We start from the raw sequence: 55,468 nt of genomic DNA, 5'->3' as shown, positions 1-55,468 counted from the left end.
ATCCAAGCTTTGCCGATAAGCGCTATCAGCGCGAACTGGCGCAGCGCGGAGCGTTTCTCGAATACGACATGATCGGCATGAGCTATTACTACGCCGACGAATCGGCGCAGTCGCCTTCCGACGAGGAGAACGCCCGCGCGATTCGCGAGCTGATTGACGATGGCTATCTCCAGCAGATTTTGCTGTCGCAGGATGTGTTCCTGAAAACCATGCTCACCCGCTACGGCGGCCACGGTTACGGCTACATACTCAAGCATTTTGTTCCTCGTCTGCGGCGCCACGGCGTCAGCGGCGAACAGCTTGAAACCTTGATGATTGGCAATCCCCAACGGGTCTTTGGCGGATAAAAGGAAAATCATAATGCAGAAAAAAATCTTACTGGTCGGGGAATCCTGGACCAGCACTTCAACACACGTTAAAGGCTTCGATCAGTTTGCCACCGCCACCTGGCATACCGGCGCAACGGATTTTCTGGCCGCGCTTGCGGACAGTCATTACGCGATCACCTATATGCCCGCCCACGCGGCGGCGACCGACTTCCCGCTGACTCAGGAAGCGCTGCGGCAGTGGGATGCGATTATTCTCTCGGATATCGGCGCCAATACGCTGCTGCTGCATCCGGATACCTGGCTGAAAAGCCGGCGCACCGCCAACCGGCTGACGCTGATCCATGACTACGTTGCCGCCGGCGGCGCGCTGATGATGATTGGTGGTTATTACAGCTTCCAGGGAATTAACGGCGGCGCGCGCTATCGCCATACCGCTGTGGAGAAAGTTCTGCCGGTCCGCTGCCTGGCATGGGACGATCGTATTGAAACCCCGGAAGGTTGCTATGCCGAAGTGATCGAAGCTCACGCCCTGTTTAACGACATTCCTGGCGAATGGCCGTGGCTGCTGGGTTATAACGAAGTGGAAATGCATCCGCAAGGCAAGCTGCTGGCCACGGTCGCCGGTACCGGTCATCCGCTGCTGGCCGTTCGCGAATATCAACAGGGTCGCTCACTGGTGTGGACCAGCGATATGTCCGCGCACTGGCTGCCGGAAGAGTTTGCCAAATGGCCCGGCTATCGCCAGCTGTGGATCAACTGTCTTGACTGGCTGACGGAACGCGGCTGATGACCACGACTCTTCAACTGGCCCGGCAGCTGCTGGGCTTTAACACCATTAACCCGCCGGGTCGCGAAGCTGACTGCATGCGGTTCTTTGCCGACTGGCTTCAACACCGCGGCTTTGCGGTTTCGCTGTCGTCGTTCGGCGAGGGACGCAGCAATCTGATCGCCTGGCTGCCCGGGACGACAGCCGGTAAACCGTTGGCCTTTACTGGCCATCTGGATACCGTGCCGCTCGGTAATGCGCAGTGGCGATACGATCCTTTCGGTTCGCAGACGGAGGACGGGCGTCTTTATGGACGCGGCTCCAGCGATATGAAAGCAGCGGTGGCGGCGTTTGCCGTCGCCTGTATTCATCAGCGGGAAACGATTCTCGCCGGCAGCGGTGCGGTATTGCTGATTACCGGAGGGGAAGAAACCGGGTGCGACGGCGCCCGGGCGCTGATCGCCTCCGCGACGTTGCCGGACATCGGGGCGCTGATCGTCGGCGAGCCCACCGCCAATTACCCGGTTATCGGCCACAAAGGCGCCCTCTGGCTACGTTGTGAAACGCGGGGGAAAACCGCCCACGGCGCGATGCCGGAACTGGGGATTAATGCTATCTATCTGGCGGCGGATGCGCTGGGCAAGATTCAACATTTTTCACCCGGCGCGCCGCATCCGCTGATGAAGCAGCCGACTCTTAATGTCGGACGTATCGAAGGCGGGTTAAATATTAATTCCGTGCCGGACCGCACGCGTTTTGATGTCGATATCCGTAGTGCGCCCAATTTACAGCATGCCACCATCCGCCAGCGATTGACCACGCTGCTTGGCGAGAGCGTCACGGTGTCCACATTGGTGGACTTACCCGCGGTACTGAGCGAAGAGGATCACGCATGGATAAAGCAGGTTTATCAGCGCTGCCAGCCGCTGCACGATCGGCCGCTTGCGCCGCGCGTGGTTCCCTACTTTACCGACGCCTCCCTGCTGCTGCCCGCGCTGGGCAACCCGCCCTGTATTATTCTCGGCCCCGGCGAGCCGTCTCTGGCTCATCAAACCGATGAGTACTGCCTGCTCAGCCGGCTGGAGGAAGCGGAACAGCTGTACGGAGAAATTATCGGCGACTGGATGCGGTAGCCTGCTGGCGTCCGCATAAAAAGTGACAGTGTCACACAATAATCATGCCTGCGGTCAAACCACCGCAGGCATACTCGCTGATTAACGTTTGAATACCATCGCTGAATAGCAGAAGATGTCCACCTGGCACGCGGAATTTATCATCCCAGACAAGGAGGTATGCCATGACCCTGAGACCCAGCCCCGCACTCTTTTGTCTCCTCTCTTTACTCCTTACCGCCTGCTCGGGCACCACTTCTGTGCCGGATAGCGCTGAAGAGGCTCAATTATCTGCAGAAGTGGATAAGATGTTTCGCGATTATCAAATGGGTGCAAATAATTCGCCGCAGGCCAATGTCTCACGCTATCTGATGCAGGTCAGAACGGCTATCTTCGCTAAAATAGATCGGCCGCAGTCGTATCAGGGGCAACAATGCTCCGTGCGCCTCACGCTCCAGCGTGACGGGAAGGTACAGAATCCAACGGTAGCGCATGGCGATCCGGCATTTTGCGCGAAAATTATATCCGCGCTAAAGGAAGCGCAGATTCCGCCAGCGCCTGATGAAGAAACCTATCAGACATTCAACAATGCCGTTGTGGATTTCCGCCCCTGACAGGGCTGTCTGCCATCGTTTCGCAGGGGCCATTCGACCCCTGCCTCACATTCAGAACTCCACGCGGCCGCCGAAATTATAGCGCCGCCCTTCCAGCATCGCGGTCTGCCTGTAGGCGGTGGTGTAAACCGGATTGACATCAAACAGATTGTAGATACCGCTCATCAACGTAACCTGTTTATTCAGATGGTAACGGGCGCCTAAATCCACCAGCGCATAGGCATCCGTTGAGCTGGATTTGCCGATATCCGGCGAGTTGCTGCGCCAGCTCGCCTTCGTCCACAGCTCCAGATCGGAAGTGGTATTCCACGTCAGCGAAACGTTGGCCATACTGCTCGGGAAATCATTTAGCGCATAGCCCTTATACTCACCGCTTTTCTGTTCACTGTGGGTATAGGTATAGTTGGCGTTCGCCTTCAGCGCCGCGGTCAGCTGCCAGTCGCCGTTCAGCTCCAGACCGTAGATCTCCGCATCTCCGACGTTAATATATTGCGATACGCTATCAGCGGTATAGCCATTGTACTGACACTGCTGGGTGGCAGATGAGGTACAGATGGTATGGTCGCTGATTTTATCTTTAAATTTGGTATGGAAAAGAGTCGCATCCAGCGCCAGCGCGTCATGCTGCCAGTACACGCCCAGTTCGGTGTTGATGCTCTGTTCCGGCTTCAGATCGTCGTTGCCGATGCCAATCTCTGAATAGGGATAAGCACCATAGACGCTGGTAAAACCGGCGTTGTTCTGACGTAAATCCGGTTTTTTATAACCCGCAGAGACGCCCCCCTTCAGCGCCCAGGTTTCGTCGAGGGTCCAGTTACCATACAGCTTAGGCGTGACGTGATAGCCAAAGTAGCTATCATGATCCAGGCGCGCAGAGGTAGTCAGCGTAAAGTCCGGCACTATCATCCATGCGTCTTCCGCAAAAACCGCCCAGCCATGACGGGTAATTTTACTCACCGGGGTGACGCCGGGCGCCTGCTTATCCGCAATACCGAAGGTGTCATTCAGCTCATTGCGCGTGAAGTTAACGCCTAACGTCAGCTTGTGATCGGCCAGAGTAAAGGTGTTCGCGCTATTGGCCTCAAAATTATTCTGCTTAATAAATTGCGAATCCATCCCGGGCACGCGGTACTCCGTGCGGGCCTTCTCGTAGCTGATAAAGTTCTTCACCTCCACCAGATCATCAGCGTACCAGGCATGCTGTGAAAGCGAGGCCGCATCGCGGTCAAAACCCCAGTACCACGCTTTATCGTTATGGGTTTTCTCCTGATTGCCTTTGGCGACATTCAAATCCCAAAGCTGCGTATCAATTGGCGACAGAGAAATGGTGGCGTCCAGATTCCCGGCCTGATGCTTCACGAAACGCTCTTTGGTTGGGCTGTCATCATCGCGGCGATCAAGATAATCGGCGCCCACGCTGACCCCGAGTTTGCCTGGGATAACAGGCCCCATTAAGAAGGCGTTGGTCTGATTAGTGTTGCCGTATTCACTTTTTTCCTGCAGGAAGTAATTATCCTCCAGCACCCCCGTCCATTTTTCGAGGTTCCAGGCCTTTTTGGTGATGACGTTGACCACGCCGCCAATGGAGTCAGAGCCATACAGCGAGGACATGGGCCCGCGTATGACCTCAACCCGCTCAATGGCAGCCAGCGGCGGCATAAAAGCCGCTTCGCTACCAATGTGATGCCCGTAAGGACGGGATTCGCGGGTAGACTGCTTAATACCGTTCACCATAAACGAGGTATAGGTCGAATCCATACCGCGCATCTGTACATCACCGGTCGCCAGACTGCCGTGACCGTTGCCCACCAGCACGCCTGGCATCTCGCGCAACGCTTCCGCTACATTCTGATTGGAACGGGTATTCAGCGCCTTCTCATCCAGCACCGAGATCGTCGCCGGCGCCTCGCGCCTCTCCTGGCTGAAACCCGTGGCGGTGACTACCATCTGCTCTTCGTTTACGGCGGCGCTATCTGCGGCGTATGCCGCCGCAGGCAGATTGACGAAGGCGAGCGCAATCGCCACCTCCATGTGTGTCTTAATCGTCACAAAAAAGTCCTTAGAATTTAGTTAGATCAATCTTGAGAACGTAGTCGGGCTGGTCGCTTTTTTCGTCCTGTTTAACGCTGACATAAAGCGTTCCGGCATCCGCAGAAAGCACCAGACTGTTGGGCATGGCCGCCGTTTTGATCGTGTGTTTGAGATGATAGGTTTTCGCGTCGATGACGCTAATCGAGCGATCGTTGCGATGGGTAACGTAGATTTCATCGCGCGCGGCGTTATAGAGCACGGCGACCGAATTCGGCGAGGCAATACGATCCACCAGCTTGCCGGAGTCCAGCCGCACCACCAGCACATCGCGGGTATTGGTATCAGCGATATACCCAACTCCTGCGGCGCTGTTCAGGGCGATATTGAGGAAATAATGGTCAGGTTCAGCCGGGTCAACCTTCACGCGGGCAAGGAGCTTCGACGTTTTACCATCGAGGGTAACCAACTCCCCGTTGCCGGTCACCACATAAACTTTGTTACCCGCGTCATCAACGGCAAACCCCACCGGTTCGACATGATTCAGCGTTTCAATAAGCTGCTGCTTGCGCGTATCGACAACCCACAGCAGCCCTTTGTCTTTGCGCCCGATTCCGGATACATACAGACGTTGATTTGGCTTATCCAGCACCACTTCACGGACGTGAGCCTGTTTCTCAGGATCCGAATCATCGCTTAGCTGAATAGTTTTGATCACCTTATTGGTCAGCGTATCCACCAGCGTTAGCGAACCATCCAGGGCATTGCCCAAGTACAGGATATGGTTTTCTTCATCCAGAGAAAGCGCAAAGGTGCGCCGTTCGGTGGCGATTTTCTGATTAATCTGCAGAGAATCGGCCGCCAGTCGAAACACTATTCCCGTCGTTTTATCTTTATCAAACGAGGGCGCGGAGGCGGCATAGAGCACCTTCTGACGGTTATCATAAGCCAGTTCATAAACGCCGTGACCAAGAGGCTGTGAGCGGAATGCCTGCTCGGTAAAATCCTTAGCCGAGGCAGAGACAACATGCAGGGAAGATGAAATGGCCAGCGCGCAAAGCGTTGCTTTCTTCAGGGATACGATAGACATGTAATTTTTCTTTACAGTAACTTACGGAATGCAAACACTAATGAAAATAAATATCATTTGCAATTGCATTTATCTCCATATTCCCTACCATTTTTTGTGTTGTCATGGAAGCCGCAGCGCTGTACGCGGGTGAAGCGGAGCTGACGAAAAGGTGTTATCCCCAGGCGTTGATCATCAGGGCCGCGATATACAGCCCTCCCCCATACGCCAGATGCGTGAGCAGACTGAGCAGACGCGCCAGCCAGGGACGAGGGGTGCGTGATGCCGCGATACCAAAACCAAATGCGGGCTGTAGAATCATGAACGGTGCGAATAAAGTCGACAAACCGGCCAGAATACCGATGTTCAGTGAGGGCTCGCTGAGCCAGACGGTTGCGCTGAGCATAAGCGGTACAAAAGCAAAAATGACCCCGATCAGGTAGTGAAACACCCAGCCGGTGAACATCTCCCCTTGTATTCGCGGCGTTGAGGCAATCGTATGATGCCAGTACTTTCCTCTGGGCAACCATAAAATCCAGCGCCCAACCAGCGCATAGTTTAGCGGCGGTACTTTGAGCAGGTATTTTTGTAAAAGTGACCATAAATCCATCACCAGCGTTGCGCCAATGCCGGTGATGGCCGTTTTAAAGAAAATCATCATATCCAATGTCTGCTCCTCGTGGTTGGAATGCTAAGCTGGCAGCCAGTGTGCAACTTAAAGTGAGGTTTAAGTCAACCATGAAAGAACGGGATATCAGAGAAATCGCTGACCTTTCCGGGGTTAAACCCTCCGCATTGCGGTATTACGAAAAGAAAGGATTAATTCGGCCTGTCGGTCGAAATGGCCTTCGAAGGCAGTACCATGAGAATGTGCTGTATAAACTGCAACTCATTGCGCTGGGACAGGCCGCAGGGTTTTCTCTGGATGACATTGCAGTGATGTTCGGTACCGAGGGTCATCCAGATATTAACCGCGAACTGCTCCACAAACGCTCACGGGAAATCGACGTTACCATTCGCAGACTGCAGTTATTAAGCCGCGGACTGAAGCATGTTGCGCGTTGTACTCAGCCCGAGCATACCCAGTGTGAGGAATTCAAGAGAATTGTTTCGCGAGGACTTCGCCTCGTCAGGTAACGTTTCTCAGCGAAGATCGCCTGGTTTATGCCACCGCCTCTCAGCATGCGCGCCGGGTTAGCCACGTCTGCTCCGGCACGGGGCTGCCGGTCACCCTGACAAGTTAAAACGTTAATTCATTCAGATATCTCCAGCGCGCCGTCGGCTTCAATGCCCGGGCAATCAACCGGGTTTGCCGTTGATTCTATTCCACTTTGCTGTGAAAAAATCAAACACACCTTTAGAGAAAAGCCACTTACTCTAATGAATATTTATATGTAGCCTGTAGGGAGTTCGGCAAGGTTATTATGCAATAAAAGAACCACCCCATATTTAATAAGTAGTAAACCCTCACGGAGAAAAAATGATTTTAATTTTTACGATGTTCATCTTTTCCCTCACCCTGTCATTGTCACCAGGCCCGGTCAATATGATCATTATATCGTCGGGGGCAGCCCATGGATTTAGAAAAACCTTCCCGTTTATCTCAGGCGCGACAATCGGATTTACTTTATTGCTTATATTCGTTTGTTTCGGACTCTCCGCCACAATTGCACAGCATCCTTTGTTTTTCAAATATCTCAACGTTGCCGGCGCCGTATTTATCATGTACCTGGGTTATAAAATAGCCTCATCTCGCCCTGACTTGTCATTACAACAAGCAGATACCCCAGGTTTCATTCAGGGGTTTTTAATGCAGTGGTTCAACCCGAAAGCCTGGACGGCCTGCGCATCCGGAGCGGCGTTATTTTCCAACCCGTCCACCAATACGACGGTATCGGTCTTTATCATGATTTATTTTGTCGTCTGCTATCTCTCACTGGCTTCATGGGCGGTTATCGGCGACAGAGTGTCAATGCTGCTCAGGAGCAGACAACGCATCCGTACTTTTAACCTGTTGATGGGCAGTTTGCTGATCGTTACGGCGGGCTACATGCTCTTTATGCCACTCCTCAGGCATTCATAATTGATGAGACTCAACGGAGTTATAAATATTATTAATCAGTTTGTAGGCAATACTGCTGGTCGATATATTCGCAGGCCATATGGCATACACCTTTAGAGGTTCCAATGACCAGTCGGGGAGGACTTCCTGCATTTCTTCGCGCTTAACATCATCCTCACTCAGGTAGCGAGGGGGAGCCGCCAGTCCAATTTGTTGCTTTGCAAGAGCATAGGCCGCTTCAACATTATCAACGACAACCGTTGGCGTATACTTTACTAACGCCAGCTCGCCACTTTTGTGCCTGAACTCCCGGTTGTTCTGCCTCATAGTCAGGCCAATCCAGGGCAGATGTTCCAGGTCATCGGGGTGATTGATGGGCTTGTAATGGCTTAACAAGCCCTTTGATGCGACCAGTTGCCGGGGCAGCACAAAAAGATGCCGGGCTTTGAGTGAGCTGTCCGGGAGCTCCCCAATCCGAAATGCAACATCAATACTCTCGCCGATAATATCTTTCCGCGTATCGCTATAAGAAATGTTCAGGTAAACATCCGGATACTCTTTTATAAACACCGCAAGATGGCGCGTAAATGCGCTATTGATAAAAACGGCAGGGACAGAAATATGCAGCTTGTTAGCTGTTGATATAGACCGCTGCTTAAATTCAATAACCCCCTTCTCATACAGTTCGAGCATCGATTTGGCCGTCTCCAGCAAATTGATGCCATCGTGAGTCAGAGAGAGCTTACGGGTATTTCTATAGAGCAGCGCACTACCAAGATTTTTTTCCAGTTTCGATAGATGCGTGCTCGCCGTTGCGGTTGTCAGCCCTAACGCTTCTGCGCCACCGGAGATGGATCCCGCCTCGACAATTTTGGCAAAAACGATCAGGTAACGGATGTCATCAATCATCTACATTCCTTTGGTCACTCATTAACATTGAGCCTGACCACAGCATGGCCCAAGACCATCCATGGCAAGCAAGCAGTGCGCCGCGATGCAAAACACATCCCTGTCCAGATATAAGAGCTTTTCTTATCTCGGAACCGCGCCCGTCCGCCAGACCCGCAGGCCGAAAACATTGATATACAGCCCGGCCATAATCAGTACGGCGCCCAGCAGCTGCAAGCCGTTCAGCGTTTCGCCGAGCAACAGCGCGGCGCTGGCCATCCCCACTACCGGCACCAGCAACGACAGCGGCGCCACTCGCCAGGTTTCATAGCGCCCGAGCAACGAGCCCCAGATGCCGTAGCCCACAATCGTGGCAATAAACGCCAGATAAAGCAGCGAGAGCACGGTCAGCATATCAATATGAATCAGGCTCGCCGCCATCGTCTGCGGGCCATCGATCGCCAAGGACGCCAGCATAAACGGCAGCACCGGAATCAACGCGCTCCACACCACCAGAGACATAATCTGCGGTTTCTCGGCGCGGGACATGATCTTCTTATTAAAGATATTCCCGCACGCCCAGCTCAACGCCGCTGCCAGAGTCAGCATAAACCCGACGACCGGGACATGCTGGCCGCCGAGGCTGGCTTCCACCAGCACCAGGATGCCAAAAATCGCCAGCGCAATCCCGGCCAGCTGTTTTCCCTGCAGGCGTTCACCGAAGGCAAAGGCGCCAAGAATAATGGTGAAGAACGCCTGAGCCTGCAGCACCAAAGAGGCCAACCCGGCGGGCATCCCAAGACCGATGGCGCAGAATAAAAAGGCGAACTGACCAAAGCTGATGGTCAGGCCATAGCCGAGCAGCAGACGCAGCGGGATTTTAGGACGGGCAACAAACAACAGCGCCGGAAAGGCCACCAGTAAGAAACGCAGTCCCGCCAGCATCAGCGGCGGCATATTGTGGAGTCCGACCTTAATCACCACAAAATTCAGCCCCCACACCACTACCACCAGCAGCGCCAGCAGCCCGTCTTTACGTGTCATACCCTGCCTCTGTTGTTATATGAATTTTTGTGAACAAAATCAAAGTACCCAAAAAAGCGGCCGGCGGATAGATCATTATTTTTAGCAGGGTGTCAAAGCACGTGATGACACCGGGTTGCGCTATACAAGGTCCTGAGAGCATGGTATTTGTGAGCAATACAACATAAAAATAACATTTCATCAGGCAAAGAACATGATACCGACCATCAGGCGCTCCACCATCGCGCTGCTGGCGTCTTCGCTGCTGCTGACTATCGGCCGTGGCGCAACGCTGCCCTTTATGACCATCTTCCTCACCCGCCAGTACCAGCTTGAGGTGGATAAAATTGGCTATGCGCTCTCCATCGCCCTCACCGTCGGCGTCGTCTTTAGTATGGGGTTTGGCATTCTGGCCGATAAGTTTGATAAAAAGCGCTATATGCTGATCGCCGTGCTGGCCTTTATCTGCGGCTTTATCGCGATTCCGCTGGTCAATAGCGTAAGCCTGGTGGTGTTTTTCTTTGCCCTGATCAACTGCGCCTATTCCGTTTTCTCCACCGTGCTGAAGGCCTGGTTTGCCGATGTCCTGTCGCCGGAAAAGAAAGCGCGGATCTTCTCGCTCAACTATACCTTCCTGAACATCGGCTGGACCGTCGGCCCGCCCATCGGCACGCTGCTGGTGATGCACAGTATCAACCTGCCATTTTGGCTGGCGGCGGCCTGCGCCGCATTGCCGCTGGTTGGTATTCAGCTCTTCGTTCAGCGCACCTCGGCGGCTATTGCTCAGGATAATGCCACCCAATGGTCGCCTTCCGTGTTACTGCGCGACCGCGCGCTGATGTGGTTTACGCTTTCCGGTCTGCTGGCCTCGTTCGTCGGCGGCTCATTCGCCTCCTGTATTTCACAGTATGTGCTGGTGGTCGCCGATAGCGATTTTGCCGAAAAGGTGGTGGCGGTGGTGCTCCCGGTCAACGCCGCCGTGGTGGTTGTGCTGCAGTACGCCGTCGGCCGCCGCTTAAGCGCCAGCAATATTCGCCCGCTCATGACCTTTGGTACGCTCTGTTTCGTCCTCGGTCTGGGGGGATTTATTCTTTCCGACAGCAGCCTGCTGCTATGGGGGATATCTGCCGCCGTGTTTACGCTTGGCGAGGTCATTTACGCGCCCGGCGAGTATATGCTGATTGATAACATTGCCCCCGCCGGCATGAAGGCGAGCTACTTTTCCGCCCAGTCGCTGGGCTGGCTGGGAGCGGCCTTCAACCCGATGATTACCGGATCTATCCTGACCCATATGCCGCACTGGTCGCTGTTTGTGGTGCTGATGCTGGCTATTATCGTTGCCTGGCTGATGATCTTCCGCGGAATGAAAGTCCGTCCGTGGCAGAATGGCTGTTCGGCCGTCAACGCGTAACCCCAGGCGTCATGCGGCTGTCGGGTTAATGTCGGGCAACTGTCGGCTGCGGATCGTGGTGCCCGACAGTGCCCCGCGCCACACTCCATCTCAGGTTTTCACCCGGAGATAGACATGATGAACAGCAGTAATCAGGTTAAACAACTACGTCTGCAGCGCGCATGGTCCCAGGAGCAGCTGGCAGAACTTGCCGGCCTCAGCGTGCGGACTATCCAGCGTATTGAGAACGGCGATCGCCCAGGGCTGGAAACGCTGAGCGCCCTTGCCGCCGTCTTTGAAGTTAACGTTGCCGATATCACCGGTGACTCCCCGGCGGGCCATGAAGAGTCTCTCGATTTACGTATCGAAGAGGCAAAAGCGCGTGTGCATCAGGAAAGCCGCTTTTTCCGCTCGTTATCGACCGCCGTGGTGGTGTGCGTGTTGCTGGTTTTACTTAACCGGTTTACCGACCCAGGCAACTACTGGTCTGCCTGGGTCGCCGGGATCTGGGGGGCATTGCTGCTGGTGAGAGGTTTGCGATTGTTTGTTTTCGGCGGATGGATCCGCAGCTGGCGTCAGACGCGGTTACAGCGGCTGCTGCGTAAATAGTTTTTAGCCTGCCGCTATCCCCCGCTCGTGCTGACGCTGAGCGGGGTTACGGTTCCAGCCCTCTGCTAGCACCTGGCCGGATAAGGCGCCGCGCGCCGCCTCCGGGGAGACTTCGTTGCCAGAGCATGACGCCGACCAGAATCATCCGCCGCAGGCATACCCCGGCTAATCACCCCGCAGAGCTTTCACCCCTCGATGGGATGAAGCGCCGGCGACCTGGGATAGCCTGGCTCCAGGCGTCGTTTGCCGGTTTTCTTTTGCGGCGGAGGCTTTCGCCGTTGGCCGGGATTGCCCATCCGGAATCACCGCAATGGGCGCGGCATTGCCAGCTGTCGGCGTCGGTTTCACCGCCATGATCCGGTCTACGTAGCTGGTCTGCGTCTGCCCTTCGGGGAGAAAGCCACGGCGGAAATTGCCGCTGTAGTAGCAGGAAAACGCCGCCAGCTGCGCCTGTTGCGCTGAAAACTTGACCGAAGCGCGACGCAGGCATTGATTAAAAATACCTGCAGCGGCACGGGCGTTATGACAAGGATCGAAGACGGTTTCATAATCCAGTCCGTATTTGTCGAGGTTATGGCGGTTCACCTGGCCCAGCCCCAGCGAAAAATTCCAGCCCGCCTGTGCCAGATACTGCGCGGTAGCGATAGCCTCTTCCTTATGCCGGGGCTGACGCGCCAGCCGCCCACCCACCACGCCAATGGCGTAAGGATTAAACGACGACTCCACTTTCATTAAACGCTCCAGTACCTGGGGCGCGATGTCTGGCGCACACTGATTAGCCAAAACAGCCAAATCCAACACTCTGACCTCCTGTCACGCGGGGGGTTATTCCGGCTCATTTTTATTGATAAATTTCACCGAGGATTTTTTCGCAATCCCCGTCAGGACGTTAATAATGTCCTGGTAGTTGGTGGCGAGAAAAACGTTGTCTCCTGCGCAGTAATTGCGCCAGAGATCGAGAGCATGAGCAGTTTCCGAATTATTAACCGTAAAAATAAAAAAGATATCGGCCGCCTGAGTAGGTGTTCCCTCAGGGTAACGCAGCAGCCCTTCTTTGACTCGTTTACAAAGATCGTACGTTTTAAATAGCCGCTCGGTCATCGCATAGGGTCCCCTGGTGCTGCTACCGGAATCAATACCATCGGATATCACAATAATCGCTTTTCGGGGATTCGTGCCTTTGGCAATCACCGGCAGGGATCGAAGTAGACCTGAAGTAACATGAGTGGGTGAACCATCAACTATTTTCATGTTATTAAATTCATCAATAATATTAATGTCATTAGTTAATTCGATAAGATAAGACTTCGGTTTTGCCGTCTTATCCTTCAGGAGATTTACCATCTCGTAACTAAAATCCATTGCGTTAAATGCAGAATAGCAATCCAGAGCAAAAGGACGCATCGACCGCGAACCAATCATATATTTAAAGGTGATAACCGCCTGTTCAGAAAAAATAAAACCATCGGTAAACATACCCTCATAATCCAGAGTTTCATTATTGGTTATTGCATAACTTACGCCATCCCACAGCATTAAATCATGTGCTGCTGCGCGCGATTCGAGAAACTCATCATAGTGTTCAAATAGTCTTGAACGCGGATCGGCATCACAGCTGTACAGATCTTTGCCAAAGCTACTGCCATAATTCGTATTTTTGACGCACCACCCTTTTGTAACCATATTATCAATAGTATGGCCGGTAGCCGGGCCAATCACATCTTGATAATAGTTATATAATGCATGGTCATAACTATAAGATTGAGCCTTCTCAGCAGGCGTATTAGAATTATTTATGTAGAATTTATTATACCAGAAATCAAGATCGACTTTTTGATACTGTTGTTTTAGCTTACCCACAAAAGAGCAACCCACGCTTACCCCTCCCGCAATATTTTCACCAGGCAGGATAACCGGCACACCAATACTGAATGGAATAATGCTTACCGTATTACTAACAGACTCATCATTTAATATGTCACTGATGAAATCAGTCACAACCTTACGAAGCAATGCAATTCTTGTCATTCCCGGTTCTGAGGAAACGTCTTGCATTGACCCCGAAAAATCCAGTACCAGAGCATAATCAGTCGGAAATCTGACAACTTCAAATGTTTTTCTGACCACCCCCGCGCCGCTGTCGGCACGAATATCCACCGCGGAGTCAAAACCGACCTCTTGCTGCGCGCCGATTATTGGCCGCATGCTGGCTTTCCCGCTGGCGGTATAGTCCACGGAGTCAAGTTTGCCGGTTTCCGTCGTGCTGTAGTTCACTTCTACCGCAACGGTCAGATCGTTTTTGGCGATCGTCGCATCCGGCACATAGTAGGACAGGTAGTTATGCAGTAGCGTAATATTCTCCGCCTTATCCGCGGCGGTGCTATTGCGGTTATCGACCATGGCCACCGCCAGTACGCCCTGATTAAGGCCATCCGCCAGCCTGGCGCGACTGCTCTGTAAATTAGCGCCATCATACGCCACCGAATAGAACATCATTAACAGCGGAAACATAATGGCAAACATCACGGTTATCGCGCCGTACTCCTGACGCAAAAGACGTACGATAAACCGTAAAAACCGGCTTCGCATAATTTTCACCTCGCCCATAAGGAACGGTATTAACGCGGGATCACCGCATTGCTGATGGCAATATCGCCGATCTCTATTCCGACGCTATTCAGCGCGCGTTTAAACATGCTCTCGCCGCCCGGCAGGCATATCGTCACCTGATAAACCGGCAGCCAGCGCCCTTTCGTATCCCACGGCGACAGATCCGCAATCTGCGTACTGGTTATCGCAAGTCGGCTGCGACAGCTCCCGGTCCCCTGGGACAAAGACTGGGTATTCAACACGTTTTTTTGCGCCTTACTGCCGCTGGGTTGAAAAAAGACGGCCTCCACCACCAGCTGATAACGGCTGCCTGCCAGGCGGCTCTCCTCCAGTAAAACGCCGGCCAGTTCGTAGAGGTCACTGACTTCCTGCTGGCTTAGCTCCTCTTTTTCACCGTAAAAGGCGGACCTTTCGCGCACAACGCTGGCCAGCGAATGGGTTACCCGTTCGAGGTAGCTTTTATTCAGAAAGACGTCGCTGAAATCCACCAGCAGCGCACACAGCAAAAAAAAGACGACGAAGTACAGACCGGCCTCGATCGCGACGGATCCACGATCGTCGCGCAAATAGCGTTGTATAGCGCCCATCGTTTTACTCATCATTTTCTGTCTCACGCTGAAATTCCTGTACCAGTAAAATCTTGCGGCTCAGTTCACGGATGACACTTTGGGAAGGAAAGAAAAAAAACAGCGGCTGATAATCAGTGGTCACGCTATAAAATGCCAGCGGCTTATTGCGCGCATCCGTGGTGGTGCAGGCGTGGTTAAGCACCGCAGAAATACTGTCACACCAGGCCACCGACAGCTCGACATGGACATCGCGTGAAATCAGCGGCCAGTCCGCCATACGTTTATTTATCTCATCATTAAAATAGTGCTGATAGTTTTCCGGCACCCGGGTAATAGCGGCAATGTGCCCCGACTCGGCGATAATCAGATCCAGCGCCGAGGAAATAAAAACCACCCGGCACATCTCAGCAATAAAAAGTATCGAAATAATAAAAGGAATAAACACCATGGAAAATTCCATAGCCGCTACGCCGTGTTCATCACATAAATAACGACGCAGGCCGCTTGTTATCTTTGTTAACATACATTCACCAATGGTTATACCCACGCCTGTAGCCAGTACCCGCAGCTGATGGCCAGCGCATATGGCACCGTCGCGCGTTGCTCGCGGGCGAAGAAATAAAAATAGAACAGGCTGGCAAGAGAGACGGGAATACCCGCGATGGCCGTCAGCAGCAAAAAATTACCGGTCTCCGGTACTGACAGCGCCACCGCCAGCGCGCACACCAGCTTAATATCCCCGGCGCCCATCAACTTCACCATCACGGCGATAAAACCCAGCGCCAGCAGGATGCCGGGGAGAATGAACGCCGGATATGGCATATGCGTAAATCCTGCGAGACAGGAGAGCAGCAGTATCAGCAGCGTGGCCCGGTTAGGAATCCGCCGCCAGCGGATATCCATATAGCAAATATAGATAAGCACTCCGCTAATACCGGCAGTCAATAGCCAAACGATATCCACGATAATCCTCGCTCTCCGCACGTCATAAAAATATGATTTTAACCGCGTCACTTTTTATTCAGTGGACGGGTTCTCGAGCACCGTCATGTCATTATCTTCCGGGTCCGACAGAGTGCATGTCTGGAGCCAGGAAAAATAAGTGGTTACGCTCTCCATGATTTTGCTGTCGCGATCGTAAAGCACTGGAGCCAGCGCAATGGCATCGCTAAGAATATCGGCAGCCGTTAATTCAACCGCCTGCTGCAGCAGAAGCGGGAAAATATCTTGCGGAACCGGCCTCTCTTTTTGCAACTGGCAACTCAGCGAGTGTAGCCATTGGTGATACCAGTTCAGGCGCTGCTGAATTAATTCTGCCCTGTTATCCAGTACCGGTGTAACGGAAATAAAACCACAGCTCATATCTGCCGAGCATAATCTGACGGCGAAGGACATTGTTAACGGATCATTCATAATAATATTCCTGTGGCGGCGGCAGATCGGGCTGCGCGTGGCAAATCTCAGCAATGGCCGCCGCCAACTGGCGCAGAAGCCAGAATAGTTGCCCGAGGGGCTCCTGCGCGGAGGCCACCACGGTCAGACATAATGGAAAACGCTGCGTAGCAACCTGCCAGAGCAGGATATTGTCCCTCTCGCCCTCGACGGTGATGGCCTTCTGCCCTCCGGCATCGATTTCATTCAGCATCGCGACGCCCACCCCGAGCAAGGAGCTGGTCATCGCCGCGATTTTATGTAACCTCCCGGGGTCCTCTTCTTTGAGCACTGCCGCGACTTCGTAACCATCTGCGGTCGCCACCAGTAGCTCCCCCATAACGGGATAGTTCCGGGCAAACTCGAGCAGCAGTTGCTGAATCTGCTGGCTGAGTTCAGTAGACAGGGTACCGGCATCTTCAATCGCAAAAGGAAGTATGCTTGTCATCAGGAATAAACCTCTTCATTTCTGGCACGCTCAAGCTGGCAAAACAGCACCTTGAGCAGAAATAAAACCCTTTCCGGGCTGCGTGCATCCAGCGTAGCGACCGGAAAGCACAGACCTTCCTCCCGTAACAAGCGCTGGTATTGTTCAATATCAGGTAAGGGGGACAAATCACACTTAACGATGCCCAGTAGCACGATCGCATTCCCCGGCAACGGGCCGGATTTCAGCGCCTGCAACCAGCTGCGAGTCTCCGCCAGCGGGTCAGGCCGGTGATTATCGGCCAGCAGCAGAATCCCCGCGCTGCCGCGTTCCAGGATATCGCGCATAAATGTGAAGCGTTCCTGCCCCGGAGTGCCGTAAAGCCGCATCCGGTTTTGCCCCCCAGGAATAGTCAGTTCGCCGTAGTCAAAACCCACGGTGGTGGTTTCTTTCTCTGCCACAACGCGGTCCGAGGCCCGTACGTCCGTTGACACGACGTTGATTTCACTGACACTACGGATAGCCGTGGTCTTACCTGAACCGCTGCGCCCTACCAGGATCACCTTATAGTCTTTCATCATCCCGAACCTTATGTCCTCCGCCGGCTTAACGCCGGCGGGGTTACTTATAAAATGACGATGGCCTCTTCGACGTCCGTCACTTTGCGTCTGGCCAGCGCCAGATTTCCATTGCGGCGATCGAGAATGGTATAAACGAATACCCCATCCACGGCCCTCACCGGTCGGAGTATGTGGTACTGTTTACCCAGCGTAATCAGGATGTCTTCCACCTCATCTCCGGTAGCCATTAATTTCAGCATCTTGATATTGGCGCGCAGAACGTCAGTAATGGCCGCGGCGGCAATTTCGACATCCAGACCGGCGGAGCCCACGCCGTGCAACAGCATGCCATTACGCGCATCGACCAGCGCCGCGCCCAGCGCACCATCAAGGTTAACCAGTCCATCGAGTAACTTTTCCATTTCAGCCATTATTTTCTCCTGTCATTTCATTCTGTTGTAATTAATCAGTGACCTTTAAGTCATGAAGAACTTCTTTAACATTTGCCAGCAAGATATTGTCGATAGAGAGCCCTTCGACCTTCAGTTTTAATATCTGGCACCATGGCTTCATGCCCGGCGTATAGCAACTGACCACCGCATGAACCTCTGAGGTCAAACAGAGTTCCTCATTGATAGTCGCATGCAGCGTATATTTATCGCCGACGCGGAAACGTTCGGTTCCCGGCTGCGCAAACTCGTGGATAATAACCGGAGAGTATTCCCGCAGCGCGACAATCTCAGCGTGTGATTTTTCCCAGTTCAGTACGCCTGGAATAATACTGTCAGCGGTTTCCCAGGGGCGGGGTAACGACATATCCGGCCTGTTGCGATAGCCGCGTAATACTCCATCCGCGCCGATCATCAGATGCGTGACGCCCGCCGGTACCTGCACCAGCAGATCTTTGTATTCATAAATTTTCATAATAATTATTTCCGTATAAAAGCAGATCCGGCGGTTCAGCCGTAATAAATATCAAACACCAGTCGTTCCCCTGGACTCTTACCCGCGGCGATGCGGAATACCTTCGATTTGGCCAGTGAGTGGGTAAATTCAAACTCAATTAAAACCGCATCAGTTTGATTCTGATAAAACGTCAATTTGTTGATGTTAGGGTATTCCCTGGGAATATCGTTCGCCGCCCGCAGCAACGCATGCCCTAGCCTGACATTCTGTAATTCAAAAATACGCTTATTTTTATCCGCGCTGGGAAGTTCACGGAAATTAATGGCATGCTGCGATTCCAGCGTCATGCGGAAATAGCCGGGATGGCGCCCGGAGCGAACCGCAGAAACGTCTTTCAGACCGCTGGTTAACGACAGCGAGGCCTTTTCCGGCAGCCCTGCCGGCTTCGCCGTCGGCTGATTATCCAGCAGCCGGGCGATCTCATCCTGAGCGGAGACCGGACTACGTCCAGCAGCAGTGGTGCTGACCACCGGCGGCGCAACGCCGGCCTGCGCAGCAGATTTCACCGCTGGCGCAACGCTTTTCGCGACCGACACCGGAGCCGGGGCTGAAGGCGCAGCGGACCGCACCAGTGGACGCGGATTCACTTTCGCCAGGGCTTCCATCAGCCCTTCGCTACGGTCGGCCATCTTTTCCTGCTGCAGGATACTTTCGGCACCGTTAAAGTCCTGGAGCTTCACCAGCACGTAGACGAGGTTATGCAGCACTTTCTGGCTCGCATGCCCCCTGCCATAGAGAGAAAAAAGATAGTCTCTGGCAGTGGCGTAATCGTTTTGCATGATGGCCAGCATCGCCAGATTGTTAATCACGATATCGTCATCAACAAAGCGCTGCCTCGCTTGATTAAACGCCCGGGCGGCGCCGCTAAAATCGCCATCTTGCGCCAGCAGGATCCCCTGCATATTCCAGGCCTCCCCGCTTGTGGGGTTCTGCCTGAGCACAGCGGAAACCATCGCCTGCGCATCGCTATAATTCCCGAGCTCCATCAGATTTTTACTGGCCAGTAATAACGCCCGCTCATCAGGATTGTTGGCGATCAGCGGCTGCAAATACTGGCGGGAAGAGTCGAAATCCTCCGCCAGATAATAGTATTCCGCCAGCTGGTACCGGGTATCCTTATCCTCTTTACGGCTGAGCTTTTCACGGTAAAGCTTGATCAAGCCATTATAGTTATTGACCTTACTGAGAATATATTCACGCTGGCTATCATTGAGTTCACCACCGCTGCCGGTTTGACTCTGGCATCCACACAACACAAAGAGCGCCAGTAACGTCGTAAGAGAGATTATTTTGACCACATTGACACCATCCCTATAAAACCCGGCCCCGCAACGATAACCAGCAGCGGAAACATAATGAAGGCGATCATCGGCAACGTCATTTTTGCTGACAGGCTGGCCACCTTCTCTTCCGTATTCAGCAGCTGCAGTTCGCGCATCTCTTTCGACAGATCGATCAACACCTGATATATCGACGAGCCATATTTAATACTCTGCTGTAAAGTCGAACACAGCATTCTGACTTCCGTCCCCGGCACCTCCTCATAGAGCTGTTCCAGCGCGGCGTTAATCCCGTTGACCTCCGTTTTGAGCATCGCCCGGTCAAACAGGGTGGCGATATTGGGATTAATGGCATAGGTATTGTCGGCGATATAGCGTAAGGCTTTTTCAATGGTCATCCCGGACTGCACGCAGACTGCCAGCATATCGATAACAAATGGCAGGTCATCAGAGATCCTTTTCATATGCTTTTTGATGGTCATTTCCTTTACCAGATTCGGTAACAGAATAACCACCACCACGCAGGCTAATACGCAAAGGAATAACATTTCACGGGAAAAGGTATAAATTCCAGCCGCATCAACGAATACCAGCAGTACCGTCGCGATGACGACGGTTAACGTTTTAGCGACAATGTTTTTATCCAGCATCGCGGTCCAGGAGACCAGGCGACTGGTTTTCCTCATTATTCGCTCAACCGGCGTCGTATTATCCTGCGGGATAAAAGCGTACTGTTGGCTGCTCTGTTCCAGCAGGTGATAAATACGCTCCCGGCGCCGTTTTAGCAGCCAGACCCGCGTTAACCCTCCGGCGCCCAAAACCAGCAGCGTCAGCGCAATAATATAAAACATATGCCACCTATATTTTATTCATCATCATCCAGACAATCAGCAGTCCCAGCAGAATGCTGCAAATGGCGTAATAGAGCATCATCTGGCCCGTCGGGTGGTGCAGTAAAATATCGAAATTAGCCGGCGACTGATATTTCAGAAAGAAAAAGAAAAAAATGGGAATCGCCGTCAGAATCTTAATTGACATGCGGACTTCCGACGTCATGGCGTATTTTTTCTTCTCCAGCACCCGGGCGTTCGAGATCAGCGTACCGAGACGTGACATCACCTCTTTGACCTGTCCCCCGCCTTTCATGTTCAGCTGTACGGTAATGATGAAAAAGTAGTATTCGCTAAACGGCAGGCGTCGCCACGAGGCCAAAAATACGCTTTCCGCATCCTCGCCAATTTCCAGGCGCTGCGATATTTGTCTGAATTCATCGCCGAGCACACCGTCAATCTTTTGCCCGCACTGCTCAATCCCCTGAATAACCGAGTTCCCGGCGCGGATTGAGCTGTTAATAATATTCAGCGCTTCCGAAAACTGAGCATCAAATTGCAGGCGCATTTTTTTCTTGCTGTTGAGATAGAGACCGTACAGCGTCAGCACAAAGAATGCGGGATGGATAATGACCGGACTCAGGTTCAGGTAATTCTGGTTAACGTACAGGCTGGCGGCCTGGACCAGCAGCAGAATCAGCCCGTGGCGCAAGGCGGTACTGCGCTGTTTGCCCAGCAGATGAAGACGCATATCGCCCATCATGCGTGATAACCAGCCGCCCAGCGGATTACGCATCAGCCGCCTCGTCAGCTCCACCCGGTTGCGGGCGGCTTCCGCCTGCTGCAAACGTTGCATACGCTTCTGCTGGCGATACCACAGCCCCAGTTGAATACAGCCTGCCAGCAGCAGAAAGCTAAAAATGATCATCATGGCATCCGGTTCCCGAACAGTTGTTTTAAAGGCTCAAGCAGACCGTGGACCAGCGCCTGGCGGTACACCGCCGAACGCTGCAGCAGCCCAAAACAGGTAAATGTCCCCTGAATCTTCCCGTATTCATTGCGATCCGCTTCGGCACCAAAGCTGAAGATGTCCTGCAGGATAATGTTGTCTCCTTCCATACCCATCACCTCGGCGATGTTGATCACCTTGCGCGAGCCATCCGGCAGGCGCGACACCTGGACAATGATGTTAACCGCCGAGGCGATATTGCGGCGTATAGCCGCCAGCGGCAGCGAGGCGCTGGACATCATGATCATACTCTCCAGACGCGCCAGCGCATCGCGCGGCGAGTTGGCATGCAGGGTGGACATTGAACCGTCGTGACCGGTGTTCATGGCCTGCAGCATCTCAAACGCCTCTTCGCCGCGGCACTCGCCGACGATGATCCTGTCCGGGCGCATACGCAGCGCATTGACCACCAGATGACGCATATTCACCACCCCCTGGTTTTCCGAACCAGCCATCCGCGTCTCCAGGCGAACCACGTGCGGCTGCTGTAGTCGAAGTTCTGCAGCATCTTCCAACGTGAGTACCCGCTCATCTTCATTGATGTACTGCGACATCGCGTTAAGCAGCGTGGTCTTCCCCGAGCCCGTCCCCCCGGAGACGATAATGTTGACCCGGCAGCGGCTGGCGATGACCAGAAAATTGGCCATCATTTCGTTCATGCTGCCGTACTCCACCAGGTCGGCCAGCGATTTCTTGCCCTTACCAAACTTACGGATAGAGATCGACGCGCCATCCAGCGCCACCGGTGAAATCACCACGTTCAGACGGCTGCCGTCCGGCATCCTCGCGTCCACCAGCGGCTGGGAATCATCGACCCGGCGCCCTACTCGCGAAACCAGCCGCCGGGCGATATCGGTGAGCTGAACGTCGTTGAGGAAGCGTTTATCGACCTGTTCAAGTTTGCCAAAACGCTCGACAAAAATGCGATCCGGCCCGTTAACCAAAATATCGCTGATGGTGTCGTCTTCCATTAATTCCCGTAGCGGGCCGTAGCCGGTGATCTCATCGGTGACCAGCTCGCACAGATCGTGACTGGCGCGGGAGGATAAATATCTGCCGCTGCTGTTCACCTGCCGCGTGATCACCTCACTGATTTCACGAAACAGCGCATCCCGGTCGTGGCGCAACGCATCAACCCGTTCTAAATCAACGCTCTTCAGCACCTGCTCGCGAAAATAGAGCAGGGATTCAAAGCTCTCCGTATCCATCGCTTTCGTTATCCTTAAAAGTTATGTCCTCGCCGTGCGGCGAACTCCGCTGTCCGTTACGACTTACGGTCGGGACGTAATGTGAATAACGATGGAAATAGTCTTCTCTTTGCCGTTTCCTGTTCTGATTTACCCAGCAGGCTCTGCGCGGCAAAACGCCACAGCGGGGTGGCCGACAACGGTTGGTTTTTCTTCACGTTCCACGGATTAATCACCGCCAGCGGGCATCCCAGATACTGCTCAATGTCATCATTGCGCAGCTCATCGCCGTGCATAGGGTGATTCTCATTGAGACAGATGAAAACCCGCAGCTCTTTGCCACCACGCGACAGGTCGACACGCTGCTTCTCATCCAGTAAATACTTCGCCACCCGCAGCGCGCTCAGATCGCGGTTAATAACCAGAATCAAGGTGCTGGATTGCGTAAAGACCGTCTCAAGATGCTCGTAGGGCTGGGCATAGACGCCGTGATCGAATATCACCAGATTGAACGCATTAAAGTGACTATCGTCATAGGTCCAGGCCGCATCCAGCGGTTCAATTCGCGCGGATTGATGGGGCCCCATCGCCGTGATCGCCCCGTCTCTGGGCAACGTGCGGGAGGTGATTAAATCAAGATCCCGGCTGCCGCTGGCGCCCTGCACCAACAGCGAGGGGATCGAGGTCTGCATACCGATGGCCTGAAACAGCTGCCAGGCCACGGTCGTGGTACCCGCGCCGCCTTTGCAGCCCAACAGGCTGATTTTCATCATGCTGCGCATCGCCAGGGCGCTGTCAGGCTGCTGAAGCTGCCCGGCCAGCTGCGCCAGCTGGGACTGAATATGCAGATAGCAGACGCCGGCGCTCATCAGCGCCTGGGCAAAAGCAATCGAGTCATTGCGGCCGAGAAAGACCTGACGCGCGCTGGCCGGAATCAGCAACGTGGCCGTTTCACATATCAACGTGACGTCATTGCAGCTGCCGATATCAATGATCACCGTCGCGGCGCCGCGTAAAATGCTGTCGTCCTGCAGCGCAAAAAAATCAAGCGGGTGGCTGATAACGTTATTAAAGTTATTGATTAATAACAAACTGCAAATATCGGAGAGCATCTCTTTATCGGGGGAGATGACCATAATTGACTGCCCGGCCCCCTTTTTCGCTTTATGCGCGGCTTCTGGCTCGCTTTTCTTTTTGGCATCCGAAAACAACTTCATCTTTCACTCCAGAATATTTTAATGACGCGAGACGGTTAGCGGGCAAAGCCGCCCTGTTCCAGAAAGCGTCCGGCATCACTATTTAAACGGTCTTCGCGCATTTTCTGGTCGACGCCGACGTTGAAGAACAGTTTTTCCACCGAGCTGCGGCGAAAGGACGGCAACGACATTTTGCGGGCTGCCGCTTCTGCCTGCGGCTTCACCAGATTCACCGTGGCGAAGACCACCAGTTCGCTTTTGCTTCTTTCGGTCATCGAGCTGCGGGCCAGCGCCCCAAGAACCGGGATATCGCCGATAAACGGCACTTTGGTGAGCGACTCTTTATCCGCCTCGCTTAATAAGCCGCCGATGACGAAGCTGTCGCCATCCGCCAGCTCGATGGTAGAGCTGGAACGTCGGGTGCGCATGGTGGGGATCTGATAGTCGTTATAGGCGTATGAGCCGGTGACGCTGCTTAACTCATTGGAGACATACAGGCGTATCTTCTGCCGTTTTTCGACCTTAGCGGTGATATTCAGGCGAATACCGTACTCTTTATACTGCACGGTGACCGAGTCCTGATCTTTGACCATAATCGGAATTTCGCCGCCCACCAGGAAGCTGGCGGACTCTCCGGAAAGCACGGTGAGGTTCGGCTGCGCCAGCACCCGGGCAATAGCGTCATTTTTGACCGCGTTAATCAGGGTGCTGATATTTCCGGCGTCAAAACCGCGGCGGAAACCCAGCAGATTAAAGACCCCAGGACTGTTGGTGTTGATACCGTTATTTCCGCCGCCGTTGATGATGCTGTCCAGCGTCAGGCTGCTCCACTCGATGCCCAGGTTGTCGGTAAACTCTTTGCTGACTTCCACTACGGTCAGCTTGACGTTGACCTGGTTCGAGGACGGGAGCTGTAAGCGGTTAATGACGTTGTCATAGACTTTGGCGACCGCAAAACGGGTGTTTTCACTGCTCTCGTTGCCGCCGTTGCTTTTCCCGCCGCCATCTCCGGATCCCACCAGGCTGCCGACCAGCTGATAGACCCCGTCGCGGGTCTCTTCATCGGGCACGGTGCCGCTCAGGATCCACGTGGCTTTATCGGCATTCTGGAAGCGTTTCACCTCTACCGTACTGCCGGGATATTCACGCGCCACGCGCTGGCGGATATCGCTCAGAAAAGGGTCAACATCCACGCTGAGATTCATCAATATTTTCGCCTGTGCGCCATAGACCACCAGTTCGGTGCTGCCCAGCTTGCGGGCATACAACACGATATTTTTATCGTTGACGATTTTGTAATCGGCTACGGCCGGGTCTGACACAAACACCGTATTAACGGCGCTGGCGAAGCGCAGCGTTTTCGATTGCCCGGGTTTGAGATTGACCACCTCCGCCCAGGCCCCCAGGGAAAACGTGCAAAACACCAGCAGCACAAACAGCCTTTTAATGCAGTACAATCGTTGAGTCATGTTTTAAAATATCCCTGTATCCGGGGGTCCATGGTGTTATAAGCCACCTGACGTCAGGCGGCGATTTAGCCTCGAAGCTCGTTAATTTCTGAGGCGAGCTTTGCAGGAACGGGAGGTAGATTAAAAATCACGTCGTCGCTGACCGGCCATGCCGCCTCCAGCGATGGGAGCGCAATGGTCGATTTCCCCTCCGGGGAGGTTGCCGCCGGGAACAGGAGAACATTCGCCAGTTCACCGCCCAGCCCTTTCAGCATCTTGACCTCGCGATCCTGCAGCTCCACCACCAGCTGACTCCCCTTTTCCACCACGCTGACGCCGTTATTGACCACCGTTTTTGCCGGGCGAATCGCCAGCACCCGCTTATTACCCATCAGCGGTTTCAGACGGTTATAAAGCTGATTTTTTTCCCTGGACTGGTCGGCGCCCACTTCCAGGGTATCTTCATGTTTGGGGTATATCCGGCGATAGGAGAGATAAATATCCACGCCCTGCCCGGCCTTGACGTTATTTAATAAATAGTTGTCTGCTTTGTTTAACTCGAAGGTGTAGAGAATATTTCCCGGCTGTAAAAACAGACTCAGATACTCATCGCTGCCCGGCTCCACCAGTAATCCCGGCAAAATCCATGAATTCGCCGGCACCGTGTTTTTTAACGCCCAGTTATCGAGGCTTTTACCGACGAGATTAAACTGAGCGTCGCTACTGCCGACCTCAACCGTCATGGTTTTAATCTGAAAGTCCCCGGCCCGGAGTATTGTTCTGGCGTCCAAATCACGGGTAGCTATCGCCACGCTGATGGTCTGCTGCGGTTTTTTTTCTGGCTGACTGGCCTGCAGAGGAGCAGCCGTGCGGGATTGATTAAAATAGAAAAACAGCCCCAGAATACCGACAACGATCATCACCACATAAACCAGCAGACCGCCTCTTTTCATATTCATTGTTTTCCACTTTGCGTTGACAGTATCCATGCATCTGAAATTCACAAATACGGGCATTGCGTCCTGCTATGCCCGTATAAAAACCATTAATGAACGTTTAAAGTCTTAAAGACCCATAGACGTTTCTACCTTAGTTTGGATATCACCAAAGATTTTGTTGAGTAAAGTGTCGACGGTCCCATTCTCACCAAAGATCACGGCGACAACGGCGGCCACGCCAGCGATGACAATCGCGTACTCAACGGCGGTGACGCCTTTTTCATTACGTTTGAAATCATGAATGCATCCAGCAACACAGGTATAAGCAGCCAGATACTTGTCATAAACACGATTTAGCATTACCAGTTTCCTTATTTAACCATCATTCAATATTTAAATTTATATGTCGCCCAAAATATATTCACGAAAAGAATTAATCTTTCGCTCATTGATATTCTCCGGGCGACAGAAGAATAGCCTGTTAATTCTGTCGCCAGCTAATATTTATAATCGATCGATTTCAGTCTGGTTAATAGTCAAAAGCTATCATTTAACATATAACGATCGTTTTAATCGATCGTTATAGGCAAAAAATGAGTATAAGAGACAGACGAATCGCTTATAAATCAGGCGTTATGCGGCGGTATTTCTCGCAGCAAAATTGCAGCGGCTAGCGTTTATTTTTAGCGGGTGATTTCATAATAAACACACAATTCAACAACCATTACATTCGATAGAAATCAACATTTGGTATTTAGCGCTGGCTTTGACGTTAAATTCGCAGCTTAAGTACCCTTTCGGCAGGCGCGGGAGTGATTTATCGCTTACAATATATGGCGGATATTGATGCCTGCCACACATATAAATAACAAATAATTAAAACAAAGAAAACTCCTAAAATGATGAATAATAATGAACGAGCGAGCCGCAGAAATTAATCAAAGGGACGGCGCAATTACCGCCCTATCATCAACGGAGTCATCTTATAGAGAGCAGACAGATAAGCAAACTGAACGACTAACAATGAAATATACTGAGTTTTATACTTAATGCAGAATAAATGGCGAACAGACAGCCGTTCATTATAGGATGGGTATGTCGAAAGCACACGGGCCTTGCCTCAATGCGACAAAGCCCTCAATCATGCCAGCCCTTTAAATCGTCACCATGCCGCGCACCCCTTCCGCTTCCATATCCGCGCCCTTTCCATGCTGAATAATCGCCCCGCGCGACATCACCAGATAGCGATCCGCCAGCGCCGCGGCAAAGTCATAAAACTGCTCGACCAGCAGAATGGCCATATCGCCACGGTTCGCCAGTTGACGGATCACTTCGCCAATCTCTTTGATGACCGACGGCTGAATACCTTCCGTCGGTTCATCGAGGATCAGCAATTGTGGCCGGCTGGCCAGCGCGCGGCCAATGGCCAGCTGCTGCTGTTGACCGCCGGAGAGATCGCCGCCGCGCCGCTGTTTCATGGTTTTCAGCACCGGAAACAGCTGATAAATTTCTTCCGGTACCTGCCCAGCGTCCCTGGCCGGAAACCGCGACAGCCCCATCAGCAGATTCTCTTCCACCGTCAGGCGAGGAAAGATTTCACGCCCCTGCGGCACATAGGCGATACCGGCCTGTACCCGCTGGTGCGGTTTACGCTGGGTAATCGTTTTCTCCTGCCAGATGACTTCGCCGCTGCGTGCCGGAATCAGCCCCATCAGGCACTTCAGTAAGGTGGTTTTACCCACGCCATTGCGTCCCAGCAGACAGGTGACCTCGCCTTGCCGGGCCTCAAAATCAACCCCACGCAGAATATGGCTGCCGCCATAATATTGATGTAACTGATTAACCTGTAACATTCGCTCTCCTTAACGACCGAGATACACTTCAATCACCTGCTCATTCGCCTGCACCTCGCGCAGCGAGCCCTCTGCCAGCACCTGTCCCTGATGCAGCACCGTGACCCGGTCAGCGATAGTTTCGACGAACCCCATATCGTGCTCCACCACCATCAGGGAATGTTGCCCGGCGAGGGTGCGGAACAGCTCGGCGGTATACTCGGTTTCAGCATCGGTCATCCCGGCAGCGGGCTCATCCAGCAGCAACAGATGCGGCTCCTGAACCAGCAGCATGCCGATCTCGAGAAACTGTTTTTGCCCGTGAGAAAGCAGCCCCGCCGGGCGCGTACGTTCGCCATCAAGACGCAGCAGGCGCAAAATGTCGCTGATGCGGTCCTCCTGCTCGCCGTTCAGCCGCGCCCGCAGGCTGGCCCAGACCGACTTATCGCCTTTCAGCGCCAGCTCAAGGTTTTCAGCGACGGTCAGCGCCTCAAACACCGTCGGTTTCTGAAACTTGCGACCGATCCCCTGGCGGGCGATAGCGATAGGGTCAAGTCCGAGCAGGTCGATGGACTGGTCATAGCGCGCCCTGCCGCTCTGCGGCCGGGTTTTGCCAGTAATGACATCCATCAGCGTCGTTTTCCCGGCGCCGTTCGGCCCGATAATGCAGCGCAGTTCGCCCACGCCAATCTGCAATGAGAGATCCGTCAGCGCCTGGAAACCATCAAAATTGACGTTGATGTTCTCCAGCTCCAGTACCGGGTCGGTCTGCGCGCGAAAGCGGTCCGTAGGCTGCTGGCGGGTAAACAGTCCTTCATCCGGTAGCATTAGCGGTCTCCTTTGCGTAGCAGGCCAATAACCCCGCGAGGTAAAAACAGGGTCACAATGATAAAAATCAGACCAAGGAACAGCTGCCAGTACTCCGGCATCGTGACGGTGAACAGGCTCTTCGCCCCGTTCACCAGCCCGGCGCCAAGAACCGGACCAATTAAGGTGCCGCGTCCACCCAGCGCCACCCAAATAGCCGCTTCAATGGAGTTGGTCGGCGACATTTCGCTGGGGTTAATAATGCCCACCTGAGGCACGTACAGTGCGCCTGCCAGGCCACACAGCACCGCCGACAGCGTCCACACCAGCAGCTTAAATCCGCGCGGATCGTATCCGCAGAACATCAGCCGGTTTTCCGCATCACGCACCGCCGTCAGGATCCGGCCGAATTTACTCTGCGCCAGCAGATAACCGATCCCTAACGTCAGCAGCAGCAGTAAAACCGTGACCATAAATAGCGCTGCCCGCGTGGTGGTCGCGGTAACGGAATAGCCAAGCAGCGTGGTGAATCCGGTAAAACCGTTGTTGCCGCCAAAACCGGTTTCGTTACGGAAAAAGAGCAGCATGCCGGCGTAGGTCAACGCCTGGGTCATAATCGAGAAGTAGACACCTTTGATTTTAGAGCGGAAAGCAAACCAGCCGAAGACTAGCGCCAGCAGCCCCGGAACCAGCACCACCAGCAGCATCGCCCAGGCAAAGTGCTGCGTTCCCCACCAGAACCACGGCAGCTCGCTCCACGACAGAAAAGACATGAATGCCGGCAGACCGTCGCCCGCCGCCTGGCGCATCAGATACATCCCCATCGCATAGCCGCCGAGGGCGAAAAAGATGCCGTGGCCCAGCGACAGCATACCGGCGTAGCCCCAGACCAGATCCAACGCAACGGCGACAATCGCGTAACAGAGGATTTTACCGCTCAGGGTCAGCAGCCAGGTGGAGACCGCCAGCGGATGCGATTGCGGCAGCAGCGCCAGAAATGGCATACTCAGCAACCCCAGCACCAGGAGCACGCCGAGCCATTGCAGCGGCCGCGGCGCCTTACGCGCTAATGTTAAGGTAATTGGTTGGCTCATCAGTCAATAACCCTCCCTTTTAAGGCAAACAGCCCCTGCGGACGTTTCTGAATAAACAGGATGATCAGCACCAGGATCAGGATCTTGCCCAACACCGCCCCGAGCTGAGGTTCAAGGATTTTGTTGAAGATGCCGAGGCCAAAGGCGGCCACCACGCTCCCCGCCAGCTGGCCGACGCCGCCGAGCACCACCACCAGGAAGGAGTCGATGATATAACCTTGTCCCAGCTCCGGGCCGACGTTACCCAGCTGCGACAGCGCCACGCCCCCCAGCCCGGCGATACCCGAACCGAGACCAAACGCCAGCATATCCACGCGCCCGGTCGGCACGCCGCAGCAGGCCGCCATCGCCCGGTTCTGCGTCACCGCCCGTACGTTCATGCCTAAGCGGGTTTTATTGAGAATTAACCAGGTGAAGAACAGCACCAGCAGCACAAAGCCCAGCACCGCCAGGCGGTTCCACGGCAGGATCAGGTTCGGCAAAACCTGCAGACCGCCGGAGAGCCAGGCCGGGTTGGCCACTTCCAGGTTCTGGGCGCCGAACAGCATGCGCACCAGTTGGATCAGCATCAGGCTAATCCCCCAGGTAGCCAGCAGCGTCTCCAGCGGCCGGCCGTAGAGATGACGAATGATAGTGCGTTCCAGCGCCATGCCGATGCCGCCGGTTATCAGGAAGGCGACCGGCAGCGCGACCAGCGGATAAAAAGCCAGCCACTGCGGCGCCAGCTGGGCCAGCGCCTGCTGCACCAGCCAGCAGCTGTAGGCGCCGATCATCAGCATCTCGCCGTGCGCCATATTGATGACGCCCAGCAACCCGTAGGTGATGGCCAGCCCCAGCGCCGCCAGCAGCAGAACCGACCCCAGCGACAGCCCCATAAACGCCTGGCCGAGAATATCGCCGAGCAGCAGACGCTGTTTAATCTGACTCAGGCTGTTTGCCGCCGCAGCGCGCACGCGGGCGTCAGGCTCATGCTGAAGATCGGTATAGGGAATCAGCAGCGCCTGGGTATCCGGATCCACCGAGTGGCCGAGCTGCTCAACGGCAGCCAGCCGTCTGGCGCTGTCCGGGCTGGCAAGCTGCAGACGGGCCAGCGCAATGTCCAGCTGCGTTTTCACGCCCTCATCGGTTTCAACCGCCAACCGTTGTTGCAACAGCCCCGCCATTTCCGGCGTAGCCTCCCGCTGTAGCGTTCTGACGGCGGCCGCTCTTTCCGTGACACTGTCACTGACAAGCAGATGGGTGGCCAGCGCCCCGGCGACCAGATTACGCAGGCGGTTGGTGAGGCGAACCGGTTTTGTCGCCCCTTGTGGAGAGTGCGCGGCTCCCAGCGCCTGCTGCTGGCTGAAGGCGTGGCCACTGTCGTCCGCCACCAGAGTTTCCGCTTTCAGCGCCCGCAGCAGCGGCAGTCGCTGGGCGTCCGGCGCGGCAGCCCACTGTTCCAGCAGGCGCGCCTGCTGGGTGCGGTTGGCCGCCACAAAATCATCCGCGTCCGCTGCCTGCGCCCGCCACGGCACGATCATCACCAGTAGCGCGAGGTAATACCCCACTATGCGCCATGTGCTCATGAGTATCTCCTTGTGTCATTTCCCCGTTAACGCTAACGAGGGTCGCGCGGGATTCCGGGATATCCCCGGTGGCGCTGGCGCTTACCGGGGCGACTTATGTCGCCCGGGCAACGCATGCGCACCCGGGAGAGAGGCGCTTAATTCGCGGCAGTTTTTATTGGATGATCGGGTTTCTTATCGTTGCCCGCGATCCACGGGCTCCACGGCTGGGCGCGCACCGGCTTATCGGTCTGCCAGACGACGTTGAACTGCCCGTTGCTTTCGATTTCGCCAATCATCACCGGTTTGTGCAGATGGTGATTAGTCGCGTCCATGGTCAGAGTAAAGCCCGAAGGGGCGTTGAAGGTCTGGCCGGCCATCGCTGCCCGCACCTTATCGACATCGGTGGTCCCCGCCTTGGTTACCGCCTGGGCCCACATGTGCAGCCCAACCCAGGTGGCTTCCATCGGATCGTTAGTCACCACGGTGTCGGCGTTTGGCAACTTGTGGGCTTTGGCATAGGCACGGTAATCCGCCACGAACTGTTTGTTGGTCGGATTATCGACCGACTCAAAGTAGTTCCACGCCGCCAGGTTCCCCACCAGCGGTTTGGTATCAATACCGCGCAGCTCCTCTTCACCGACCGAGAAGGCCACCACCGGCACATCGGTGGCCTTCAGCCCCTGGTTGGCCAGCTCTTTATAAAACGGGACGTTGGAGTCGCCGTTGATGGTAGAAACCACCGCCGTTTTACCGCCGGCGGAGAATTTCTTAATGTTGGCCACAATGGTCTGGTAATCGCTGTAACCGAACGGGGTATAGACCTCTTCGATGTCCTTATCCTGGATCCCTTTTGCATGCAGGAAGGCGCGCAGAATTTTGTTGGTGGTCCGCGGATAGACGTAATCGGTGCCCAGCAGGAAGAAGCGTTTCGCCCCGCCGCCATCTTCACTCAGCAGGTATTCCACCGCCGGGATCGCCTGCTGATTCGGCGCCGCGCCGGTATAGAAGACGTTTGGCGACATCTCTTCGCCTTCGTACTGTACCGGATAGAACAGCAGGCCGTTCAGCTCTTCAAAAACCGGCAGAACCGATTTTCGTGAGACCGATGTCCAGCAGCCAAAGACCGCCGCCACCTTGTCCTGGGTTAGCAGCTGACGGGCTTTTTCCGCGAACAGCGGCCAGTTTGACGCGGGATCGACAACCACCGGCTCGAGCTTTTTCCCCAGCACGCCGCCTTTAGCGTTAATGTCGTCAATCGCCATCAGCGCCACGTCTTTCAACGGGGTTTCGGAAATCGCCATGGTCCCGGAGAGCGAATGCATAATCCCGACTTTAATGGTGTCGGCGGCATAAACCTGGAAAGAGTAGCCCATGAGAACGGTAGAGGCGGAGAGTGCGAAAGCTTTTAATAATGTTCGACGCTGCATGATTCACTCCTGAAAATCGCAAAAACGAAAAATGAATGAACGACTATCCGGAAGTGATAAGGCAAAAACGGTGCCAGGTTATCTGACGGCGGGAAAGCGCGCGACGGCGCGGCAGGAGAGAAACAGACAGGCAGCGTTGCCTCAAAACGGTGCAACGCTGCGCTATGAAGAGCGGTTACCAGACCTGAGCGGCGATCCCGGTGACCAGGCGGACTTTATCCCACTGCTGGGGTTCCGTCAGCGCGTTCCCCTCCTCGGTCGAGGCGAAGCCACACTGCGGGCTGAGGCAAATCTGCTGCAGAGCAACATACTGCGCGGCCTCCTGCAGACGCGCTTTCACTCCCTCCGGGTTTTCCAGCTCGCCGTTTTTGGTGGTGATTAATCCCAGCACGACCTGCTGCTTGCCCGGACGGATAAAGCGCAGCGGGGCGAAATCGCCGGAGCGGTCATTATCATACTCGAGGAAGAACGCATCGACGTTGACCCCGCCAAACAGCACCTCGGCAACCGGCTCATAGCCGCCTTCCGAGATCCAGGTGGAACGGAAGTTCCCGCGACAAACGTGCAGGCCGATGGTCAAATCGTCCGGTTTGCCTTCCAGAGCCTTATTCAGCACCCGGGCGTACGTTTTGGCCAGCTCGTCAGGATCGTCGCCGCGATCGCGCACCTGCTGACGTTGTTCATCGGAACACAGATAGGCCCAGACGGTATCATCGAGCTGCAGATAGCGGCAGCCGGCATCATAGAAGGCGCGAATGGCATCTCGCCAGGTGGTCGCCAGATCGTCGAAATAGTCGGCGAGGTCCGGATAAACCGTGGCATCAATATCTTTACGCCCGCCGCGGAAATGGAGCACGCTCGGGCTTGGAATGGTCATCTTCGGCTGCGCTTCGCCGCTGACGCTTTTCAGATAACGAAAATCTTCCAGCATCGGATGATCGCCAAACGCCAGTTTACCGATGACGCGAACGCCGTGAGCTTTGGTCTGCACGCCGTTGAACTGGATCCCTTTGTCGGAATCGTAGCGTTCAACGCCTTCTAAACCATCGAAGAAATCGAAGTGCCACCACGCGCGGCGAAATTCGCCGTCTGTCACCACGTGCAGCCCGCAATCACACTGCTGCCTGACCAGCTGGCGGATAGCATCATTTTCAATCTGGCGCAGCTGTTGTGCATCGATGGCGCCTTCGGCAAGCTGCTGACGCGCGACCTTTATTGCCTCTGGACGTAAAAAACTGCCGACGATATCTGCGCGGAACGGGGCCTGTTGACGTTGCATGGTGTCTCCTTAGCGGTAAGCACAATTAGTTGCCTGCCGTGATAGTTCATTATTTGAATTTTAGACTTCTGGATGGCTATATGTCCAGATACTGTCATGCACTGCCGTCAGCGGCAAACGAGAAAAATTCATCGGACATGAAATAAATTCATTTAGCGGCCGGCTACCCGCAGAACCGGCCGCAGTGAGTTAGTCGGCGAAAGGCAGCCCCTCGTCCTGCCAGCCGGTGAGGCCGCCGAGCATCATTTTGACCGGACGCCCCAGTTCAGCCAGCTTGAGAGCGGCAATATCCGCACCGTTGCAGTGGGGGCCGGCGCAATAGACGACGAACAGCGTCTCAGCTGGCCACGCGCTCATGCGGCCGGCATCGATCAGGCGATGCGGCAAATGCAGCGCTCCAGGCAGATGCCGTCGGGCAAAGGTCTCCGCACTGCCGACGACGTGCAGCAGTACAAAATCGCACGCCCCGTCGCGCATCGCGCTGTAGACATCCGCGCAGTCGGTTTCAAAACTCAGTTTATGCCGGAACCAGGCGGCAGCGTCGGCGCAAGCGGCGGGGGTAAAAGCGGTTACAACACTCATGGCGTATTCTCCTTGTCTGTGGTACCACTAATTTAATGAATCCGCTCACTTATCCTCTGCCGGCAACCATGACAGAAAACGTTGAAATCCTGACAAATCCTCCCGTGACGTTGTCACACCATAAGGTCGTTGTGCTGGCCTACGATGGCCTGTGCACCTTTGAGTTTGGTATCGCGGTGGAGATCTTTGGTCTTCCCCGCCCGGAAATGGGCGATCGCTGGTACCAGTTCGCGGTCGCCGCCGTCGATGACGGTGAGCTACGGGCTACCGGTGGTATCCGGCTGATGACCGACGGCGGCATGAATTTGCTTCAGGATGCGCAGACTATCGTGGTTCCCGGCTGGCGCGGAATCGATGCCCCGGTCCCGGCGGCGCTGTGCGATGCCTTAGCCGCCGCCCATGCGCGCGGCTGTCGGATTATCTCAATCTGCTCCGGCGTATTTGTTCTCGCGGCGGCCGGGTTACTCAATGGCCGCAGAGCGACAACGCACTGGCGATACACGGAGAATCTGCGCCAGCGCTTCCCGCTGATTGATGTGGTCGCCGATGTGTTGTACGTGGGTTCTGACGGCATGATGACCTCCGCGGGCAGTGCCGCCGGCATCGACCTGTGCCTGCACCTTGTGCGTGAGGATTATGGGATTGACGCCGCCAATACCGTGGCCAGACGACTGGTTGTCTCTCCGCATCGCGACGGCGCGCAGGCGCAGCAGGTTGTCCGCCCTGTCGCCCAAACGCGGGAAAGCCAGCGCCTGGGGCTGGTGTTTGATTATCTGCATCAGCATCTTGCCGCCAGCCATACCGTGGCGTCGCTGGCGCAACAGGCGGGGATGAGTCCTCGCACCTTTTTACGCCGTTTTCAGGCGGCGACCGGTAAGACCCCTGCGCGCTGGCTGCTGGATGAGCGGTTGCAGCGCGCGCAGCAGCATCTGACCCATAGCCGCATCAGCATCGATAAAATCGCCGAACTCAGCGGTTTCGCCGATGCCGGCACCCTGCGCCACCATTTTCGCCAGCAGTTCGCTATCAGCCCATCCGCATACCGGAAGAAGTTTTCTGCCGCTGCGGTTGTAAAATCGTAGCAGGCGGTCACAATGGTTTGCCGATCGCTGTCATTACGCAAGGAGCCTGTCAGATGAAAAAAGAGTGTCGAGTCGTTCTGTACAAAGAGGGAATTCTGGGGAGCATGTTTTTTGGCGAAGCGAAAGCTGACCCGGAGAAAATGAGCCGTTTTCTCAATGAGTTCACCCTGCAGGGCTGGGAAGTCAAAACGATGTCCGTGGAGCGCCGCAGAACCGGACTGTTCTGGTCGCGCGAGGCCTATCTGTTCGTCCTTGAACGGCCACTCTAACCCCTCACCGCACTATTTATTTCACGCTGAAAAAGTTTTCCTGGTTAATTATTTGTTTAGGTTGACCAGGTTATTCTTTATGCAACAACCGTACACCACGTTCAATAAGGACTACTTAGCGCACACTAATCAATGATGGAGGTTAATCATGCTGGGAAATATGCATGTATTTATGGCAGTACTGGGAACAATTCTGTTCTTTGGTTTTCTTGCCGCGTATCTAAGCCACAAATGGGATGACTGATGAACGACGATAATCCCCACCCGTAACCGCCCCCTGCTGCTGATTGCACCAGGGGGCGTTCCGCTTTTAGCTTCCCGATCATAGCTTTCGCTTCATTATGAGAAATTCACGCCTTCCGCTATGCCTGGGGCCCCGATTGCAATGAAGGATCGTCACTTTACATTCATACAGCGGGTGTAGATTATTCAGCATTATTCGCGATATCGGATTCCTTGCCAGTGAAAACCTATATAGCTATTCCGTTGCTAGCCTTTTTTCTCACATGCATCGCCGGACTATTTTTAAACAGACCCTCCTCGCGGATTATTCAAGATAAATGCATGTCGTTCGATGGCGTAATGGCATCGTGCATGACAAAGCACTACAGCCCCCATCACCGCTTCTCTTAGAGGGACATCGGTATTGAGCCCCCCTCGCTGCGAACCAGCAGAAATACCACTCAGGTCAACACATCGCTTTGATGGCCTCGCGGCCAGGTTTTACGCATGGAATATTCCGGTTTAAGGTGTGTAGCGAAAGGGAATTATTGATTCTCCATAAAATATTCACATTTTTGGTTTGCAATTGAGGCTCGCCAGTTCAGGAGCTATTATGAAAAAAATTATCCTTGTCATTTTTGTGCTCTGCGCAGCCGTGTCTCTTTCCGGATGCATCCTTCCGCCTGGAGGCCCCGGAGGAGGACCCGGCGGTGGTCCTGGCGCTGGACACTTTCATGGGCCAGACCTCCGTTAAGGTGTTTATTACAGCGATTAAAACAGCCACCGGAAGGTGGCCTTTTTAACCGCAACAAAGGCTATCAACTGAATGTGAAAACCGGCGACATCAAGTCTGACTTCTCCCGGGAATGAGGGGCTAAAAGTGTCAGAAGGCCTATGGGTTTATCAGGAAATGACCCGGGGCGGTATCAGCGGTTGCTTCAACAGAATGTTTGCGCCGATCGCCAGCGCCAGATAAAACGTCAACCCGCTGATATTGTGTTTTATTATAAAAAAGTGAGAGTTATACGTTATTTAACTATTATGACGCCGCTGGCTCGCAGAATAGACCCCTCTTAACCGCTAAAAAGTGTGACATTGATCAAACTCAACAACATAGCAGGCTCAAAGGCGTATTTATATTACGTCCGTTACCAGGGCCCGGCCTTGTACACAATACGGTTTTTTTGATGCACAGAGAGAAAGAGGAGAAATACCCATGGTCACTTATGATCGTAACCGCAATCCTATTACCAACGGAAGCCAGGTGATGATTAATGGGACAGGTAAAACGGGTAAAATTGTTGCTATCCACTCCAATGGGCTCACACCCGCCCAATTACGTCGCAGCAAAACCATTGAAGTTGAAGGGAATGAAGGTAAGTTCGAACCCGTTGAACTGATCCGTCTTGGCCTACACTAAAGACGGCAATGCCGCTGCGGCACCGGCAACTCAATATCTGGCAAGCTCATGCAGAACAGATATTCAGCGAACAGTACCGGAACGGCATTTTTGTCCCCTGCCTGACTTGCCGATATCACCTTCTGTCTGGCACGCATTCAGCAACGCGGCCTCATCACGGCTCACATTTCCAGAGAGTATTTTGTACTCCACTCCCCTTCGGCAAATTCGGGTTCATATTTGCACTATGGAGATAGACTGCTTTTGATTTTCCATACTGCTGACAGGCTTTAACGGCCGTAGAATGCAAACTATCGAGACCGTTCCACGCATCAGCCTGAATGCTGACCTTGTCACCATCGTTATACTGGACTGCTGCGCACCCTGATAGCGTTCCTGTGAGTACAATACCCAACACCGCCTTCATACCTTTCATTAAGTTCCCCCACATTAATGCCGGGGATTATAGTTTAAGCAGTCACGCGCGTCAGGCATATTTCGGGCAAACATCGTTTACGAGAGATATCTCAATAGACTGCACAGATTGACCAAAAGAGCGTCTTCCAACAGCCCTGTCCCAGGCATGCCCCCTGCAGCATTCGATCTGTTTGCGACCGACGGCCTCAGGTATTAAGACCAGAGGCCGCCCGGACGTGAGGGAATATCAATTACCTGTTCTTGTCTACGGGCTGGCGCATACGGTAAACACGCAGAGCATCGACCACCAGTGAAAATGCGGGAGAAACTTGTTTTCGGCTGGGGTAATACAGATAGTAGCCAGGGAAAGGCTGACACCAGGTTTCCAGCACCCGGATCAACCGACCTTCTTCAATATGCGCACCAAACTCTTCCTCAGGTAAAAATGCGATGCCTAATCCGGCCAGGGCGGCGGTGACAATATGTTCTGATGTGTTGAACGTCACCTGCCCGCTCACCCGAACGTTCAAATCACCACCTTCCTGATCAAAATCCCAGACATACAGTCCCCCGGACTTGACCATTCTCTGGTTTATACAGCAGTGTTGCGTCAGTTCATGTGGAGTTTGCGGAATCGGGTAGCGTGAAAAATACGCCGGCGAAGCCACGGCCGCCATGCGTAATTCCGGGCCAATCGGTATCGCAATCATATCCTTATCAATGGTGTCGCCCAGACGCACTCCCGCGTCAAAACGGTCGGCAACGATATCGCGGAAACCGTGATTAGCATCGAACTCAATATGAATATCCGGGTATTCACGCAGAAGCGGCGTCAGTTTGGGTAATAAAGTGGTACGTAATACATCCGGCCCGCAGGTGATTCGTACCGTACCGGCAGGTTTGTCACGCAGTTCCGTGAGCATATCCAGTTCAGCTTCAATTTCATCAAAACGGTTGCCGATGGCCTGCAGCAGCCGCTCTCCGGCCGCGGTTGGCGACACGCTGCGGGTGGTTCGGGTGAGGAGACGAATTTGCATGCGCTCCTCCAGTGCGGAAATCGCCTGACTGAGTGCGGGTTGCGTCACGCCGAGATGCGCCGCCGCTCGGGTAAAGCTCCCTTCGCGGGCAATGGTGACAAAATAAAGAAGGTCATTCAGGTTGCGCTTCATTCGCCTGACACTCCCAATTAATAACTCTGGCTTATAAGCCCATTAAGTATTCATTAGCTAGTCAGGCTACACCAGCCGTGTAAAACTTTCAGCCATTGATAATCATAAACAGCATGTTTATGCGTGCGTTTTTTGTCGTTATTCCCGTGAATAGCGTCCGGCCCCGGCTTGTCTGAATTTAGCCGGGTCGATATTCAGAGGTAGTCGTTTATGTCCACACTCCGTCATGAAAATCCACATTACGAACAGCACGCATACTGGAGCGGTGTGCTGGCGATGACGCTCTGCGTCTTTGTGCTTATCGCCTCAGAATTTATGCCTGTCAGCCTGCTGACGCCTGTCGCGGCCGATCTCAGAGTCAGTGAAGGACTGGCTGGACAGGGGATCGCCATTTCCGGGGCGCTGGCGGTATTGACCAGCCTGTCTCTTTCGACTCTTGCCGGAAATCTGCATCGTAAATATCTGCTGCTGGGCATGACGGCATTAATGGCTTTATCGGCAACAATGGTCGCCCTGTCTCCCTGCTACCTGATTTATATGGCCGGTCGCGCCCTGATTGGTATTGCGATCGGTGGGTTCTGGTCGATGTCTGCCGCCACGGCGCTTCGTCTGGTGCCACGGCATCGGGTCCCTCACGCATTAGCTATTTTCAATGGCGGTAACGCTCTGGCAACCGTTATCGCGGCACCGCTCGGCAGTTATCTCGGTGCCGTCATGGGCTGGCGCGGAGCGTTCCTCTGCCTTGTTCCGGTCGCGATCGTCGCCTTCATCTGGCAGTGCTTCAGCCTCCCCGCGATGGCACCCGACAACAACAGGCGGCCTGGGCGTTCTACTTTTCATCTGCTCTCCCGTCCCGTTGTTGCAGTTGGCCTGCTCGCCTGCGGGCTGTTCTTTATGGGGCAGTTCTCATTATTCACCTACGTACGGCCGTTTCTTGAAACCGTCACCCGGGTGGATATCAGCACCTTATCTCTCATTTTACTGACCATCGGGATAGCCGGTTTTATTGGCACGCTGGCGATCAGTCATTTTTTAAAGAGGGGCCTCTATTCGACGCTTGCAGCCATCTCTTCACTCATGGCTGTCGTCGCCGTAACGCTCATACTCACGGGCCAACACCTCGGGTTTGTCGTGCCGCTACTGGGGTTCTGGGGACTGATGGCGACAGCTGCGCCGACCGGATGGTGGGCCTGGATAGCGCGTACGCTGCCTGATGATGCCGAAGCCGGCGGCGGACTGATGGTTGCGGTTATCCAGCTTTCTATCGCCCTGGGTTCCACGCTTGGCGGTCTGACGTTTGATCACACCGGCTGGCAAAGCACTTTTGCTCTTAGCGGCGGGCTGCTGATTGTCGCAGCAGGGTTAACCATTCTGACATCACGTCAAACACACCACTGACAATTAAGGATAAACTCCATGAAAAATATGACTCTGGCGCTGGGGCTGTTAATCAGCTCGTTTGCCGCCACTGCGGCGGATATGACAAAAGGCGCCGACAACTTTTATAAAAGCGATAAGGTTATCCAGCAAAAGGTGACCTTTAAAAACCAGTACCAGATGAACGTTGTGGGCAATTTGTTTATTCCGCAAACCCTGAATCAGAATGCGAAAAACCCGGCGATCGTCGTCGGGCATCCGATGGGTGCGGTAAAAGAGCAAAGCGCGAATCTGTATGCGCAAAAACTGGCGGACCAGGGCTTTGTAACGCTGGCGATTGATCTCTCCTTTTGGGGGGAAAGTGCAGGTGAACCGGGTCATCTGATTTCGCCGGAAATTTATGCTGATGACTTCAGCGCGGCTGTGGATTACCTCAGTACCCAGCCGTACGTTGATCCTGAGAATATCGGTGTGCTAGGGATTTGCGGCAGCGGCAGCTTTGTTATCAGTGCGGCCAAAATTGACCCCCGTATGAAAGCGATTGCCACTGTCAGCATGTATGACATGGGAGCGGCTTTCCGCAATGGCCTGAATCATTCCCAGACGCCAGAGCAGCGTCAGGACTTTATCCAGTCGGCCATCGAACAGCGAATGGCCGAATTTAAAGGCGCAGCGAAGGCGTACATTCCGGGGACCGTAAACCAACTGGATGATTCAACACCGGCCATACAGCGTGAGTTTTTTGATTTCTACCGTACAGCGCGAGGCGGTTATACCCCGCAGGGTGAGCAACAAGAGCTGACCACCAAACCTCTGTTAAGCAGCATCGGCAAATTTATGAACTTCTATCCGTTCAACGATATTGAAACCATTGCGCCGCGCCCGATGCTGTTTATTACCGGCGCCAATGCGCATTCCAAAGAGTTTAGCGAGGATGCTTACAAACGCGCCGCTCAACCGAAAGAGCTCTATGTCGTTGCTGGCGCAGGCCATGTCGACCTGTATGACCGCACTGACCTGATCCCTTTTGCGAAGCTGACGTCATTCTTTAAAAGCAATCTGAAATAGTGATACCCGCCGCTCCCGTAAAGGGGGCGGCAAATTGACCTTCCCGGGGGGTAAGCGTTGCAGCGTATTGCGGTGCCTGCACAATCAGCGAGCAGGATTCGAAGCCTGCCCCGGCAGCATCAACGACATAATGTGCCAGGGTCTGTGGCAAGCTTCGGCCTCAGTGGTGAGGCCGTTTTCTGCAACGTGTCCGTGTAGCTGCGGACTTATCGGCCATTTGGCTTCATTAGCGGACAGACAAAGCAAAACGGTTTTCAAGCGCATGCGCAATTTCAGCTTCTGTCAGCAACTGCTTTTCTACCCTGTCTGCAGTAATGGTCTTCAGCATATTGCCGAGCAGAATAAAGCGCCCCTCGGGTCGATGCTGGATGACCAGCAGCTTTTGTACAAAGACCGCGTCGGGGTGCGTGGAGTTAAGGTAATTGGCCGGAACAAAATCAATCCACTCCTGAGGCGACAGGTCAAAACCGTATTGATCGCACCAGTTTCCCTCAACCCTGGCCTGAAGCAGATAGTATCCACTCGCATCACGACTAAGCCGGAACGTATCAAAATCCTGAATGATGTCCGTATCAAGTTCGTCTAAGGCCAGCGGCGCGCGGATACCGTAGCTACCAAACCCAAGGTCGCAAAGCCATTGACGACCATCAACTTCGGCGATGACCGCCATATGCGTTTTAGGCCGGCGCGCGGGGTAGAACATTGGCCGTGCCGCAACAAAACGGTAGGTTATACCCAGCGTCTGCAGCGCCATCGTAAACAGCCCGTTGAGTTCATAGCAGTAGCCGCCCCGTCTCTGCTGTAATAACTTGTCGGCAATATCATCAGGTGCCATCGAAACGATTTTACCTGCCTGTACGTCCAGATTTTCAAAGGGGATCGCAAAGAGCTGGTGACGCATGAGCGCATGTAGCGTCGCGGTATTAGCCGCCGCAGGTCCGCTATAGCCTATGCGCCGGAAGTAGAGGGAAAGGTCGAAATTGTCGCTGTGCATGTGACTACCCTGGCTGGTTTGTGTGGCACACACTATAGATGGCGCCTCGTATCGCCTGTATAGTCAGATTTATCAAAAATCAGACTATACAGATTACGATGTCCGAGCCATCCCCGCCGACTCCCCACTACCGCCGAATAGCCGAAATGCTGCGGCTGACTCTGACTTCAGGCGCTTTGCGAACGGGAGATCGGATTATCTCCGCGCGTAAACTGGCCGAGCGCGAGCAGGTCAGTCTCCCCACGGCGCTGGAAGCACTACGTTGCCTGGAGGCGGAAGGTCTGATTATCGCGCGCCCACGTTCAGGTTACTTTGTCCGCCAGATAATTCCCGCCGGGGAGACGCAGAGCACCGCTTCTGTCCCCGTACCCGTGCCGGTGACCATGTCCGCCATTGCCAGATCCCTGTTCGGGAGCGCGGAGGCGCGCCTGGTCCCGCTTGGCGCCGCGCTACCCGATCCCGCCTGGCTTCCCGTAGATACTCTGCACAGGGCATTGCAGACGGCAGGTCGTCGGCTTGATGCGCGCGGGCAGAGCTACAGCCTGCCCCCGGGAAGAGCAGACCTGCGCAGAAAGATTGCCGCACGTGCGGCACAATGGGGGGCTCTTTTTGGCGCGGATGACCTTATCATCACCGCAGGCGCTACCCAGGCGCTGCGTCTGGCTCTTCGCGCCGTGTGCCGGCCGGGCGATGCCGTGGCGATTGAGCAGCCGGCCTACTTCGGCACGCTCCTGCTGCTGGAGGATCTGGGGCTGAAGGCATTACAGATCCCCACTGATCCTGTTGAAGGGTTACTGTTAGCGCCACTTGAAGAAGCCATTCAGCGCCACCGTCCTGCAGCCGTTCTTGCCTCACCCACGGTGCAGAATCCGTCAGGAGCCAGTATGCCCGTCGCCCGCAAGCGGGATCTGGTGGCTCTGCTTGCCAGTAAGGGCATCCCTTTAATTGAGGACGATGTGTATGGCGATCTGGCCGGTGATGCGCAGCGTCCGCCTGCGTGTAAAGCCTTCGACAGGTGCGGAAATGTTATTTATTGCAGCTCGCTGTCTAAAACCCTGGCGCCGGGCTGGAGAATTGGCTGGATTGCAGCCGGACGCTATCACTCAACGGTATTGCAGGCCCGAATGGCCGGAGAGTGGGCCGGCGCGCCGCTGATTGAAGCCGCGGCGAACGAGATCCTGGCCAGCGGTGATTATGACAGGCATCTGCGGCACCTGAAGCTCCACATTGCGCAAGGGATACAGGCTATCATCGCAAAGGTTGAAACAAGCTTCCCACCGGGCACGCGGGTCGCCGCCCCGGAAGCCGGTTTTCTGATTTGGGTAACACTCCCGTCACAGATAGATGCGCTGGAGGTACATCGTCGCGCACTCGCCCTTGGCATTGGTGTCAGTCCGGGCCCGTTGTTTTCCCCGGGGGCGGCAGAACTGAAAAACTTCCTGCGCTTGAACGGTGCGAATGAACCCACCCGCCATCTGTTGAATGCCGTGGAACAACTCGGTCTTTTGTGCCATGAGTTGGCCGCGGGACATTGACAGCGGAAGTGTTCTGCAGTCAGCGAATCCATCCTGTGAAGGCGCCAGAGGCTAAATGCTTGCTCGGTTCACGATACCAGCCTTGTGCCGGGGGCGGACGTTAGCGAGAGGTCTCCATTAACCTGATGAAGACAAATTCAGCCGCTCGTAAGACGCTTTGCCCTGTCTGCCCTGTCTGCCCTGTGCAGCTTTCGCCGATAAAAAAGCCCCGCATTTGCGGGGCCTCAGAGTAAACAGGTTAGCGTTAGTCAAAAACACCATTAATAATTGATGTCACGATTGCCGTACTTAATGCGACCAGCACCAAATCATCGCCAACCGCACGCCATTCATATCCTGGGTAATACGGTAAATCGTTAATCATGGATGCCGGGAGCGTTTTCTTCGCAATCCCCGGAGGCAACGGTTTGCCGCGGACTAAATTCTTCGCGATACCCGGGGGGAGCGCCTTATAACCCACCAGACCATAATTGACTGCCAGGGAGCGCGCCCGCGAGAAGCTGATATCGGAGTCAACGTGGTCTGGTTTTCCGTAGTTCTTGCGGTTGCCATGATCCTCACCAGACTTCCCATTCCCCTGGCCTTTGTTGCTATGGTCTGCGCTGTTGCCATGATTGCCGCTGTTCCCGTGGTTACTCCCCCCATTGCCATGCCCACCGCCATTTCCATTTCCTGGGTTTGCATAAACCGGTGCAGCAACAACGACAAGCGATATAACCGCCGCAAGTGCAGTTTTGAGAGTGCGACGCTTAAACATGATGACGGTTCCTTAAGATTACGTGGACACTTTAAACATATGACAAAGCTATACCCTTAACAATTTCATGTTTTCTTATTTTTGGCAGATGTTGCAACCCGCATCATCTCCCATCGTGCCTTCAGAGAATGAACCGGCATCATTCACCGGAAAGAAAAGTTCAGCATTCCAGATGGCCGCCAGGTAAAGTCCTGACGGCGGTTTTAGTGCCGGGAGAACGGTTATTTGAGAAATACAGTACAAGACATCGGCATTTGTCGGGCACAATAATGCAGCCGCTCTCTCGCTAACATGATTATTCCGTCACCGGGTTATTCCTTTGACTGCGGACTTTGAGGAAAATATGCAGTAATCCCATTGCGCCGTGGGCCCAGAAATAAGTCTCAATGAATACGGTCAGGAATCTATGCAAGCCCAGGACATCATGTGCCAGCGCAGAGGATGGACCAAACGCGGTATTCAGCACAAACCAGAGCCCGCCACACAAAGCCACGCCCAGCAGTGCCAGAACACCCAGTCCCTGAATGGATGCCGCCACTCCCCCGGCATGCGCGTCAGGTAGACGCAATGCAATCAGCGTCTTGAGATCGGCAGCCATGCCGCGAAAATCGAGCTTCAGCCAGGCAAAATAGTAATGAAAACCACGCTGTGTCAGCATCCAGATAAGCATCACAATACCCAGAGCAATCAATGTAAATCCAGAGATAACATGAAACCATGTCATGAACCCAGCCAGGTTAACGTCGCCGAGGGCCTCGCTTTCAGTAAAATCAGAGTTAATAATCTGCAATAAAACCAATACCGCTACGCTGATATGTAGCGCACGAAAAAAAGGGGTGTCGCGGTGAGGAAGTGCATTACATAACCGGTCTTTCATCATTTAACCATGTTGTTTACGGGAAGGTTGATTTCATCAGTATCGTTGCGGTTAATTAACGAAACCTTAAAACCACACTGAAGTTATCAATTTATTCCATTTCAGGATCCGCGGGACGCGCCTGCGGTTGTTCGCGAACACCGGTGGCCGACGGGTGCCTGGAGTCGACGCCAAAGCGGTCGCGGAAAGAGGCATTTGACGTCGTCGCGAACGCTGAAATAACGCCGTTCGGCGGCATGACCGGAGCCTGATATCATCTGCGCGATAGCAGCGACCGCGCAGGGCTACGCGGCCGTAGTCATTTAACATTTACCCGGCAATGATTCATAGTATATTGGGACTATCCTCTCTTTTCAGGTCTCCTTCATGTCTTACTCCATCGGTGAATTTGCCCGGCTTTGCGGGATTAACCCCACCACGCTTCGCGCCTGGCAGCGTCGATATGGTCTGCTCAAACCGCGGCGTACAGAGGGTGGACACCGTCTGTACAGCGATGATGATGTTCAGCAGGCGCTCAAAATTCTCGACTGGATTCAAAAAGGCGTTCCCGTCAGCCAGGTGAAACCTCTGCTGGATAGCCCCGTCACGAGGCGTACTGACAACTGGTTAAACCTGCAGGAAACCATGCTGCAGCGGCTGAAGGAGGGTAAAATCGACGCCCTGCGCCAGCTCATCTACGATTCAGGCCGCGAGTCCCCTCGCCCGGAGCTGGTAACGAAAGTATTGCGTCCGCTACGCGGTAAACTGTCTGCCCGCATCCCGACGGTGATGACGCTGCGCGAAATCCTCGACGGGATTATTATCGCCTATACCTCGTTTTGCCTCGAAGGCGACAAAAAAGCGCCGGGAGATAACTGGCTGATAACCGGCTGGCATCTCTCCGACTCCTGCGAAATCTGGCTGGAGGCCCTCGCCCGTAGCGGCCAGGGCCAGCGTATCGATCTCCTTCCCGTCCCGCCGGCGGCTCTGGCGCCCGAGGTTTTCCCGCAGCGCAACTGGCTGCTGGTCACCTCCGGAAAACTGACCGCAGCCCGCAAAAAACAGATTGCATGCTGGCGGCAGCAGGTCAATGCCCTCGACGTTATCTCCCTCTCCTGCGGCGATGCCTCGCCGGAAGCGGCCGCCGATACGGCTCAAGGAGATTGAGTCCTCCGCGCTTTTCCACATCGCCTGACGGAAAGGGCCGGTAAAAATCGTCAAATATAACTTCATGAATTAAATAAATAATAATAAATATCCTCGCCAATATTTGGACAAATATTAGTTATTGTGTAAGTTTTAGGTATGTGAAGACGTCGCGCGGCCCGGCAACCGACGCAGCTCCTGTTGTTCCTACAACCAATGCAATCATGAGGATGGCACCATGAACACGCAACCCGCGGTCGGCATCAGCGCATGTTTAACCGGCTCCGCCGTACGCTTTGACGGTGGACATAAACGGATGGGCTTTGTCATGGATGAACTGGCGGATTGGGTCGCCTTCAAACCCGTCTGTCCGGAGATGGCCATCGGCCTGCCCGCGCCTCGCCCGGCCCTTCGTCTGGTGCACACCACCGAAGGGACCATTGAGATGCGTTTTAGCCAAACGCCCCAAGATGATGTGACGGAGAAAATGGCCGAATTTACCCGCTCATTTCTCCCCAGCGTGGACGCCCTCTCTGGCTTTGTTGTCTGTGCGAAATCGCCCAGCTGCGGTATGGAGCGCGTGCGGCTGTATGACGAAAACGGTAACCGCGGACGTAAAGAAGGAGTGGGTCTTTTCACGCAGCAATTGCTCACGCACTACCCGTGGCTGCCCGTAGAGGAGGATGGCCGCCTGCACGATCCGGTGCTGCGGGAAAACTTTGTCGAGCGCGTCTTCGCTCTGCACCAGTTGAATACCCTGCGCGCGCAGGGACTCAGCCGTCGTGCGCTCCTGGATTACCATAGCCAGTACAAGCTGCAGCTGCTGGCGCATGACCAGGCGGGCTATCGCGAAATTGGGCCTTTCGTTGCCTCCCTTCATCAGTGGGAAGATCTGGATGCCTTCTTTGTCGCGTATCGCACTAAGCTGATGGCCATTCTGAAACAACCCGCTTCGCGGAAAAACCATACCAACGTGCTGATGCATATCCAGGGCTACTTCCGCGAACGGCTCAGTAGCCGCCAGCGCGGCGAACTTCGCGAGGTGATCCTCAACTATCGCGCCGGTTTGCTGCCAATACTCGCGCCGATGACATTGCTCAAACACTACCTGGGCGAATTTCCGGACCGCTATTTGCTGACGCAAAACTACTTTAACCCCTATCCACAGGATTTAGGTCTGCGCCTGAGACTCCTCTGATGACGTAAAACGGGCCCGCCGTCGCGAGCCCGTCATTGCTGTCGCTTTTGCGGCAATTATCTGAACGGTGAATTCAGCGGAACTTCGGCATCAGGTTCATGAGTGATGCGGTTTCGCAGATCGCGACGGATCATCTCTATCGCCCAGAACCAGAAAATATGCCCGACCAGTTCCGAAATATATTCGTCGGCGGGGATATTAAGCAGAGAAGGCGTCAGACCTAATAAAGGGAAAGAGATCCAGTGAACGGCGATAGTGGCGACGATACCCGCCCATACCCCCTGCCATAGTTTTACTTTGGGGAAAACTTCTGCCACCACGCAATAGCCAATGGCAAATACCAGCGAGAAAATAATATGTGTCACCATCACCGGATTGATGATGTGTTCTGAGAAGGTATAAACGGTGTGAGTAGGATCAATCCCCAAGTAATCACGTAAAAAAAGATAGGGCGGGTTAAACTCATCCCTGCCGCCGGAGAAAGTACGGGGCGGTAACGGAACTTCGGCCCCCCACTTCACAAATGCCGACATAATACCTGCGATAATCCCCACGCCTGTTGCCACGCCATAACGTCGGCGTCCGGGTTCCGTTTGTGCAAAGAAGTCCTTGATAGCCATCGAATACCACCTGATTATTTTTAGAATGAATACATTAGCTATGTTTAATGTTACTCATGGCTGGTCATATTGATCGCGATCACACTTTTGTCTATGAGAACAATTTTTATTCGTATCTCTTTGCTCGTCAGGTCAATGCGTTACCTTCTCACGGCATACGTTTCTCGCCGCAAAAAGTCGCCATCGGCCTTATTTTTATTGCAAAAATAGCGGCAAATTAGCGCACAACCGTGAAGTGACTTCGGGGAATCCAGCCGTTCTGGCCCCCGACTTTGCCCTCGCTATCCCGGCACGCCGATGTTTTGCCTGAATGACAAAGGACGACCAACGGCAAAGAGATCCTGAACAATTCCGGGTGAACGTAGAGCAGAAAGATCGGCTGCCGAATTAACGCTAACCGGCATTGTTTAATTTAAAGCGGATGGTTTTGGTCATTCCCTTATAGGGCTTATTGCTCTCAAAGCGCCATTTTGCCACGGCGGAAATGACGGCATCATCGAAGAGGTGCTGTGGTTCAGAGGTTAATATCCACATTTTCTCCACTTTACCGTTGGCGCCAACATCAAAACGGATCTTCACTTCCCCATCAAGATGGTTGGCCAGCGCGTAATAGGGATAAACGGGTGGCGTGGAGACCAGCTGCTCAGGCGCAACTCCTTTCATCTGGCTGGTGCAGGCGGATATCAGGCAGCAGCCGGCAAACAGAAAGGCCCTGGATATTTTCATCATCAGCTTCCATATTGATAATAATTCTCAATACTATCACAAGAGGCTGATGCTCAGAGGATTTTTTCCTCTTTTTATGCGCAGTGAAGGCGTAACCGGCAAGCGGCAAAGAGAGAGGCCGCCTGCCTCTATCCGCAGGCGGCCTGCGGGTTACACGGATTTATCAACGTTGGTATTTGCACCGGAGGTCAGGATGCGAACCTTATCGCCTTTATTGAAGGTCAGTCGACCATCATCTGGCTGCAGCACCTGGATTAGCTGGCCAGATTGCGTTTTGATCGTCAGTTCGATCTGCCGGGCGGCCTGGCGCTGCGTTTGCCGGTGATGCGACGCGCTGGCTCCGGCAACCGCGCCCACCGCCGTCATCGCCGTTTGCCCGCTCCCGTTACCAAACTGGTGGCCAATAGCACCGCCAACCGCGCCGGCGGCAAGCGTTCGCAGCGGCTGACTGCGAGTCTCGCGGGTGATGATTTGACTTTGCTGCACAACGCCGTAATCCACCACGGTTTTGCTACCCGCAAAGCCGGGCTGGCAGGTAAAGGCGAGAAAGCCGAGAGCGATGAACAGGAATCTCTTCATAATGGCTCATTTTTCATTCTGTCGCTGGTGATGCGATCCTGCAAAAAGAGAATCCCGCCATTGCTGGCGGGTTCGAAATTAATTCAGCGCTTCCTGGAGATCTTTTTTAACCTGGGTACGCTGTTCCGGGGTCAGCACCTGGTTGACGCCAAAATAGTATTTCACGCGGTAGTAACGGACCTGCTGATCTAACTGTCCAAAAGCAGCCAGCTGTTGTTTCACTTTCGCCTCATCCCACTTACCGGACTGGATAACATCGATCAGCGCGCCATCTTTGAAACCTTCGATTTTGATATTGTTGACGTTGGTTTCAAACTCCTGATGCAGACCCTTAATTTTTGTCACCTGATCGTTACTCAGCTTAAGGTGCTGCACCACCGGGTCCTGAGAAACCGGCGGTACTTCGTCAGCGGTGGCTGCCTGAGCGGCCATGGAGAAACCCGCGGTCATCGCCACGGCAAGCAGGGTGTTACGGAAAAGTTTATTCACAATCAATTATCCTTAATGTGCAAAAAAAGAGATTTGATTATTACGATCAAATTGAAAGCCTTCTGTAACAAAGAGTTAAATTTAAATTTGGATCATAATCCGCTGGACATAGCGCCATTTTTACCGGCACGGAGAGCGGGATACTCCGCCCCTCTTCAGCAGCATTTTATGCTGGGTTAAAAACTATAACCCGCGAGAGTCGCCGCACCGCCGCCTTGCTAAACAGCGCTTTTATTCTTCTCAGTGTACGTTTAATGGACAAGTTGCAGAATAAAACAAAATAGCGATAGCTGAGGCGGGAATGGCGGCAAAAAAAAACCGCCAGATAGCTGGCGGTGAATAAATGCTTGCATGGATAGATTGTGTTTTGCATTTTACGTAGAGGCATTTTCCCTCTCCTTCTACGCCTGGCCATACGCTAGCATAGTTATCTTCAATGAAAGTTAAACCGACGTCCGCTTACAGTTTATCCACCAGCGCTTTGAGCTGCGCAATCAGCGGATCGCGGGAATATTCCCCCTCACGAGGCCAGGTTGACTGGCGGACGATCAATCGGGTGGGGAGCAGTTCGCGGATCGGCACCTGCGGCGCCGCCATCTGCTGGGTCAGCAGCTCCACCGCCCGTTTACCAAGCAGATCGAAGTTTTGCGCCACGGTCGTCAGCGGCGGCTGAAAGTAAAGACTGTCCGCCGTATCGTCATAGCCGGTGACCGAAACGGCACTGTTGCCGGTACGATTAAGCTGCGCCAGCGCGCTGAGTACCCCTAATGCCATCTGGTCATTAGCCACAACGATGGCGCTGATCCGTGGCTGCAGGTGGAGCAGTTCAAAGGTTTTCTGCCAGCCGCTGGCGGCGCTCCAGTCGCCAAATACCGTCACGGCCTGGCTCACGCCCAGGCGATGCAATGTCTCCCGCCAGCTACCGAGGCGCAACCGGGCAGAGACCGAGCTTTCCGGACCGGCCAGCAGGCCAAAATCGCGATGGCCGAGCTCCCAGAGATGCCGCACGCAGGCGCCGCAGCCATCACGATGATCAAAACGCACGCAGGAGACTTCCGTCTCCGGTGACACATCAAGAAACAGACAGGCGATATCGGGGTTTTCCTGCACCAGCCGTTCCGCGATGCTGCTCTCCAGCGGCAGGCTGATAATCGCGCCGCGAATATGCTGAGCGCGAAACTCATCCAGCCGGGTCTGAAGTGAAGCGTAATCGCTGCGTTCGGGCATGGCGATGGACACTTCCAGCTGATGAGCCCCGGCATGGCTTTTCACCGCCGACGCGATTTGTGATGGCGCGTGCAGCGTCAGCGACGCCGTAATCAGCCCGATTGAAGGTGCCGCTTTCCCCGCCAGCAGCTGCGCCGATCGGTTGGGAACATAATGCAGCGCCTGCATCGCGCGGATCACTTTCTCGCGAGTTCGCGCGGAGACCACATCGGGACGATTCAGTACCCGGGAGACCGTTTGTTGCGAAACGCCGGCCTCGTGTGCCACATCATCTAAGGTTGCCGAACGCCGCTGCATAATCCCCCCCTCTCTGTGCAAAATCAGTCTGAATACGCCAAATGTCGCCCGCTAACATTTTATGTCTAACTGACGACAAAAATCAGCTCTGATTCTGAAGTTTCGTGATCGTGAGTCGGTTTCATTTTCGCCAGTATTGCGGCCTGATAGAAAATATCTGATAACGGCATCATCCTTGTCTAGCGAATGACATTTTTTTCACTTATCCGTCAGGTATGCCTATGCAACAACATGACTCAAACGCGGTTCGCTCGTTGACGTTTCACGATGTACTGGCCCGTGAAGACTGGCAAAATCAGACCATTACTCACCTTAATCGTTTAGCGGCTCACCCCACGTTTGCCAGCTGGCGATCGCTCGACGACGCCCGGGACAACCGCCCCTCCGACCGCCTCCGCCTGCTCGACGGGCTGTGGCAATTTTGCTGGTCCCCCAGCCCGTTTGCCGTCGATAGCCGCTGGATCGAGCGCGATCTCGAAACCAGCCGCTGCACCCCCGTGCCCTCTAACTGGCAGATGGAAGGCTACGACGCACCGATCTATACCAACGTCCGCTATCCCATCGAGACGACGCCACCGCGGGTCCCGGAAGAGAACCCGACCGGCCTGTACTCGCTGAACGTCACGCTGGAGCAAAACTGGCTGGCCGATGGCCTGACGCAGATTATTTTTGACGGCGTTAACTCCGCGTTTCATCTGTGGTGTAACGGCGTATGGGTCGGTTACTCCCAGGATAGCCGGCTGCCGGCTGCTTTCGACCTGACCCCCTATCTGCGGGCGGGCGACAACCGCCTGTGCGTGATGGTCATGCGCTGGAGCGCAGGCAGCTGGCTGGAAGATCAGGATATGTGGCGCATGAGCGGGATTTTCCGCTCGGTGTGGCTGCTGAACAAACCGAAGCAGCACCTGAGCGACGTGCAGATTTCCCCGCAGCTGGATGCGCTGTATCGCGATGGTGAACTGCAGGTCAATCTGGCCATCGCCGCCGCTGATGCGCAGTTGGCCGGGCTGGTGGCGGAAGTCAGCCTGTGGGATGGCGAACAGCTGGTTGCCCGCCAGCGCCAGCGCCCAGGTTCTGCGCCAGTTGACGAACGGGGCCATTATGCCGAACGGGCAACGCTGGTCCTGGCGGTGGAAAAACCGCGGCAATGGAGCGCGGAAACGCCCCACTGCTATCGTACCGTGGTTGCCCTGTGGCACGGCGAAGAGCTGGTTGAAGCTGAAGCCTGGGACATCGGCTTTCGCCGGGTAGAGATCAGCAACGGCCTGCTGCTGCTCAACGGCAAACCGCTGCTGATCCGCGGGGTGAACCGCCATGAGCACCACCACCAGCGCGGCCAGGTGGTGACCGAAGAGGATATGCTGCAGGACATTCTGCTGATGAAGCAGAATAACTTTAACGCCGTGCGCTGTTCGCACTATCCCAACGCCGCACGCTGGTATGAACTGTGCAACCGCTACGGCCTGTACGTGGTCGATGAGGCGAACATCGAAACCCATGGCATGGTGCCAATGAACCGCCTGTCCGACGATCCGGCCTGGCTGCCGGCCTACAGCGCCCGCGTCACCCGGATGTTGCAAAGCCACCGTAACCATCCGTCGATTATTATCTGGTCGCTGGGGAACGAGTCCGGCTGCGGTGCAAACCATGAAGCCATGTATCACTGGCTGAAACGCGAAGATCCTACGCGTCCGGTCCAGTACGAAGGCGGCGGCGCCGACAGCACGGCGACCGATATTATCTGCCCGATGTACGCCCGCGTGGAACGCGATCAGCTGATTCCGGCAGTGCCGAAATGGAGCATTAAAAAGTGGATTGGCCTGCCCGGCGAACAGCGACCGCTGATTCTCTGCGAATACGCTCACGCGATGGGCAACAGCCTCGGTAATTTTGCCGATTACTGGCAGGCTTTCCGCGAATATCCGCGCCTGCAGGGCGGCTTTATCTGGGACTGGGCAGATCAGGCAATTGAAAAGACCTTCGAGGACGGCAGCGTGGGCTGGGCCTACGGCGGGGATTTTGGCGACACGCCAAACGACCGGCAGTTCTGCATGAACGGGCTGGTATTCCCGGATCGCCGTCCTCATCCTTCGCTGATTGAAGCGAAACATGCCCAGCAATATTTCCAGTTTTCCCTGCTGGCGCAGTCCCCGCTGCGGATCGGTGTGGCGAGCGAATACCTGTTCCGCGCCACCGATAATGAAGTGCTGAACTGGCAGGTGCAGTCCGCCGGTGAAACCGTGGCCAGCGGCAGCCTGGCGTTGAACCTCGCGCCGCAGGGCCAGGAAGATTTTACCTTATGCGACGGTCTGACCTTGCCGGCAGGCGCCAGAGAGGTCTGGCTGACGCTGGAAGTTGTCCAGCCGCAGGCGACGGCGTGGTCTGACGCCGGGCACCGCGTGGCCTGGGCGCAGTTCTCCCTTGCCGCCCCGCTGGCCTTACCCGCACCCGCCGCCGTCGGACCGGCACCGGAGTTGACCATCGATGATGAGAGCTTCACCGTCCGTCAGGGATCTCAGCAATGGGTTATCGATCGTCAGAGCGGCTTGTTAACTCACTGGCTGGCGGAAGGCGCAGAGCAGTTGCTGTCTCCGCTGCGCGACCAGTTCGTTCGCGCTCCGCTGGACAACGATATCGGCGTGAGCGAAACGGATCGTATCGACCCCAACGCCTGGGTTGAGCGCTGGAAAAGCGCCGGACTTTATGCGCTCGACGCGCGCTGCGTTCGCTGCACCGCGCAGCGCCTGGCACATGAGACCATCGTCGACAGCCGCTGGCACTATCTGCGCGGCGACGAAGTGGTCATCGTCAGCCAGTGGCGGATGACTTTTGATAGCGATGGCCATCTGCATGTGGCGGTGAGCGGAGAGCGGGCCGGCACGCTGCCGCCGCTGCCACGCGTGGGCCTCCACTTCCAGGTCCCAGACCAGCAGTCACCGGTCTCGTGGCTCGGCTACGGGCCGCATGAAAACTACCCTGACCGGAAGAGCAGCGCCTGTTTCGCCCGCTGGCAGCTTCCGCTGGCAGCGATGAGCACGCCCTATATTTTCCCGACGGAAAACGGCCTGCGCTGCGACAACAAAGCGCTGGATTGGGGACGCTGGCACGTGACCGGTGACTTCCACTTCTCGG

General features: G+C 54.6%; 61 protein-coding genes (2 of these 61 only partly in view). 19 read left to right on the top strand and 42 right to left on the bottom strand.

The genetic code is table 11. The annotated features are described in order from the left end of the window. The 3 genes in view from BV390_RS11005 to BV390_RS10995 are tightly spaced (at most 13 nt apart) and all read left to right on the top strand, a layout consistent with a single transcriptional unit that may run on beyond the window. On the top strand, window positions 1–347 hold the final stretch of the coding sequence (locus BV390_RS11005; RefSeq protein ID WP_032687609.1) for a phosphotriesterase family protein. It extends 733 nt beyond the left edge of the window; the window shows 347 of its 1,080 coding nt (coding positions 734–1,080); its start codon lies beyond the left edge, outside the window; its stop codon occupies window positions 345–347. A 13-nt stretch (window positions 348–360) separates the two neighbouring features. Next, complete coding sequence (locus BV390_RS11000) at window positions 361–1,116, top strand: glutamine amidotransferase (protein ID WP_032687608.1); 756 nt, start codon at window positions 361–363, stop codon at window positions 1,114–1,116. After that, on the top strand, window positions 1,116–2,228 hold the full coding sequence (locus BV390_RS10995) for a M20 family metallopeptidase (RefSeq protein ID WP_047664926.1): 1,113 nt from the start codon (window positions 1,116–1,118) through the stop codon (window positions 2,226–2,228). The genes BV390_RS11000 and BV390_RS10995 overlap by 1 nt, the downstream gene beginning before the upstream one ends. 31 nt (window positions 2,229–2,259) lie before the next feature. Here BV390_RS10995 and BV390_RS31810 read toward each other — a convergent pair whose 3' ends face one another. After that, window positions 2,260–2,394: a hypothetical protein gene (locus BV390_RS31810; protein WP_255379526.1), complete on the bottom strand. Its 135-nt coding sequence runs from the start codon at window positions 2,392–2,394 to the stop codon at window positions 2,260–2,262. Between BV390_RS31810 and tolA the strand changes: the two genes are divergently transcribed. Next, a complete protein-coding gene (tolA, locus tag BV390_RS10990) occupies window positions 2,393–2,821 on the top strand; it encodes a cell envelope integrity protein TolA (RefSeq protein WP_046852474.1) in 429 nt (142 codons plus the stop codon). The two genes, BV390_RS31810 and tolA, sit on opposite strands and share 2 nt — an antisense overlap. Before the next feature lie 51 nt (window positions 2,822–2,872). Here the strand turns inward: tolA and BV390_RS10985 are convergent, their stop codons facing one another. The 3 genes from BV390_RS10985 to BV390_RS10975 all read right to left on the bottom strand — a co-directional run bounded on the left by BV390_RS10985 (window position 2,873) and on the right by BV390_RS10975 (window position 6,579). Beyond that, complete coding sequence (locus BV390_RS10985; protein WP_046852473.1) at window positions 2,873–4,852, bottom strand: TonB-dependent receptor domain-containing protein; 1,980 nt, start codon at window positions 4,850–4,852, stop codon at window positions 2,873–2,875. Between the two features lie 28 nt (window positions 4,853–4,880). Further along, the gene (gene yncE / locus BV390_RS10980) at window positions 4,881–5,939 is read right to left on the bottom strand and encodes a 7-bladed beta-propeller protein YncE (RefSeq protein WP_085396927.1); all 1,059 of its coding nucleotides are present in this window, start codon (window positions 5,937–5,939) and stop codon (window positions 4,881–4,883) included. A 154-nt stretch (window positions 5,940–6,093) separates the two neighbouring features. Then, on the bottom strand, window positions 6,094–6,579 hold the full coding sequence (locus tag BV390_RS10975) for a DUF2938 family protein (protein ID WP_032687701.1): 486 nt from the start codon (window positions 6,577–6,579) through the stop codon (window positions 6,094–6,096). 77 nt (window positions 6,580–6,656) lie between these two features. On the opposite strand from BV390_RS10975, the gene BV390_RS10970 reads away from it, so the two are divergent. Next, the gene (locus BV390_RS10970; protein ID WP_047665600.1) at window positions 6,657–7,055 is read left to right on the top strand and encodes a helix-turn-helix domain-containing protein; all 399 of its coding nucleotides are present in this window, start codon (window positions 6,657–6,659) and stop codon (window positions 7,053–7,055) included. Window positions 7,056–7,398: 343 nt separating this feature from the next. Then, a complete protein-coding gene (locus BV390_RS10965) occupies window positions 7,399–8,001 on the top strand; it encodes a LysE family translocator (protein WP_085396926.1) in 603 nt (200 codons plus the stop codon). On the opposite strand, the gene BV390_RS10960 is transcribed toward BV390_RS10965, so the two are convergent. Both BV390_RS10960 and eamA read right to left on the bottom strand, forming a co-directional pair. Beyond that, on the bottom strand, window positions 7,996–8,889 hold the full coding sequence (locus BV390_RS10960; RefSeq protein WP_032687601.1) for a LysR family transcriptional regulator: 894 nt from the start codon (window positions 8,887–8,889) through the stop codon (window positions 7,996–7,998). The two genes, BV390_RS10965 and BV390_RS10960, sit on opposite strands and share 6 nt — an antisense overlap. 123 nt (window positions 8,890–9,012) lie before the next feature. Continuing rightward, complete coding sequence (eamA, locus tag BV390_RS10955; RefSeq protein ID WP_085396925.1) at window positions 9,013–9,912, bottom strand: O-acetylserine/cysteine exporter; 900 nt, start codon at window positions 9,910–9,912, stop codon at window positions 9,013–9,015. Window positions 9,913–10,105: 193 nt separating this feature from the next. On the opposite strand from eamA, the gene ydeE reads away from it, so the two are divergent. Both ydeE and BV390_RS10945 read left to right on the top strand, forming a co-directional pair. Then, a complete protein-coding gene (gene ydeE / locus BV390_RS10950; protein ID WP_085396924.1) occupies window positions 10,106–11,302 on the top strand; it encodes an efflux MFS transporter YdeE in 1,197 nt (398 codons plus the stop codon). A gap of 117 nt (window positions 11,303–11,419) precedes the next feature. Beyond that, window positions 11,420–11,890: a helix-turn-helix domain-containing protein gene (locus tag BV390_RS10945; RefSeq protein WP_032687699.1), complete on the top strand. Its 471-nt coding sequence runs from the start codon at window positions 11,420–11,422 to the stop codon at window positions 11,888–11,890. A 165-nt stretch (window positions 11,891–12,055) separates the two neighbouring features. Here the strand turns inward: BV390_RS10945 and BV390_RS10940 are convergent, their stop codons facing one another. The 25 genes from BV390_RS10940 to BV390_RS10820 all read right to left on the bottom strand — a co-directional run bounded on the left by BV390_RS10940 (window position 12,056) and on the right by BV390_RS10820 (window position 34,909). Beyond that, window positions 12,056–12,691, bottom strand: a complete 636-nt coding sequence (locus BV390_RS10940; RefSeq protein WP_085396923.1) for a lytic transglycosylase domain-containing protein — start codon at window positions 12,689–12,691, stop codon at window positions 12,056–12,058. A gap of 24 nt (window positions 12,692–12,715) precedes the next feature. Continuing rightward, a complete protein-coding gene (locus BV390_RS10935; RefSeq protein WP_128320061.1) occupies window positions 12,716–14,479 on the bottom strand; it encodes a TadE/TadG family type IV pilus assembly protein in 1,764 nt (587 codons plus the stop codon). A 29-nt stretch (window positions 14,480–14,508) separates the two neighbouring features. Beyond that, window positions 14,509–15,114, bottom strand: a complete 606-nt coding sequence (gene tadF / locus BV390_RS10930; RefSeq protein WP_139155983.1) for a tight adherence pilus pseudopilin TadF — start codon at window positions 15,112–15,114, stop codon at window positions 14,509–14,511. Further along, a complete protein-coding gene (locus tag BV390_RS10925; protein ID WP_047664935.1) occupies window positions 15,092–15,517 on the bottom strand; it encodes a hypothetical protein in 426 nt (141 codons plus the stop codon). The genes tadF and BV390_RS10925 overlap by 23 nt, the downstream gene beginning before the upstream one ends. Before the next feature lie 89 nt (window positions 15,518–15,606). After that, the gene (locus BV390_RS10920) at window positions 15,607–16,032 is read right to left on the bottom strand and encodes an A24 family peptidase (protein WP_032696134.1); all 426 of its coding nucleotides are present in this window, start codon (window positions 16,030–16,032) and stop codon (window positions 15,607–15,609) included. 54 nt (window positions 16,033–16,086) lie between these two features. Further along, window positions 16,087–16,482 carry a hypothetical protein gene (locus tag BV390_RS10915; RefSeq protein WP_032687589.1) on the bottom strand — a complete coding sequence of 132 codons (396 nt, stop codon included), beginning with the start codon at window positions 16,480–16,482 and terminating at the stop codon, window positions 16,087–16,089. Beyond that, window positions 16,475–16,948, bottom strand: a complete 474-nt coding sequence (locus tag BV390_RS10910) for a roadblock/LC7 domain-containing protein (RefSeq protein ID WP_085396921.1) — start codon at window positions 16,946–16,948, stop codon at window positions 16,475–16,477. The genes BV390_RS10915 and BV390_RS10910 overlap by 8 nt, the downstream gene beginning before the upstream one ends. Continuing rightward, window positions 16,948–17,508 (bottom strand): GTP-binding protein, encoded by a 561-nt coding sequence (locus BV390_RS10905; protein WP_223306627.1) that lies wholly within the window; start codon window positions 17,506–17,508, stop codon window positions 16,948–16,950. Before BV390_RS10905 ends, BV390_RS10910 begins: the two co-directional genes overlap by 1 nt. A gap of 44 nt (window positions 17,509–17,552) precedes the next feature. Next, on the bottom strand, window positions 17,553–17,918 hold the full coding sequence (locus tag BV390_RS10900; protein ID WP_032687582.1) for a roadblock/LC7 domain-containing protein: 366 nt from the start codon (window positions 17,916–17,918) through the stop codon (window positions 17,553–17,555). 31 nt (window positions 17,919–17,949) lie between these two features. Then, complete coding sequence (locus BV390_RS10895) at window positions 17,950–18,411, bottom strand: hypothetical protein (RefSeq protein ID WP_032696131.1); 462 nt, start codon at window positions 18,409–18,411, stop codon at window positions 17,950–17,952. Between the two features lie 35 nt (window positions 18,412–18,446). Further along, window positions 18,447–19,751 (bottom strand): tetratricopeptide repeat protein, encoded by a 1,305-nt coding sequence (locus BV390_RS10890; RefSeq protein ID WP_085396920.1) that lies wholly within the window; start codon window positions 19,749–19,751, stop codon window positions 18,447–18,449. Continuing rightward, the gene (locus BV390_RS10885) at window positions 19,739–20,584 is read right to left on the bottom strand and encodes a type II secretion system F family protein (protein WP_049264461.1); all 846 of its coding nucleotides are present in this window, start codon (window positions 20,582–20,584) and stop codon (window positions 19,739–19,741) included. Before BV390_RS10885 ends, BV390_RS10890 begins: the two co-directional genes overlap by 13 nt. Window positions 20,585–20,591: 7 nt before the next feature. Beyond that, on the bottom strand, window positions 20,592–21,494 hold the full coding sequence (locus BV390_RS10880) for a type II secretion system F family protein (RefSeq protein ID WP_085396919.1): 903 nt from the start codon (window positions 21,492–21,494) through the stop codon (window positions 20,592–20,594). Further along, a complete protein-coding gene (locus BV390_RS10875; protein WP_032696130.1) occupies window positions 21,491–22,780 on the bottom strand; it encodes a CpaF family protein in 1,290 nt (429 codons plus the stop codon). Before BV390_RS10875 ends, BV390_RS10880 begins: the two co-directional genes overlap by 4 nt. 56 nt (window positions 22,781–22,836) lie before the next feature. Continuing rightward, entirely contained in the window at window positions 22,837–23,976 is a 1,140-nt protein-coding gene (locus BV390_RS10870; protein WP_032696129.1) for a hypothetical protein, read from the bottom strand. Between the two features lie 35 nt (window positions 23,977–24,011). Further along, complete coding sequence (locus tag BV390_RS10865; RefSeq protein WP_046852463.1) at window positions 24,012–25,424, bottom strand: type II and III secretion system protein family protein; 1,413 nt, start codon at window positions 25,422–25,424, stop codon at window positions 24,012–24,014. Window positions 25,425–25,489: 65 nt separating this feature from the next. Further along, a complete protein-coding gene (locus BV390_RS10860; protein ID WP_049264466.1) occupies window positions 25,490–26,362 on the bottom strand; it encodes a hypothetical protein in 873 nt (290 codons plus the stop codon). Between the two features lie 105 nt (window positions 26,363–26,467). After that, entirely contained in the window at window positions 26,468–26,701 is a 234-nt protein-coding gene (locus BV390_RS10855) for a Flp family type IVb pilin (protein WP_085396918.1), read from the bottom strand. A 794-nt stretch (window positions 26,702–27,495) separates the two neighbouring features. Continuing rightward, entirely contained in the window at window positions 27,496–28,194 is a 699-nt protein-coding gene (urtE, locus tag BV390_RS10850; RefSeq protein ID WP_046852461.1) for an urea ABC transporter ATP-binding subunit UrtE, read from the bottom strand. A 9-nt stretch (window positions 28,195–28,203) separates the two neighbouring features. Next, window positions 28,204–29,001 (bottom strand): urea ABC transporter ATP-binding protein UrtD, encoded by a 798-nt coding sequence (urtD, locus tag BV390_RS10845; RefSeq protein WP_032696125.1) that lies wholly within the window; start codon window positions 28,999–29,001, stop codon window positions 28,204–28,206. After that, window positions 29,001–30,074 (bottom strand): urea ABC transporter permease subunit UrtC, encoded by a 1,074-nt coding sequence (urtC, locus tag BV390_RS10840; RefSeq protein ID WP_032699767.1) that lies wholly within the window; start codon window positions 30,072–30,074, stop codon window positions 29,001–29,003. Before urtC ends, urtD begins: the two co-directional genes overlap by 1 nt. After that, window positions 30,074–31,639, bottom strand: a complete 1,566-nt coding sequence (gene urtB / locus BV390_RS10835; RefSeq protein WP_032687563.1) for an urea ABC transporter permease subunit UrtB — start codon at window positions 31,637–31,639, stop codon at window positions 30,074–30,076. Before urtB ends, urtC begins: the two co-directional genes overlap by 1 nt. A 137-nt stretch (window positions 31,640–31,776) precedes the next feature. Next, window positions 31,777–33,048 (bottom strand): urea ABC transporter substrate-binding protein, encoded by a 1,272-nt coding sequence (gene urtA / locus BV390_RS10830; RefSeq protein WP_004862326.1) that lies wholly within the window; start codon window positions 33,046–33,048, stop codon window positions 31,777–31,779. Window positions 33,049–33,223: 175 nt separating this feature from the next. After that, window positions 33,224–34,327 (bottom strand): cobalamin-independent methionine synthase II family protein, encoded by a 1,104-nt coding sequence (locus tag BV390_RS10825; RefSeq protein WP_047664941.1) that lies wholly within the window; start codon window positions 34,325–34,327, stop codon window positions 33,224–33,226. 189 nt (window positions 34,328–34,516) lie between these two features. Further along, window positions 34,517–34,909 (bottom strand): rhodanese-like domain-containing protein, encoded by a 393-nt coding sequence (locus BV390_RS10820; protein WP_032687560.1) that lies wholly within the window; start codon window positions 34,907–34,909, stop codon window positions 34,517–34,519. A gap of 68 nt (window positions 34,910–34,977) precedes the next feature. Between BV390_RS10820 and ftrA the strand changes: the two genes are divergently transcribed. The 4 genes from ftrA to ydfZ all read left to right on the top strand — a co-directional run bounded on the left by ftrA (window position 34,978) and on the right by ydfZ (window position 37,902). Further along, entirely contained in the window at window positions 34,978–35,991 is a 1,014-nt protein-coding gene (ftrA, locus tag BV390_RS10815; protein WP_085396939.1) for a transcriptional regulator FtrA, read from the top strand. A gap of 53 nt (window positions 35,992–36,044) precedes the next feature. Then, window positions 36,045–36,260, top strand: a complete 216-nt coding sequence (locus tag BV390_RS10810) for a DUF4177 domain-containing protein (protein WP_004862336.1) — start codon at window positions 36,045–36,047, stop codon at window positions 36,258–36,260. Window positions 36,261–36,408: 148 nt separating this feature from the next. Beyond that, on the top strand, window positions 36,409–36,504 hold the full coding sequence (gene mgtS, locus BV390_RS30630; protein WP_004102377.1) for a protein MgtS: 96 nt from the start codon (window positions 36,409–36,411) through the stop codon (window positions 36,502–36,504). A 1,194-nt stretch (window positions 36,505–37,698) separates the two neighbouring features. Next, window positions 37,699–37,902, top strand: a complete 204-nt coding sequence (gene ydfZ, locus BV390_RS10805) for a putative selenium delivery protein YdfZ (protein WP_032687557.1) — start codon at window positions 37,699–37,701, stop codon at window positions 37,900–37,902. A 154-nt stretch (window positions 37,903–38,056) separates the two neighbouring features. On the opposite strand, the gene BV390_RS10800 is transcribed toward ydfZ, so the two are convergent. Both BV390_RS10800 and BV390_RS10795 read right to left on the bottom strand, forming a co-directional pair. Continuing rightward, window positions 38,057–38,317, bottom strand: coding sequence for a hypothetical protein (locus tag BV390_RS10800; protein ID WP_032687556.1), 261 nt, complete (start codon window positions 38,315–38,317; stop codon window positions 38,057–38,059). A gap of 232 nt (window positions 38,318–38,549) precedes the next feature. Next, the gene (locus BV390_RS10795; RefSeq protein ID WP_032687555.1) at window positions 38,550–39,467 is read right to left on the bottom strand and encodes a LysR family transcriptional regulator; all 918 of its coding nucleotides are present in this window, start codon (window positions 39,465–39,467) and stop codon (window positions 38,550–38,552) included. A 210-nt stretch (window positions 39,468–39,677) separates the two neighbouring features. Here BV390_RS10795 and BV390_RS10790 point away from each other — a divergent pair, with 210 nt between their 5' ends. Together BV390_RS10790 and BV390_RS10785 are read left to right on the top strand one after the other, a co-directional pair. Beyond that, complete coding sequence (locus BV390_RS10790; protein ID WP_085396917.1) at window positions 39,678–40,865, top strand: MFS transporter; 1,188 nt, start codon at window positions 39,678–39,680, stop codon at window positions 40,863–40,865. 18 nt (window positions 40,866–40,883) lie between these two features. Further along, entirely contained in the window at window positions 40,884–41,912 is a 1,029-nt protein-coding gene (locus BV390_RS10785) for an alpha/beta hydrolase (RefSeq protein WP_085396916.1), read from the top strand. A 226-nt stretch (window positions 41,913–42,138) separates the two neighbouring features. Here BV390_RS10785 and BV390_RS10780 read toward each other — a convergent pair whose 3' ends face one another. Next, entirely contained in the window at window positions 42,139–42,906 is a 768-nt protein-coding gene (locus tag BV390_RS10780; protein ID WP_085396915.1) for an arylamine N-acetyltransferase family protein, read from the bottom strand. Window positions 42,907–42,944: 38 nt separating this feature from the next. On the opposite strand from BV390_RS10780, the gene BV390_RS10775 reads away from it, so the two are divergent. Further along, window positions 42,945–44,441: an aminotransferase-like domain-containing protein gene (locus BV390_RS10775; protein ID WP_032699758.1), complete on the top strand. Its 1,497-nt coding sequence runs from the start codon at window positions 42,945–42,947 to the stop codon at window positions 44,439–44,441. Window positions 44,442–44,685: 244 nt separating this feature from the next. On the opposite strand, the gene BV390_RS10770 is transcribed toward BV390_RS10775, so the two are convergent. From BV390_RS10770 to BV390_RS31145, 3 genes are all read right to left on the bottom strand, one after another. After that, the gene (locus tag BV390_RS10770) at window positions 44,686–45,198 is read right to left on the bottom strand and encodes an anti-virulence regulator CigR family protein (RefSeq protein ID WP_032687546.1); all 513 of its coding nucleotides are present in this window, start codon (window positions 45,196–45,198) and stop codon (window positions 44,686–44,688) included. A gap of 295 nt (window positions 45,199–45,493) precedes the next feature. Continuing rightward, window positions 45,494–46,075 (bottom strand): cytochrome b/b6 domain-containing protein, encoded by a 582-nt coding sequence (locus BV390_RS10765; RefSeq protein WP_085396914.1) that lies wholly within the window; start codon window positions 46,073–46,075, stop codon window positions 45,494–45,496. 91 nt (window positions 46,076–46,166) lie between these two features. Beyond that, window positions 46,167–46,313 (bottom strand): hypothetical protein, encoded by a 147-nt coding sequence (locus tag BV390_RS31145; protein ID WP_155274635.1) that lies wholly within the window; start codon window positions 46,311–46,313, stop codon window positions 46,167–46,169. A 128-nt stretch (window positions 46,314–46,441) separates the two neighbouring features. Here BV390_RS31145 and BV390_RS10760 point away from each other — a divergent pair, with 128 nt between their 5' ends. Further along, window positions 46,442–47,221: a MerR family transcriptional regulator gene (locus tag BV390_RS10760; protein ID WP_032696118.1), complete on the top strand. Its 780-nt coding sequence runs from the start codon at window positions 46,442–46,444 to the stop codon at window positions 47,219–47,221. Between the two features lie 217 nt (window positions 47,222–47,438). Continuing rightward, window positions 47,439–48,398, top strand: coding sequence for a YbgA family protein (locus BV390_RS10755; RefSeq protein WP_085396913.1), 960 nt, complete (start codon window positions 47,439–47,441; stop codon window positions 48,396–48,398). A 56-nt stretch (window positions 48,399–48,454) separates the two neighbouring features. Here BV390_RS10755 and BV390_RS10750 read toward each other — a convergent pair whose 3' ends face one another. After that, entirely contained in the window at window positions 48,455–49,018 is a 564-nt protein-coding gene (locus BV390_RS10750; RefSeq protein ID WP_004862371.1) for a YagU family protein, read from the bottom strand. A gap of 56 nt (window positions 49,019–49,074) precedes the next feature. Here BV390_RS10750 and BV390_RS31140 point away from each other — a divergent pair, with 56 nt between their 5' ends. Further along, window positions 49,075–49,239: a hypothetical protein gene (locus BV390_RS31140; protein WP_155274634.1), complete on the top strand. Its 165-nt coding sequence runs from the start codon at window positions 49,075–49,077 to the stop codon at window positions 49,237–49,239. Window positions 49,240–49,411: 172 nt separating this feature from the next. Here the strand turns inward: BV390_RS31140 and BV390_RS10745 are convergent, their stop codons facing one another. The 4 genes from BV390_RS10745 to BV390_RS10730 form a co-directional block, all read right to left on the bottom strand. Then, window positions 49,412–49,747, bottom strand: coding sequence for a TonB family protein (locus BV390_RS10745; protein ID WP_048619437.1), 336 nt, complete (start codon window positions 49,745–49,747; stop codon window positions 49,412–49,414). A gap of 147 nt (window positions 49,748–49,894) precedes the next feature. Then, entirely contained in the window at window positions 49,895–50,323 is a 429-nt protein-coding gene (locus BV390_RS10740) for a glycine zipper 2TM domain-containing protein (RefSeq protein ID WP_032687540.1), read from the bottom strand. A gap of 78 nt (window positions 50,324–50,401) precedes the next feature. Next, window positions 50,402–50,773 (bottom strand): Spy/CpxP family protein refolding chaperone, encoded by a 372-nt coding sequence (locus BV390_RS10735; protein WP_046852789.1) that lies wholly within the window; start codon window positions 50,771–50,773, stop codon window positions 50,402–50,404. 498 nt (window positions 50,774–51,271) lie between these two features. Further along, window positions 51,272–52,336: a LacI family DNA-binding transcriptional regulator gene (locus tag BV390_RS10730; protein WP_032696114.1), complete on the bottom strand. Its 1,065-nt coding sequence runs from the start codon at window positions 52,334–52,336 to the stop codon at window positions 51,272–51,274. A gap of 221 nt (window positions 52,337–52,557) precedes the next feature. Here BV390_RS10730 and BV390_RS10725 point away from each other — a divergent pair, with 221 nt between their 5' ends. Continuing rightward, on the top strand, window positions 52,558–55,468 hold the 5' portion of the coding sequence (locus BV390_RS10725) for a beta-galactosidase (protein ID WP_085396912.1). Its footprint extends 197 nt past the window's final position; only the first 2,911 of its 3,108 coding nucleotides appear in the window; it begins with the start codon at window positions 52,558–52,560; the stop codon falls past the right edge of the window.

Source organism: Klebsiella sp. YJ, assembly GCF_002108615.1.
GTDB lineage: Bacteria > Pseudomonadota > Gammaproteobacteria > Enterobacterales > Enterobacteriaceae > Klebsiella > Klebsiella planticola.
Note: the sequence above shows the minus strand (reverse complement) of the source record. Positions and strands in the feature narration are given on the sequence as shown.

What these genes read in the sequence shown, in the direction of transcription:
- BV390_RS10880 (WP_085396919.1), bottom strand. Translation starts at nt 21,494, where the DNA reads ATGATGATCATTTTTAGCTTTCTGCTGCTGGCAGGCTGTATTCAACTG.
- BV390_RS10995 (WP_047664926.1), top strand. Translation starts at nt 1,116, where the DNA reads ATGACCACGACTCTTCAACTGGCCCGGCAGCTGCTGGGCTTTAACACC.
- BV390_RS10915 (WP_032687589.1), bottom strand. Translation starts at nt 16,482, where the DNA reads ATGAATGATCCGTTAACAATGTCCTTCGCCGTCAGATTATGCTCGGCA.
- BV390_RS10905 (WP_223306627.1), bottom strand. Translation starts at nt 17,508, where the DNA reads ATGATGAAAGACTATAAGGTGATCCTGGTAGGGCGCAGCGGTTCAGGT.
- urtB (WP_032687563.1), bottom strand. Translation starts at nt 31,639, where the DNA reads ATGAGCACATGGCGCATAGTGGGGTATTACCTCGCGCTACTGGTGATG.
- BV390_RS10860 (WP_049264466.1), bottom strand. Translation starts at nt 26,362, where the DNA reads ATGAATATGAAAAGAGGCGGTCTGCTGGTTTATGTGGTGATGATCGTT.
- BV390_RS10900 (WP_032687582.1), bottom strand. Translation starts at nt 17,918, where the DNA reads ATGGCTGAAATGGAAAAGTTACTCGATGGACTGGTTAACCTTGATGGT.
- BV390_RS10765 (WP_085396914.1), bottom strand. Translation starts at nt 46,075, where the DNA reads ATGAAAGACCGGTTATGTAATGCACTTCCTCACCGCGACACCCCTTTT.
- yncE (WP_085396927.1), bottom strand. Translation starts at nt 5,939, where the DNA reads ATGTCTATCGTATCCCTGAAGAAAGCAACGCTTTGCGCGCTGGCCATT.
- ydeE (WP_085396924.1), top strand. Translation starts at nt 10,106, where the DNA reads ATGATACCGACCATCAGGCGCTCCACCATCGCGCTGCTGGCGTCTTCG.
- BV390_RS10935 (WP_128320061.1), bottom strand. Translation starts at nt 14,479, where the DNA reads ATGCGAAGCCGGTTTTTACGGTTTATCGTACGTCTTTTGCGTCAGGAG.
- BV390_RS10755 (WP_085396913.1), top strand. Translation starts at nt 47,439, where the DNA reads ATGAACACGCAACCCGCGGTCGGCATCAGCGCATGTTTAACCGGCTCC.
- BV390_RS10965 (WP_085396926.1), top strand. Translation starts at nt 7,399, where the DNA reads ATGATTTTAATTTTTACGATGTTCATCTTTTCCCTCACCCTGTCATTG.
- BV390_RS10960 (WP_032687601.1), bottom strand. Translation starts at nt 8,889, where the DNA reads ATGATTGATGACATCCGTTACCTGATCGTTTTTGCCAAAATTGTCGAG.
- eamA (WP_085396925.1), bottom strand. Translation starts at nt 9,912, where the DNA reads ATGACACGTAAAGACGGGCTGCTGGCGCTGCTGGTGGTAGTGGTGTGG.
- BV390_RS10790 (WP_085396917.1), top strand. Translation starts at nt 39,678, where the DNA reads ATGTCCACACTCCGTCATGAAAATCCACATTACGAACAGCACGCATAC.
- BV390_RS10810 (WP_004862336.1), top strand. Translation starts at nt 36,045, where the DNA reads ATGAAAAAAGAGTGTCGAGTCGTTCTGTACAAAGAGGGAATTCTGGGG.
- BV390_RS10855 (WP_085396918.1), bottom strand. Translation starts at nt 26,701, where the DNA reads ATGCTAAATCGTGTTTATGACAAGTATCTGGCTGCTTATACCTGTGTT.
- BV390_RS10745 (WP_048619437.1), bottom strand. Translation starts at nt 49,747, where the DNA reads ATGATGAAAATATCCAGGGCCTTTCTGTTTGCCGGCTGCTGCCTGATA.
- urtC (WP_032699767.1), bottom strand. Translation starts at nt 30,074, where the DNA reads ATGAGCCAACCAATTACCTTAACATTAGCGCGTAAGGCGCCGCGGCCG.
- BV390_RS10730 (WP_032696114.1), bottom strand. Translation starts at nt 52,336, where the DNA reads ATGCAGCGGCGTTCGGCAACCTTAGATGATGTGGCACACGAGGCCGGC.
- urtE (WP_046852461.1), bottom strand. Translation starts at nt 28,194, where the DNA reads ATGTTACAGGTTAATCAGTTACATCAATATTATGGCGGCAGCCATATT.
- BV390_RS10945 (WP_032687699.1), top strand. Translation starts at nt 11,420, where the DNA reads ATGAACAGCAGTAATCAGGTTAAACAACTACGTCTGCAGCGCGCATGG.
- BV390_RS10735 (WP_046852789.1), bottom strand. Translation starts at nt 50,773, where the DNA reads ATGACCGCGGGTTTCTCCATGGCCGCTCAGGCAGCCACCGCTGACGAA.
- urtD (WP_032696125.1), bottom strand. Translation starts at nt 29,001, where the DNA reads ATGCTACCGGATGAAGGACTGTTTACCCGCCAGCAGCCTACGGACCGC.
- BV390_RS10780 (WP_085396915.1), bottom strand. Translation starts at nt 42,906, where the DNA reads ATGCACAGCGACAATTTCGACCTTTCCCTCTACTTCCGGCGCATAGGC.
- BV390_RS10775 (WP_032699758.1), top strand. Translation starts at nt 42,945, where the DNA reads ATGGCGCCTCGTATCGCCTGTATAGTCAGATTTATCAAAAATCAGACT.
- BV390_RS10770 (WP_032687546.1), bottom strand. Translation starts at nt 45,198, where the DNA reads ATGTTTAAGCGTCGCACTCTCAAAACTGCACTTGCGGCGGTTATATCG.
- BV390_RS11000 (WP_032687608.1), top strand. Translation starts at nt 361, where the DNA reads ATGCAGAAAAAAATCTTACTGGTCGGGGAATCCTGGACCAGCACTTCA.
- urtA (WP_004862326.1), bottom strand. Translation starts at nt 33,048, where the DNA reads ATGCAGCGTCGAACATTATTAAAAGCTTTCGCACTCTCCGCCTCTACC.
- BV390_RS10750 (WP_004862371.1), bottom strand. Translation starts at nt 49,018, where the DNA reads ATGGCTATCAAGGACTTCTTTGCACAAACGGAACCCGGACGCCGACGT.
- BV390_RS10820 (WP_032687560.1), bottom strand. Translation starts at nt 34,909, where the DNA reads ATGAGTGTTGTAACCGCTTTTACCCCCGCCGCTTGCGCCGACGCTGCC.
- BV390_RS10925 (WP_047664935.1), bottom strand. Translation starts at nt 15,517, where the DNA reads ATGGTGTTTATTCCTTTTATTATTTCGATACTTTTTATTGCTGAGATG.
- BV390_RS10985 (WP_046852473.1), bottom strand. Translation starts at nt 4,852, where the DNA reads ATGGAGGTGGCGATTGCGCTCGCCTTCGTCAATCTGCCTGCGGCGGCA.
- BV390_RS31145 (WP_155274635.1), bottom strand. Translation starts at nt 46,313, where the DNA reads ATGCCGCCGAACGGCGTTATTTCAGCGTTCGCGACGACGTCAAATGCC.
- ydfZ (WP_032687557.1), top strand. Translation starts at nt 37,699, where the DNA reads ATGGTCACTTATGATCGTAACCGCAATCCTATTACCAACGGAAGCCAG.
- BV390_RS10910 (WP_085396921.1), bottom strand. Translation starts at nt 16,948, where the DNA reads ATGACAAGCATACTTCCTTTTGCGATTGAAGATGCCGGTACCCTGTCT.
- BV390_RS10760 (WP_032696118.1), top strand. Translation starts at nt 46,442, where the DNA reads ATGTCTTACTCCATCGGTGAATTTGCCCGGCTTTGCGGGATTAACCCC.
- BV390_RS10895 (WP_032696131.1), bottom strand. Translation starts at nt 18,411, where the DNA reads ATGAAAATTTATGAATACAAAGATCTGCTGGTGCAGGTACCGGCGGGC.
- BV390_RS31810 (WP_255379526.1), bottom strand. Translation starts at nt 2,394, where the DNA reads ATGGCATACCTCCTTGTCTGGGATGATAAATTCCGCGTGCCAGGTGGA.
- BV390_RS31140 (WP_155274634.1), top strand. Translation starts at nt 49,075, where the DNA reads ATGGCTGGTCATATTGATCGCGATCACACTTTTGTCTATGAGAACAAT.
- BV390_RS10885 (WP_049264461.1), bottom strand. Translation starts at nt 20,584, where the DNA reads ATGTTTTATATTATTGCGCTGACGCTGCTGGTTTTGGGCGCCGGAGGG.
- BV390_RS10825 (WP_047664941.1), bottom strand. Translation starts at nt 34,327, where the DNA reads ATGCAACGTCAACAGGCCCCGTTCCGCGCAGATATCGTCGGCAGTTTT.
- BV390_RS10740 (WP_032687540.1), bottom strand. Translation starts at nt 50,323, where the DNA reads ATGAAGAGATTCCTGTTCATCGCTCTCGGCTTTCTCGCCTTTACCTGC.
- mgtS (WP_004102377.1), top strand. Translation starts at nt 36,409, where the DNA reads ATGCTGGGAAATATGCATGTATTTATGGCAGTACTGGGAACAATTCTG.
- tolA (WP_046852474.1), top strand. Translation starts at nt 2,393, where the DNA reads ATGACCCTGAGACCCAGCCCCGCACTCTTTTGTCTCCTCTCTTTACTC.
- ftrA (WP_085396939.1), top strand. Translation starts at nt 34,978, where the DNA reads ATGACAGAAAACGTTGAAATCCTGACAAATCCTCCCGTGACGTTGTCA.
- BV390_RS10870 (WP_032696129.1), bottom strand. Translation starts at nt 23,976, where the DNA reads ATGAAGTTGTTTTCGGATGCCAAAAAGAAAAGCGAGCCAGAAGCCGCG.
- BV390_RS10785 (WP_085396916.1), top strand. Translation starts at nt 40,884, where the DNA reads ATGAAAAATATGACTCTGGCGCTGGGGCTGTTAATCAGCTCGTTTGCC.
- BV390_RS10875 (WP_032696130.1), bottom strand. Translation starts at nt 22,780, where the DNA reads ATGGATACGGAGAGCTTTGAATCCCTGCTCTATTTTCGCGAGCAGGTG.
- BV390_RS10800 (WP_032687556.1), bottom strand. Translation starts at nt 38,317, where the DNA reads ATGAAAGGTATGAAGGCGGTGTTGGGTATTGTACTCACAGGAACGCTA.
- BV390_RS10865 (WP_046852463.1), bottom strand. Translation starts at nt 25,424, where the DNA reads ATGACTCAACGATTGTACTGCATTAAAAGGCTGTTTGTGCTGCTGGTG.
- BV390_RS10795 (WP_032687555.1), bottom strand. Translation starts at nt 39,467, where the DNA reads ATGAAGCGCAACCTGAATGACCTTCTTTATTTTGTCACCATTGCCCGC.
- BV390_RS10970 (WP_047665600.1), top strand. Translation starts at nt 6,657, where the DNA reads ATGAAAGAACGGGATATCAGAGAAATCGCTGACCTTTCCGGGGTTAAA.
- BV390_RS10975 (WP_032687701.1), bottom strand. Translation starts at nt 6,579, where the DNA reads ATGATGATTTTCTTTAAAACGGCCATCACCGGCATTGGCGCAACGCTG.